Raw genomic sequence first — 57671 nt, forward strand, 5'->3', positions numbered from 1 at the left:
ATATTAAATAATTAAAACTTGCTCGTGAATGACATTCATGGTCATTATCTAATGCTAAAGGCATGATTTTAAGCATATAAATGAAAAGGGATCTACATAAGTAGATCCCTAATAAAGTATCAGCCCATCCGCAAGGAGGCTTTTTAGTATAGATGAATCTAACCGTATCGCTATACGCGGAACTGTTTAGCTATAGACTCTAAGTGCTGCGCTAAATTAGCCAATTCATTACACATGCTCCCCAGCTCCCCAGAGCGTGTTGCCGTTTGTTCCGTGCGCTGATGAATTTCATCTACGTGGCGGACAATATCAATAGCAACAGTTCGCTGGTCTTCGGTGTTGTGGGCAATTTGCTCGTTCATGTTGTTTATACGGCCGATGGTGCTGGTAATTGTTTCAAGGCTACTTCCAGCTCTATTTGCCGTTTCTACACTATTAGAGGCTTGTTCGGTCCCCTTAGCCATAACTTGTACCGCTGATTGCGCCGCACTTTGAAGCTGCTCAATAGTATTTTGAATTTCTTCTGTTGATTGCTGAGTACGCGACGCCAACGTTCTCACTTCATCGGCAACCACCGCAAAACCACGACCTTGCTCGCCAGCGCGGGCGGCCTCGATAGCTGCGTTAAGTGCCAGTAAGTTTGTTTGCTCCGCTATTCCTTTAATTACATCTAATACAGAGCCCACCTTATTCGAATCAGACTCTAGACGGCCTATAACATCAGCAGTCTCACGAACATTATCAGCAAGTTGTTGAATACTCGTCACAGTTTGCTGAACAATTTGACGACCTTCGCTTGCAGCGCTGGTGGCTTCGTTAGCGTCACTTGCTGCTTGTGCAGCACTTTGCGCTACACCGTCGACCGAGCCGCTCATTGTATCGACTGCTTGTTTTGCGTTAGTTGCTGAACGCTGTTGTACATCGATAGTGCGCTGTGTTTCTTCCGTCACGCCGCGCAAGTTTTGCGCTAAGTTTGACAGTGGAAGGCTTGCCTCAACAACGTCTTTCACCACGCCCTGAAGTTTGTCCATAAATTGATTGAACCAGTGAACCAGTTCACCAATTTCGTCTTCGCTTTGCGTTTCAATGCGAACCGTTAAATCGCCATTTTCCTGTGCAATATCTTTTAATGAGCGAACTACATCGTCGATACTTTGCTTAATACCGCGAACAATAGGGATAGCGGTGGCAAATAATAATATTGAAACCACTATCGCTAACACAACGCCGGTACTGATAAGTGACGTATTGGCCGAATCAGTATTTTCAAACGCTTTTTCAAAGGCATCTTGCTGGTCGTCTCTAAAGCGAGTCATTGCCACAATTACACCGTCATAAGACGAATTCATTTGGCTGGATAGCTCGCCTAATCGACTAAAGTCAGCTGTGCCATCAACCATTGACTGCGATACATTAAAAGCGACTTTAAAATAGTCGTCGAAACCGGAGGAGATTTTAGCCATGTCGGAGCGAAAGTCGGGGCTAATACCCGCAATTTGATTCATTCCGTCTTTAGCTTCTTTTGCCAATTCTTGCGCAGCAACGAGGGTATCTTGATCGCCAGTAGTCACGGCGCTAGATAAGGTATCTCGTACCTTTTGCATTTCCACGAGTGTGGAGGCCGATAGTTGAAGTGCTGGAAACTGCACGGTTTGGACTTTTTCTAAAATAGCGCCATTGTTTAACGCAGTATAGACAGTGATTAGGAGGTAAATAACGAAACTTAAAGCAGCAATTCCCGGGATCAGGAAAATTTTAGTCGCTATTGGCATTTTTTTAAGAAAACTCATCTGCTATCTCACTATTTTTATTATCGTCCAACTACTGCTCAGGAATACCTGACAAGACACTACTACTGTAATATATCTACAAGATTAACGAAAACTTTAATAAATAGTTGAGGCTCGGCGCTCTAGGTACTTATTGAGTACTCGCGCCGAGCTTCATTAGCGTTTTAGAACGTGTAGTTCACGCCGACTTTTAGCAACGTAGCGTCGTTTAAGTCGTTAAGGTCATCGCTATACCAAGTAACATCCGCCTTTAGCGCTAGGCCAGGCTCAACATCATAACGAAGACCAGCAGTTACCGCAGACACGTCAAGGTCCTGCTGTGCAGCAATACCGCTAGCTGCTTGATAAATGCCAGACCAAGTAGCATCTGTTACCGCATCGCCAGTCTCGATTGTTGGCGGTAGTGCTGCAACTAAACCAAGCTGCGCGCCATTGTCTGCCTCTTCAACTTCATACGTAATATGCGGGGTAAATTTCCCAAAACGTAAGCCAGCAGTCACATACCATGCTTTGTTGTCGGCAATAACAGAACCATCCACTTCTGTTTGAGTGTATTCTGCCCCCACAAACCAATCGTACTTATCTACACCAACGGCAACCTCAAAGAAGGTTCCGGTATCTTCTTCAATGCGCAAACCAGACGCTAATGCCGATGCACCAGGAACCACTGCACCAAATTGACCAGCGCCGTCTACAAACGCATCAAACTCTGCGTTTTCTGCGCTAGTTTTTCCGCGAGCTAGCAACGTACGTGCACTGAACCAATCTCTTGTTACTTCAAACGATACCGCTAAAACATTATCTAAGGTAAGCGCCGCTGGTATTCCAGAAATGGTAGTGTCGGCTTGAGCACGACCTGTAGTGAACTGTGCGCCATATTCCCAGTCACCTGAGTAGTTGGAGTAATCAACTCTTACACCATCAATGTTGTTAAAGTCGATGCCGTATACCGAGTCAGGTGGCGTTAACCAGTGATAAGAGTAACCTACATCTAACGATGCAGAGTATTTGAATAACGGCATACGAATGCGGCCTGCACTAATGCTTGTCGTATTAGACACATTATATGTCATATACGCCCATTCGAAGTCGGCGTCGTAGTCGTCTCTACCACGACCAACAACCTGCGCGGTAGCAGACAACTTGTCGCTGATTTCACCGCGAACTTGTAAACCAAATACACTGGCTGGGTCGAAGCTAAAGTCGCTGTCGTAGTCGTAAACCGATTCATTGTCGTCAAGTGTCATTCCGCCAATAAGGTTAGCGAAACCATTAATTTGAACTTCGGCGATAGCGGGTGCTGCCACAAGGCTAGCCATTGATAAGATAGCAAGTTTCTTTTTCATGCTTGTTCCTTTAATTCAGTCTAATACGGTAAAATTAAAACGTTGCTACTACGCGAACGCTATCGTTCACAGCACCTGCGTCTACAAAGCCTATAGCGCCGGGGTTTGATGCGACTTCAGCAATCACTTCTGCGTCAGAGCCTAATGATTTTGGCGGCTGACCTTTCCCCGTAAAGACAAGCTTCGACCAAAAGGCCGTTAATTGAGACGCTGTTTTGTTAAGAACTTTACCGTTAAATTCGTCGGTTACAGCCTGACCTTCTTCAAGTGCTACAGGTTCGGCCTGAGTACCGCTAGGAAATGCCTTAGCTTTATTTAGAAACAGACGTGTGATGGTTGCTTTATCAAGCGAATCGCTATTACTTGGGTGCACAACAACCGCTACATCAGCAAATGCCATGTTGCAACATAATGCTGCTGCAAGAATCCATTTTTTCATAAGATATCCTCTTAACTAATTCACGGTGTCATTCACCGTATCTGTCGAAATCAGCCTGTGTTTAGCTTGTCACTCACCTCAAACGTAGTGTGAAAAGACTGGTTCATCCAGTCACAATTCGACAACCGATTAAGTATTGGTCACAAACGCCATTAACGCCAATTAAGTCGTTAAGTTTTAATAACTAAAAATTAGTAACTTAGGCACAACAAGCTGTGATGGCGCGCAGTGTATAGGGAAGGGATTATTTGGCAACTAGACTAAGGACTAAGGAGCGACGATGGTGATACGACCAGTATTAAAAAATTTAATACATACTAAGGAAATTTAGAAAATCAAACATAAAAACAAAAACTTAACGAATTACGGGAAAAAGCTAAGCGCATCAAAACCAATATCAACGTATTAAATAACATACCTAACAAAGTAAACCTAGAAGCCTTGATTCGGTGAGCATAGGGCGAGCAGCCCGAGTTGGACTAACTCGCACTAACATTAACTTAAGTTAAACGTCGCCTTTTTTATAAGGAATATCGCTATCGAGCTTTTCAATTTCCTGGGTTCGTTTAAGGGGTGAGTCTGTATTTCTTGCTAGCCAACTGTACGCCGTCGGCACTACATATAGCGTCATAAAGGCCGATACCAACACGCCTGAGAATATCACCATGCCAATCACCATACGACTTTCGGCGCCAGGACCTGTCGCTAGCACCAACGGCAATGCACTGAATACGGTTGTAAACCCAGTCATCACAATGGGGCGTAATCTTTGTGTGGCTGCCCGCTTTAACGCTTCTTCAAACTCCATACCACTGTCTCGTAGCTGATTGGCGAACTCCACAATAAGAATACCGTTTTTCGCCGCGAGACCTATTAGCATGACCAGTCCGATTTGACTGTAGATGTTTATCGTCATCCCTGAGAAAAATAGACCAATATAGGCACCAACGAGTGCTAAAGGTACTGTTAGCATGATAACGAGCGGATGTACCCAGCTCTCAAACTGTGCCGCTAGAATAAGATAGGTAATAGCCAGCGCGAGCATAAACACATAGATAAACGAGCTGCCAGCCTCTTGGTACAGCTGTGACTCACCTTTGTAGTCTATAGATACGTTGTCAGGCAGCTCAGTACGAACAATCTCTTCTAGATATGTCAGCGCTTGGCCAAGGGTATAGCCCTCGGCTAGGTTTGCTGAAATTGTCACTGCCCGCATTCTATTGTAGCGATTTAGTCGTGAAGACGTAGCTTGCTCTTCAAAGGTAAGCAGGTTGTCCATGGGAATGAGCTCACCGGTTCTCGCTGAGCGAACGTACAGATTTTCAATGTTATTTGGGCTTCTAAAGTCATCTTCGATACCCTCTAAAATAACATCGTATTCCTCTCCCCTATCGAGGAAAGTCGATACTCTGCGCTGTCCCAGCATTACCTCTAGCGTTCCACCAATATCACTGATGGACACACCTAAATCGGCCGCCCTGTCGCGATTGATATTCACTAAAAGCTGAGGTGAGGTTTCTTTATAATCTGAATCTAATCGGATAAGCCCCGAGTTTTCAGCGGCTTTTTCAAGCACAGTATCCCGCCAGGCCACTAGGTTTTCATAGGTGTCGCCTTTTAACACAAACTGTACAGGACGCCCAAACCCGCCACCGGACACACCGCTTCGCATAATGGAAAACGCTCTTACATCAGGCACTGCGGTGAGCTTTTCGCTTAACTCATCCATAAGCTCAAAGGTACTGAAATCTCTTACATCCCAATCAGCCGAACCTACAATCGCAATCCCTGCATTGCCACCAAACCCAGGCGTTCTCACCAAAAGGCGATTAATTTTTCCATTTTCGCGATAAGGCATAAGAATGTCTTCAATCTGTTTGAGGTTGTTGGCGTTACTCTCAAAGCTCGCGCCTTCCTGCGCATTCATCAGAATAAAGAAGTTGCCTCTATCTTCTTTAGGCACAAACTCACTGGGTACTTTCTCTGAAAATTGAATAATAGCGATAACTGCAAATACCAGCAGCAACAGCATAAGAATGGGCTGATGCAGGGTTTTGCCTAAACTCGAAAAGTAACGATTTTCAAGCGCGGAAAAGCGCGAGTCCATCCAGCTTCCAAAGCCAGAGGCACGCTCTCGCTTTTTCAGAATTTTAGAGGCCATCATTGGCGTTAGTGTAAGAGCGGTAAAGCTAGAGAACGCTACGGCAGCGGCGATAGCCAATGCAAACTCAGTAAACAAGCGGCCAATATTCCCTTCTAAGAATACCAGCGGAACAAATACTGAAATAAGCACGAGTGTGGTCGCAATTACTGCAAACCCAACTTCTTTTGCGCCTCGATAAGAGGCCAAAATGGGCGGTTCGCCCATCTCAATTCTTCGATAAATATTCTCGAGAACAACAATGGCATCATCAACCACTAAGCCTATCGCTAACACCATTGCTAACAAGGTAAGTAGGTTGATTGAAAACCCGAGTGCGTACATCACAACAAAAGCGGCAATAAGCGAGACCGGCACGGTAACCGCGGGAATTAAGGTTGCGCGAATATTGCCAAGGAAAAGATAAATCACGATAACAACCATAAGCATAGCGATGCCAAGGGTTTCGTACACTTCATCAATAGAGGCTTCAATAAACACGGAAGAGTCGTAGCTAGGTACAATGAAAATGTTATCTGGCAGTGAGGCCTCTATTTTCGCTATTTGTGCTTTTGCGGCTCGAGCTACTTCCAAGGTGTTAGATTTCGACTGCTTGATAATACCAAGCCCAATCATATTTACCCCGTCGCCACGAAACTCAGTTTCATCGTCTTCTGCGGTTAATTCTACGTTGGCGATTTCGCCTAACCGAACTAGATACCCGTTTTCGCCCACTGCTACGGTTAATGCCGCAAAATCTTCTGGTGTCAGGAATGTGCGCGCGACTCGTACTTCGAAGTCTCTGTCTACAGATTCTACTTCACCCGCCGGTAGCTCAACATTCTCGGCTCGAATGACTTGCTCTACATCGGCTACGGTAATGCCACGGGCAGACATTGCCGTTCTGTCTAAGAACACCTTCATGGCATAGCGACGTCCGCCCCCTATCTGAACCCTTGCAACGCCATCAACAATAGAAAGTCGGTCGACAAGGAAGCGCTCTGCATAGTCGGTGAGCTCCATCGTATTAAGGTTAGTGCTTCGTAAGTTGTACCACACCACTGCACTTTCATCTGAGTTTGCTTTGGATACTTCGGGAGGATCGGCTTGATCTGGCAAATTATTTAATGCACGACTGACCCGCTCTCGCACATCGTTGGCAGCGGCATCGATATCCCGAGAAAGTTTAAACTCGATTGTAATATCAGACCTGCCGTTTCGAGACGTTGACGTCACGTTCTTAATGCCTTCGATGCCGGAAATTCTGTCTTCTAACAGTTGAGTTATACGGGTTTCAACAATATTGGCCGAGGCACCAGCATAAGTGGTATTCACTGATACAATAGGCGGGTCAATATCAGGGTATTCCCGTAGCGACAGCATGGAAATGGCAACCACGCCGAAAATAACCAGTAGCAGGTTAATAACGGTAGCAAAAACCGGGCGTTTAACAGAAACGTCAGACAATAACATAGTGCTGCGCTCCCTTATCGATTCAGAACATTAACGGGGGATTCATCGCGCACCCGCAATGTACCTTCGGTAATCACTTCGTCGCCCTCACTAATACCTTCTATTATTTGCACTACACCAGGTCTTCTCTCTCCAATGCTCACCTCGGTTTGGTGCGCTACATCATCTCGCACCACGTAGACGAATTGTTTGTCTTGTACTGGCACAAGGGCTTTTTCAGGAAGGACAAGTGTATTGAGGACACGTTTTTCAACCGTAACGGTAAGCAGCATACCGGGACGCAAGCGATTGTCTTTATTCTTTATGGTTGCGCGAACGTTGATAGCGCGAATGACAGGGTCAAGGCGAGTATCCACATTGCTGATCACTCCCTCAAACTCTACCCCAGGGTAGGCAATGGAAGAGGCGGTGAGTCGCTGTCCTGCAGCAACGCTGGCAAGGTGAGTCTCTGCCACACTAAAATCGACTTTCACCACGCTAATATCATCAAGTGTAGTAATTGTGCTTCCAGGCTGAACAAGCGAACCTTTACTGATCATTCTATTGCCCAACAAACCGGTAAACGGCGCGCGAACCTGTAGTTCGTTAAGCTGCGCTTTGGCAATATCTAACTGCGCTTCTAACGCTTTTACCCGAGCGTTTTGCTCGTCGAGTAATTGCTCTGATGTGGCGTTTGTTTGGCGTAAGTCTGAAATACGGGTGAACTGACGTTTAGCTTCGTCAATATTTGCTTTTAATTCTTCAACGCGAGCACGCTCTTCAGAGTTATTTAACTGAACTAACAGCTCACCTTCTTTTACCTTATCGCCGTCTTCAAAATTGATGCTCGCAATGGTTTCTGTCACTTGCGCCGTAATGTTGACCGATTCATTAGCCACCGCGGTTCCAAGGGATTCTATTGTGATCGGCAGCGCTTCAATACTGGCAAAGGCAGTTTTGACGGGAGTAGCACGCTGCCCCCCTTGCTGCTCGACATTGTCTTCTGGCAAATTCAAATACACGACAATACCTGCCAACAATGCAACGCCAATTAACAGTGGTGATAAAGAAAAACGTGAAGACATAACCTTTCCTATAGGTAAAATAACAACCCGTGATAGAGTAGTCATCAGGCAACTATTTATAAAAGCGGTGCACAAAGAACAAAGACATCTACGGGTATTCCGTTTACTACGTTTATTGTGTGCAGCACTAGTATTTATTGATTTTATTTTGTTAAGAGTATTCTACCTTTTTCAATGACTTTCTTTTTTCGCTTATCACCTATTTTGGCAGTTTTAACGCTTTTGGGCTGTTCTCAACACTCACCGAGTGACCCCCAGTGCCGACAATCTGCATTACTTGAATCGCAAGCTGTCGATCAAAGCTTTAATACTAACGACACCCAAGCTGCTGTGTGCCTTATCAAAACCCAAGATAAAGCGGTGCTTATTCGCCATCGATTAAGCGGAAAACTCGATTTTCCCGGCGGAGGCGTGAACGAGGGTGAATCACTATCTTGCGCTGCACATCGCGAAACATGGGAAGAAACCGGCTTTAATGTGCTGGTTCGAAAGCAAATAGGTAAAACATCCAATGGACTAGCCCTATTTGCCTGTGACTTAGACTCAGGTATCGACTTACTGCCTGAACGTTTTAGTCCGCCTTCGTGGGCAGCGCTTGAAGTGATTGCAATTGAAAAGGTGGACCCGTTTTTACTAAATCATAAGGCGCTGCGCTATGCCGACGACCTTATTCCCCTTCGCGATGGGTTTATAGCGTTTGACACTAACTAATAGCCATACCAAAGTGAGATTTGAATCTCACTTTTGATACATTGTAAGAAGCGGTTAAGGTGGTGAGCCGTGTCTCATCGCGCTATACATAAAAAGTAGAATAGAAAGAACAAAAGAAACAGACCGCCCCTATTTTTAATATTAAGGAGTAAAGCGTGTTTACATTGCCGACACAGAGCCTTAAAGGCACCGTATCAGAACAAGAGTGGCAAGCCCGTGTTGATTTGGCAGCGTGCTACCGCCTTGTGGCGGATATGCGCTGGGGCGACCTAATCTACACGCATATATCAGCTAAGGTGCCGGGAACCGAGCATTATCTTGTTAATGCCTTCGGGTTAACGTTTGACGAAGTGACCGCGTCGAATTTAGTGAAAGTAGATCTAGACGGCAATATTCTTGATGAGACGCCCTACGGCATAAACCCAGCAGGCTTTACTATTCACAGTGCAATTCACGAAGTACGTCATGATGCAGAATGCGTCATTCACCTTCACACGCTGGCCACTATCTCAGTGGCATCGGTCAAAGGCGGTTTAAAGCCATGGAGCCAGTACTCAATGTTTTCACTGCCCTCTTTGTCATACCATGAGTATGAAGGGCTTGCCGTTGACGACGCTGAGCGAAAACGACTCCAAGACGATTTGGGTGATACTAATCACATGCTGTTGCCCAACCATGGCGGCCTGACATTAGGCCCTACTGTGGGTGATGCGTTTATGCGCTTTTACGACCTTCAGCGAGCATGTGAGATACAACTTGCATTAATGCAGTCTAATGAAGAGGTCATTGAGATCCCCCAACCTATCATTGACGGTATCTATGACCAGGCCAAAGTTGTGCATAGCGGTGCAACCGGCGGACAAAAAGCATGGCCTGCTATGTTGCGCAAGGCGTACAAATTAGACCCAGGATTTTGTGAATAACATGACTACGTACTTGTGATCACAGCCACCTGCTGATGTTTACAATGAAGCGTTAAAGATTGAAATAAATAACGGAACAGAACCTACATTATGAAAGTGACCAAAGTAGAAATATTCGACATCGAATGCCCGAAGCGCCCTCAGTGGAACCCTGTGTTTGTCAGAGTGTATACCGATGAAGGTATTACCGGCGTGGGCGAAGCGGGTCTTGCCTACGACTGGGGCCATAGCGCCGCCGCTAATATGGTAAAAGAAATTGCCGAAGCCTTACTGATTGGATTTAATCCTTTTAATACCGAACTTTTATGGTCTCGCATGCTGCGCGAAGGCTTCTGGGGACTAGGTGGAGGCCCGGTTTTCTATTCTGCAATGAGCGCTATAGACACTGCGCTTTGGGATATCAAAGGCAAAGCTCTCGGCCTACCGGTTTATGAACTTCTTGGTGGTAAAACTAACGGTAAACTTCGCAGTTACGCCAGCCAACTTCAGTTTGACTGGGATACAGAAATCACCAAACTTAACGACCCTGCCGACTACGCTCGCGCTACTGAAAAAGCGTTAAAAGATGGCTACGACGCGGTTAAAGTTGACCCAATTGTTTACGACAAAGACGGTAACACCCACTTTGACAGAACCAAGCTGTTTACCAAGCCGGAACTCAAACTGTTTCGCGCGCGTTTACAAGCAATGCGTGACGTTATGGGTGAAGACGGTGATATCATTTTCGAATGCCACAGCTTGCTAGGTGCCTCTACCGCTATTCAGTTAGGCAGTATTGTAGAAGACATTGGCTGCTTATATTACGAAGAACCAGTGAACTACTTAAACTCTAAGCTACATGACAAAGTAGCGAAAAACGTGAAGGTGCCTATTGCAGGTGGCGAACGTTTATACCATCGTTGGGATGTGCGGCCTTACCTTGAAGATCAATCCATCGACGTACTACAGCCTGATGTGGGTCTTTGCGGTGGCTTTACCGAAGCGAAAAAGGTGTGCGATTACGCTGATATTTACGATGTGCGTATTCAGGCACATGTATGTGGTGGCCCTGTGGCAACGGCAGCAAGCCTACACCTTGAAACAGCCATACCAAACTTCCTGATCCACGAGCATCATACCTATGCCACTAAAGCGTGGAATAGAGAGTTGTGTATTCAAGACCCTCAGCCAGTGAATGGCTTTATTGAGGCACCTGATACGCCGGGAATTGGTATCGACTTAAATGACGACATTGTGTATCGCTCTCCTCATATGACGGTAACTGAACTGAAATAGCGAGTGATATAAACTGGGGCACCGCAAACTAGTAAAAGATTCTACTTTTTTGGCGGTGCTTTTTTATTAGCTTAGGATTTTCCCCATCAGCGTGTAACCCTAAAACTGATACCACTTGTATGCATTTTTATGACGCAGCTTCTCTGCATCATCCTTGCTTAGACTAAAAGCCGTAGAGGCTGTTTGAGACTGCATACGCTTGAGCATGTTGTCATACCCTTTTAGTAGTTGAGCGTAAGGCATTCGCCAGGTACACAAGGGAAAATTGCTCGCCAGCATAATGTTATCTATAGGAAGTATATCAAGAGCGGTATTAAGCAATCGCTGAACATAAGACCACGTCCATTGCCTGTCCTGCATCTCCATACCCGAAAATTTAAATGCCACATTGCTGCATTGCGCTAAGGCAATTAAATGACGCTGCCATTTTGTGTAAGCAAGGCTGGAATAAGAGTGCCTGCTTGAATTAGTGTGCTTGCTACAAGAGCCTTCAGCGGGTAAGGAGCCTTCAGCGGAAAAGGAGCCTTCAGCGGGTAAGGAGCCTTCAGCGGAAAAGGAGCCTTCAGCGGGTAAAGCCTCATCAGGCAAAACGTCAGCTGAAAAAGGCGCTGCCGCAACATGATTCACTATTACCGTCAATTCAGGAATACGCTCAATCACATTCAATAACGCGCTGACGCTTGCCCCATCGGTAATATCGAATTGCGCATCAAAAGATAGGTTGTTTGCAGCCATATGTTTCAGGCTATGCAGCACCTTAGGGCTTCGCAATAGGGTGGCTGCATCATCATCAAGAATATGACGAAGCCCACTTACAGAGCGAAAACGTTTTAATCTATCAATGTCTGATAAGGAGGTAGACGACTGCAAGTCAATATTAGCCACACTGCGAAACGGTTTTACACAGTGCTGCTCTAAAAACGCCACCTCTCGCCACGGTTGCCCGTTATCAAAACCTGCCTCAATATGCACAAACCCTCCGAGCGTTGCGTGATTTCCTTTGAACAAACCCCTTTCATATACACTGCGTGCGATGACAGACTTGTCCCGCCAATAGGGCGGATTATTAGGCTTTAGCCAGTCGTAATGACCGTGCTGAAGGGCAAAAAAGTGTATATGAGGGTCAATCCAGTTCATGGGCGTTCTTCCACATCATTATTGCGCCGTGTACCCACCATCTACGGCATGAAGGCTTCCAGTGATAAAAGACGCTTTATCGCTACAAAGGAAATAAGTGAGTTCGGCGACGTCTTGAGGTTGACCTAGCCTGCCAATGGGCTGGGCTGCCGCCTCTTCTGCTACAACGTCGTTTTTATTTGCCCCAGAACGCGAGACATAGTTGTCGATGGCGTTGTGAAATAATGGGGTTTCAATAGTGCCAGGACACACCGCATTCGCCCTTATATTAAAAGAGGCATAATCAAGGGCGGTACTTTTAGCTATGGACGCCAATGCAGATTTTGTTAGCCCATAGGCGAAGGAGTTTTGTTTTCCCACATAGGATTGATCAGAGCCCATCACCACTATTGCACCTGATTGCTGTGCTTTCATAACAGGTAATGTATTTTTTATTGCGGCGTAAGCTCCTTTAATATTTAGGTTTATTATACTGTCGAGTAACGCTTCGTCAGTCTCTTCGATAGTGGCTGATACGTGTTTGCCCGCATTACACACCAACGCATCAATACGTTTATAGTCTTGTGCGACAGACGCCAGTGCTTTTTCTACCTCGCTCACGTTGCTTACATCGCACTTTACCCACTCACAATGTAGCGGGGCGACGTCAAAGTACCTAATGTCTAAATTCACCACGCGATAGCCGTTTTCAGCAAATGTTTTACATACGGCAAGGCCAATTCCCAAACTGCCACCCGTTACCACGCAGACTGGGCTATTATTAAGCTTAACGTCAGTATTAACGCTTACGTCAGTATCAATTTCGGTATTCGTTGTGGTATTGGTCATAGCTCACGTTGCCCCTAGTCTATTTCTGTTTCTCTGTGCTTTCTTTGTGATTGCGCTAGTATCTGTGGCGTAAGCATGCCAGCGAGTAGGATAAATGCAAGGAAAAGCCAAAAGGCCATAAGTAATAGTTAACCTGAGTCCTGTTTGAGAAGCGGAATATAGGTAATTAATTATTAACTTTCAGTTAACGGACTACTCTGACCACTTGTTTTATGGCTATAATAGAGAAATTAAAACACTTGTTTGAAAAAGGAGTCATCCATGCCTCTACACCATGCCCCTACCGCTGATTTTCAGTTTCTTTTAAAAGAATGGCTTGGACTTGATGCCCATTATGAAAAGCTCGGTATCAGTGATTTTGATAGCGACCTAGCGAATGAAATTATTTCGCAAGGTGCTAAATTTGCACTAGATGTTGTTGCCCCATTAAACCGAGAGGGCGACGAAGAAGGCTGTAAGCTTGAAAATGGTCAGGTTACTACACCAAAAGGTTTTGCCGACGCCTATCAAGAATATGTGGCCAATGGCTGGAATGCCATGCTTGGCTCTGCTGAGTACGACGGTCAAGATTTACCTTACACCATGGCCGTACCGGTTCACGAAATGTTGAATGCCGCTAATTTAAGCTGGCGTTTAACAACCATGCTGACCGAGAGTGCGACACTTGCTGTCACTAAGCATGCCAGTAAAGCGCTTAAAGATACATATCTTGCGAAGCTTATCAGCGGCGAATGGACAGGCACGATGAACCTTACCGAGCCTCACGCTGGAACAGACTTAAGCTTGCTAAGCACTAAAGCGCAGCCACAAGACGACGGCAGCTTTAAAGTGACAGGTAACAAGATATTTATTACTGGTGGCGATCACGACTGGAGCTCTAACGTTATCCATCTAGTTCTCGCTCGTTTACCTGACGCACCAAAAGGTGTTAAAGGTATTAGCTTGTTCTTAGTACCCAAATTTTTACCTGACGCAAGCAATGAGCCGGGCGAAGCAAACAGCCTGTCAGTGGGCAGTATTGAACACAAGATGGGTATTAAAGCCAGTCCTACCTGTGTAATGAACTTCGACGGTGCCACCGGCTGGTTAGTGGGAGAGGAGAACCAAGGGTTAGCGTGCATGTTCACCATGATGAACGATGCTCGTTTTCAAGTGGGTTTGCAAGGCTTAGGCGCTGCTGAAGCGTCTTACCAAGGTGCCCTTACTTATGCACGCGACCGCGTTCAATCTCGCGCACCGCAAGGCATTCAAAACCCTGAAGGTAAAGCCGATCCAATCGTATTTCAGCCCGATGTAGCAAGAATGCTGCTAACGCAGAAGTCGTTAATCGAAGGTTGTCGCGCTCTGTCTCTTTTCTATGCCAAATTTATGGATATCGAAAAGCACACAGAAGGCGAAGAAAAACAAAATGCAGAAAATGTGCTTCAGTACTTAACGCCTATCTGCAAGGCCTTTATGACTGACATGGGTCTTGAAACCACTAATATTGGTGTACAAGTATACGGTGGTCACGGTTTCATCCGCGAATGGGGAATGGAGCAGCTGGTGCGCGATGTGCGTATTGCCATGCTGTATGAAGGAACCAACGGTATTCAAGCCCTCGACTTAATTGGCCGCAAGCTCACCCGAGATGGCGGTAAAATGATGGAGTCGACCTATGCTGCATTTAGTGAACTGGTTAACGACATCGAAGATGGTGAGAGTAAAGCACTAGCACAAGGCCTATTAGATGACTGGCGCGCCTCTTCTGCCGACTGTTTGGGAATGGACCCAACCACAGCTGCTTCAGCGGCATGCGACTTCCTAAATTACAGCGCATACTCGCTAATTGGCGTATTGTGGTACAGCATGGCTGATAAGGCTCAGCGCTCAGATAATGCGGTATTAGCAGCCTCTAAAGTGAAAACCCGAGACTTTTATATGCAGCGTATTTTACCTCGCCGCGACGCACACAAAGTAGCGTATAAAGCAGGGCCAGATAGCACCTTAGCGATTAGCGGCGACGAGTTCGACTACTTGTAATGCTATTGGCGATTGCCTGTTAAGTAGTAGGTGGTAGGTGAAATGTACCTACCACTGGCTATTAGCTTCGCGAAAGCTGTAACAAGGTGTTCGCTAACAATATACACTAAGAGTACTTGCTAAAAATACTTGTTCAAAAGTAATGGCAACAAAAAGGTCGGCTTGAATTGCATAGTTAACGCTATGCACTCAAGCCGACCTTTTTTTTACAGTCTTTCTGTTCTTTAAAAGCATGTACCTTTAAATCATGCACTTTTAAATCATGTACTTCAAAATCGCTGTCTTATACCAGTGCGTATAGATAGTTACGAAATCTTATTAGCCTTCGTTCTTTAGGTTTTCAGTGTCAGCAAACGTATCGTCAAACCAATCATCTAACATGGCCTTTTCATAAAACAGGTTTTCATTTCTCATGTTTCTGATATTGGTGTCCATAAAGCCCATGTCTTTAAGCTTAAAGTCATCTTCACTTTTCAGTACTTCACCACTGCTATCGGTTAACGAATAACTGAATGTCATTCTTGGTATATCAACACGCTGTATTACGCGCACGTCTGAGCCCATATTGTTGCCAAAACCAATAAATTGACTGGGCCACACTTGGCCAGCTAAATCGATATTAGTGACAACCATCGATAGTGTTTGAGATTTTGGCAAAGAGGCGGCTAACTCAACTAAATGGGCTTCTAACGCCTCAAGGGTACGCTCACGAAAACGAGCGCGGGACTCATTTGAAGGGCGCACATCGGTAAAAGATTTTGGCTCTTTCCACGTTATCTTTAGTTCGCCAGCATGAGTTGGCAATACGACGGCACTGCTTAACAACACCGTACAGATAGAGGCTGTTATGATAGACAACTTATTCACGTTTACTCTCCTCGTTTCGGTCTTCTCGCAAACGTTTTCGGCGTTTCTAGATATTAATCTGGCTTTCGCATTAGAGAAGACTGCGTAATAGTATGGCAAAGTTGAGCGCGTTTGGTTCCCGAAAAGTTGGGGTTTATATCGTCCTTTTCACAATAATTCGCATAAAAACGCTTAACACTATCTGTAGATACGGTGATTTTTTCAACATAGTTTTGTTGGTAGGGCTTTAATGGTTTTAGCTGCGTTGTGATATCACTGCGTAAACTCTCTAGCGCGCGCCGCTCGGGTAGCGTAGAAAGTGAGATGAACCAGTCGGATACAGAATTTTGAATGTCTTCAAACAAGTATTGAACAAAGGGAGAGCGCAAGATCAACACAAGCACAATAATTTCAGCAGTAATGATAAAAAACCGTAGCATAACGTATTACATAACCTATCTTAATGGCGGCTTTTAATAACTGTGATTAACGCTGACATGTGAATAATACCTCGTGTAAATGCGTTCAAACTAACGCTACTTTGCGCGCTATGGTGTTTAACGTGCTACTAAAATTAATTCTAGATACTTGAGTCGTAGTAAAGCATATACGCTGATATTACACTATCCTGATTACTTTCTAGTACACAATTAATAATACGTCAGTATGCGAATGCACTTTTTATTATTGAATTAGGTTTACACTTTGTAGATTGTTCTCCTGTGCAAAAACTTACTTTCTGAACTTTCAGTATTGACTGAAAGTTTAAAAAGTACGATCATAATGAACATTCTTGATCTACATTAATCATGACAATCCTGTTGCTGGTATACTCCACACGCCATTTAAGGATGTTAGCTAAGGTTTATTTATGAACGAACAAATACCGGTCAAAAATGTCACACCGGTAAAAGTGCACAAACCAAAGGGAGGCGGTCAAGGTAAACGCCACGACTCCCGCAGTCGCATTTATGTGCGAGCCGTAAAAGGGCCGCTGGAATCGTTCCGCCGATTTTTTGGGCTTATTTTTCTTGGCTTGTTCGCCATCATTCCTTGGCTTCAATTTAACGGCCAGCAAGCCGTATTACTCGATATTGGCCAGCAGCGCTTTACAATATTTTCGCTAACACTTTGGCCTCAAGACCTTACGCTATTAGCCTACATATTTATTGTGTCGGCATTCGCCCTCTTCTTTGTTACCACTTTTGCAGGTCGAGTGTGGTGCGGTTTTATGTGCCCACAAACTACCTGGGTATATATCTACACGTGGTTTGAAGAGAAATGTGAAGGGCCCCGCAATAAGCGAATTAAGTTAGACGAGCGCCCAATGGACGCCGATAAGTTTATGCGTAAAACGGCTAAACACACTGCATGGGTGGGCGTTGCTCTGTTAACGGCGCTTACTTTTGTTGGGTATTTCACGCCTATAGGTGCACTATTTGTTGACTTCTTTACCTTCAACGTAAGCTTCTGGGCTGGCTTTTTTGTTATTTTCTTTGCCGTGTGTACCTACGGCAACGCAGGTTACATGCGAGAAATTATGTGTACTCACATATGCCCTTACGCTCGCTTTCAATCTGCCATGTTTGACAAAGATACCTTTACCGTATCTTACAACGCCAACCGCGGCGAAAAACGCGGGCCGCGCCCACGCAAGCTTAGCCACGAAGAGGTAAAAGAAAAAGGGTTAGGTGATTGTATCGACTGTAACCTATGTGTGCAGGTCTGCCCCACCGGCATCGATATTCGAAATGGATTGCAGTACGAATGCATCAACTGTGGTGCGTGCGTTGATGCGTGTAACGGTGTCATGGACAAAATGAATTACCCCAAAGGACTCATTAGCTTTACTTCTGAAGAAGAGTTGGCTGGCGGTAAAACCCATATTATACGACCTAAGCTCATTGGCTACTTTGTGGTACTCGTGATCATGATTGGCCTGTTGTTCGCCAATATCTACACTCGCAGCCCTACAGAAGTCGATATTATTCGCGATAGGAACTCTCTGTATCGCGAAACGAACGAAGGGTTGATTGAAAATGTGTATACCATCAAGGTATTGAATAAGACACAGAAGCGTCAAACCTACACCATAGAAATAAAAGGCCTTCCTGATTATGAATATATCGGAAAGCAAGAATTTGTCGTTGAAGGTGGCGCGGTATATTCAACGCCGATATCGGTTGCAACCGACGCTTATAATCTGGAAGATACGGTCACTGACATATTCATTAGTGTTACCACCACCGTAGACGGTGATATTGTAACCATTGATGAGCCAACTAAGTTTCTTTATCGATGACAGATTTTTCTTTCTCGGGCTTAAGCCCAGATACAATACTAGATGCCCTGGAAACCCAGGGCATTTTTCTTCAAAGCGGTCTATTAGCGCTTAATAGCTATGAAAACAGGGTTTATCAATTTATTGCCGAAGACGGCAAACGTTATGTGGTTAAGTTCTATCGACCGGGCCGCTGGTCTGATGAACAAATCCAAGAAGAGCACAACTTTGCTAAGGAATTAGCCGACAACGAAATTCCCATCGTCGCCCCCATGGCCGTTAACACAAAGACGCTGCATCACCATAGCGTTGGAACTACCGACTACCGTTTTGCCTTATTCCCCTCGGTGGGCGGTCGTCAATTTGAAAACGACAATTTAGACCAGTTAGAATGGATGGGACGGTTTATCGGTCGCATTCACCTTACGGCGCAAGCGTCTGCATTTTCTTCTCGCCCTGCAATTGATGTCGAAAGTTATTTATTAGAACCTCAACGGGTTTTAGAGCAAAGTGAGCTATTGCCTGAAGGCCTTAAAACGGCATTTTTCGCTATTTTAAACCCCGTTATTGAAGCTACACAAAAAGCGTACAAGAACGTGTCTTCCCCTATTCGTCTGCACGGCGACTGCCACCCTGGCAATATCTTATGGCGCGATGGGCCTACGTTTGTTGACTTAGACGATTGCAGAATGGGGCCTGCCATTCAAGACTTGTGGATGATGTTAAGCGGAGATAGGCAGCAGCAATTACTTCAGCTAGACACATTAGTAGAAGCCTACGAAGAGTTTCAGCCGTTTAATAAAGCGGAGCTTGCATTAATAGAACCGTTAAGAGCCATGAGAATGGTACATTATATGGCGTGGCTTTCTCGTCGTTGGTCAGACCCTGCGTTCCCTCGTGCATTTCCTTGGTTTGCAGAAGATAAATACTGGGAAGGACAAATTTTAGCGCTCAAAGAACAAATGTCTGCACTGCAAGAGCCCGCGCTAAAATTAGGCATGTAGTTTTGTCACATTATTCTACTAGCGACATCCATCAATACTGACGCGACTGTCGTAAGTCGCCGTGAAAGCCTATATACTCGCCCCCGCGTAGGTGCGCAATGAATCGGCCTTGCTAGCTCATACTAGCCCACTTTAGCCAATAAAAAGGCGAGACAAAGCTAGAAAATAGAGGGCAATAAAAAGCAATGCTGATAATTGTGTTAAACGGGAAATCAGTTAAATGCTGATGCTGCCCCCGCAACGGTAATCTCAGTACTATATAAGTGCTATATCAGTGCTACATCAGTACTTCTTTTTTACACGCCACTGTCGCTAAGCCAATGTGATCGTTGACTTATTCGATGGGAAGGCAAAAGAGTGTCAGTCTCATAGCTATACGCTGATAAACAATGAGCAGATGACGAGAGAGCCCGGATACCGGCCTGTGCTTCACGGCCCCTGCACTATCAATGAGTGTGCGGTGCTTTCGCTTAATCTTGTGCTCGGGCGGAGCGCATAAGAGACTATTATTGATTATGGAATTATCTTTATTACAGGCTGCTTTTACTAAAACTGCAACAGCCGCTGCAATCCTAACGTGTATCACTTCAACTTCTGTTTTTTCTCAAGAACGTCCTAAAGACACCGACGACGTAGAAACCCTCACCGTAACAGGCACTCGCCTACCGATATTGCTTACAAAGCTACCGGGTGCGGTATCAGTATTAACCGAGAGCGACATAAAAGCCTCAGGCGCGTTGCAACTTACCGAACTTATACGCGGACTTCCTGGCGTTAGCTTATCTCAATCAGGCAGCCCAGGTGGTCTCACCGAGGTAAGAGTGCGAGGCAGTGAAACTAATCATCTTTTGGTACTTATCGATGGCGTTATTGCTAATGATATCGGCCAGGGAAGCTTGATTGATTTAGCCCATTTAACCGCAGCGAATATAACACGCATCGAGTTATTGAAAGGCCCACAAAGCGCACGTTGGGGCAGCGGCGCTATTGGTGGTGTATTAAGTATTACCACAAAGGCCGGTGCTCTGGGTGACGTCACCCCTCAGCTGAGCATGTCGGCAGGAGTGGGTACGCAAAACACCTACAGAGGAAGCGTAAACACAACATCACAACACGACAACCTCGGTGTATCGGCTTACGCGAGCTACATGCAAACCGATGGCGATAATATTTCAAGAATAGGGAGTGAAGACGATGGTTATGACAACCTTACTGCTGGACTGAACCTTCGCTTTGACGCCAATGATGAGCATACGTTTTCTGCCTACCTGCGTACCGTAGATTACGAGAATGAGTACGACGCTATAGACTTTGCTACCACGGGATTGCCCACAGATGCAGACAACGTTACAAAAGGGGTTCAAATTAGCTCGAAACTCAAGTGGGATTACCAAGCTAATAACAGTGATTATCGCTCAGCGCTTACTGCACAATACAGAAAAGATGAAAATGACAACACCACGTCAGGCGCAGACGCAGGCGGCACTACGGGTGAACGTATTGAGCTAAATTGGACTAATTTCTACCGTGTAAATGATTGGCAATTAGCCGCAGGAACTGAATACCTTCAACGTTTGTTTTCACAGCGTGGTCCTGTGGTTTTCGGCGACCCTAACCAAGACCAACGAGATGATACCTACAGCGTTTTCGCCGAGGTTTCTGGAGAAGTAAGTGACAGGGTTTTCAGCTCACTTAGCGCACGCTTCGATAATAACAGCGAATTCGACAATGCATCTAGCTATCGCGCCGGACTCACATGGCAGCTTGACCGTCATATCGCTTTATTCACCAGCTACGGAAAAGCAGTTAAAACCCCCACGTTTACAGAACGCTTCGGATTTATCCCAGCCAGCTTTATCGGCAACCCTGACCTTATTCCGGAAAAAAGTGAAGAAGTTGAGGTAGGCGTTAAAGGTCGTTGGCAAACCGTGACGGCACAAGTCAGTGTTTACAGTACTCAGCTACAAGATGAAATAAATGGCTTTGTATTCGATGCGCAAAGCGGCGCATTTACCGCGGGTAATGTAGATGGTGAAAGCCAGCGAGACGGTGTAGACGCAGAATTTAGCTGGCGCGGCGACTTTGCGGATATTACTGGCTCTTATAGCTACCTTGATGCCCAGCAAACCAGTAATGCACAAAGCGCCATTGAGCTTAGACGTGCTCGGCATCAAGGTGCTATTACGGTAACGTCAGATTTTGGCCTTGAGAAATTTAGCTTTTACACAAAGCTTGCCTATACCGGCACACGCTTTGATACGTTTTTCCCTCCATTTCCTGCGCCTTCAGAAACCCTTGCGCTATCTGCTTACACACTGACAAGCGTTAATGTGAGCTACCAGCTTAGCAATCAATGGCGAATGTCACTTAAAGTAAATAACCTGTTTGACAAAGAATACGAAGATATCATTGGGTATGTGGGGCAAGAACGACGCGCCCTGCTTTCAGTCAGTTACACGCGATAGATAGCAGACATGGTGTTACACACAACAAGACACACGTTTAACTACGCGTGTGTCAGAAAAGCTCATTGAATAGCGCAAATAAGAAGTAGTACCTATATGCACCAACAGGGTTAACCATGTTGGTGCTACTTTATTTACCTTGCCTGTTATTCAATTTACGTGGCGCTCAACTTTCGTGGTGCTCAACTCCTGTGGCGCTCAACTTTCGTGGTGCTCAACTCCTGTGGTGCGTAATTTCTGTGATGTTCAGCGGGGATTAAGCTTTCTACTGTATCATTTCATTGTGTTTTTTAGCTTGCTGGTCGCTGAAATTAGGGCACGCCCTAGTTAACGCTCAAAGCCTGTGATAATCTTTTGCCGATAAAAATCTTAAATACAAAGGAACTTATTCCATGAAAAAGTTTGCAGTAATGTTTGTCATGGCAATGCTTTTGCCATTAGCGGCTTGTGCTCAAGAGTCAGGCGCAAAATGGAAAGAAGGTACTCATTATAAAGTGGTTAATGAAGAGGCTACTGATAAGCCAGTAATTACTGAATACTTCTCGTTTTGGTGCCCACACTGCTTTCAGTTTGAACCAATTGTTGAACAAATAAAGCAGAAGAAAAGTGACGGTACTGCGTTTAACAAAGTACACGTAAACTTTATGCGCTTTACCGGCCCAGACGTGCAGGATGCAGCGACAAAAGCGATGCTTATTGGCCGTGCAATGAAGCAAGAAAATGCGATGAATGGCGCAATTTTCAACTACATTCACAAGCAAAAAGCTTCTATTACTAATTTGAAAGACTTGCGCAACATCTTCGTCGTAAACGGCGCTGACGGCGAGGAATTCGACAAGCTTGCCAAAAGCTTCGGTGTTAACAGCATGCTGCGTAAAAACCAGCAGCAAATCGATGCTAACCGCGAGTTATTAACCGGCGTACCAAGCTTCATTATAAATGGAAAGTATCAACCTACTTTCACATCTGACATGTCTTATGATGATATTGCAGATTTAATTGTATGGCTGTCTGAACAAAAATAGGTCTGAGCAAAATAAACCTATAATAGGCCTGCCCAGTAGCTATTGCTGAACAAGGCACTAGGCAAAATACGACCATCGAAAATGGGCGCTTTGAAAGCGCCCATTTTTATTAAGCCCAGTTTTTTATTGAACCAGTTTCTAGGGGAACCTTATGACTCCAGTAGATTCGTTTGCAGACTTTATATGTGAACTTGATAAGCTAAAGGCTGTTAAGCGAAAAATAACGCTACCGGCCGATAGTGATCGCGAAGAAAATTCTGCCGAGCATAGCTGGCATGTAGCGCTTATGGCCTCAATGCTAAGCCAATATGCTGCAAAACCTATCAACATCCAGCGAGTGATACAAATGATCCTCATTCACGATGTGGTAGAAATTGATGCGGGCGATATGTTTGCCTTTAATACGCAGCAAGACCACGCGGCTCAGGCTGAAAAAGAAATAACAGCGGCCAAACGAATTTTTGGTCTTCTTCCGTCACCGCTCAATGAAACGATGCTGAAGCTGTGGCTAGAATTTGAGGACGCGGCAACACCTGATGCCGAATTTGCTAAGGCGATGGATAGAGTACTTCCCGTATTTCAAAACATGAAAAATCAAGGCGGAAGCTGGGCGACTCATAAAATTACTCGACAGCAGATAGAAAAGCGCAACGCACACCTTAAAATCTGTGCGCCGGCACTTTGGGATTACGTAAGCAGACAGCTAGACAATGCCGTGGCAAATAAATGGTTGTTAGATTAACGCCTTAACTAATTGCTAAAAGGTAGGCTAGCTTTATCACGCTGCTGCCACAGTAGTTTGGCTTCTTCTATGGCGTCGTTTACCTCACTACTGCGTAGCAAAACGAGGTAACTTGCCAGCGAGCTAATAATAGCCTGCTCACCGTAATCGCTTTCTGCTTTGCCATGCCACACCTCTAGCATATCGCCCACGGCCATGGTCTTATCTTTTAGCGCCCAGCGCTTGGCAATAACAGGGAGAACATATTCATCTGTCTTACCACCACGGGTAACAAATAACTCTGTTTCCCGCTCGCCGTTTACCTCAGGATCGCCACCGTCACCACGAAAACACAGTGCATCTATGTTTTCGTAGTTTTCGTTTACTCGACAATGTTTATGGTCGAGGTGCATGTGATACACCCCTTGCACACAATACTTCGCGCCAGTGGGGTTTAACAACCGAGCCAGCGTATTGGCACAAGAGCGCAATCCAAATACTTCTCGCAGTTTAATAATATGGTCTAGCGCGGGCAGCAGACACGATAGGTCGAGGTAAGTCACCAAGTGCTCATCCATCTGGGATTTAGCTTGTGTCACCGTATTCACCGCTGGCAAACCTAGCGTTGGCAACACCGTACTTGCATATAGTCGCCCCGAACCTGGCTCATGGGCGCCGTGCAACATAACTCGCGTACCGTTTTTTACGAGCACCGCCACGGCGAGTAAATACCATGGAAGTTGTCGCCGCTTTCCTGCATAGCAACCAATATCTAGCACAGGGGCCAGTGTTTGCACCTCAGGCTCAATAAGCTCTCGACAAGCATCCACAAAGCCTATTACTTCTTCGGGCGTTTCTTCTCGGGTACGCAGCAACATTAAAAAAGCACCACGTTGATCGCCGGTAACCTTATTCGCAAGCACCATTTTCATGGCCTGGTACGCCTCTTCGCGCGTTAGGCTTCGACCGCCCCGCTGGCCTTTTCCAATAATTTTTATGTAGTCACTAAATGGAAGCTGCATGGTGTGTTAGGAACGCTTTTTATTAAGTCATTAATACCGTTCACTCTATCATTTTTAAAAAAATAAGGGGAAACAAACCTGCGTTCAGTAATTCATTATATTCACACCTGCAAAAGTGTGTTTGCATAGATACGTTTACATTGCTAACTATAAGAAGCTTGCCACGCTCTTGCCTTTTACCCCCATTGTTGGATGATTCAGCGGTAGAAAATTTTCCTAATCATTACTGGTATAAAAACAAAAATAAGGAATTTGCGATGTCTAATTGCTTACATCTTGCTATCCCCGCAGGCGACTTAGAAAAAGCCAAGGTATTTTATTGTGACGTATTGGGCTGTAAAACGGGCAACAGTGAGGACGGGCACTGGATTGACATAGATTTTTGGGGCAATGAACTCACTTTGCATGAAAGTACCGAACGGTTACCTTCAGTACGTCATGAAGTAGACATGGGTACGGTTTCAGTACCGCATTTTGGTGTCCATATGAGCGAAGATGAGTTTCAAGCGTTGAAGAAGCGTATTGAATCGGCAGGCTTACCCTATTTAGATAAACCCTACCGCCGCTTTAAAGATACAGAGTTCGAACAAGAAACGTTTTTCATCGAAGATCCTAACGGCAATGTACTTGAAATGAAAACGATGACTAACCCTGAAGTATTGTTTCGCACTACCAAATAAAGCGCTCACGTCAACGTGCCAGCGTATTGCTCGCTGGCACGTTTATTTGAGTACTTCGTTATTTGAGTACTTCGTTATTTGAGTACTTCGTTATTTGAGTACTTGGTTATGTGAGTACTTGGTTATGTGAGTACTTGGTTATGTGAGTACTTGGTTATGTGAGTACTTGGTTATGTGAGTACTTGGTTATGTGAGTACTTGGTTATTTGAGTACATATTTATTTAGGTACTTAGGTTATTGTTAACCGCAATGGATAAGAAGAAAACCTAGCCGAAGAAGTTGAAGCATATCTTGTTACCGTCAAAGTCTCTTACGTAAGCCGCATAAAACTTTCCGGGTACTCGTTGTCCTGGCGCGCCATCGCATGTTGCCCCAAGAGACAGTGCTTTTTCATGCATTTTATCCACTTTCTGCTTATTCCCTGGTGCAATAGAAAACATATTGCCGTTGCCCGGTGAAGGCTCTTTCTCATCCCACGGAATACACACGGCAATCATTGGCTCTTTCATCGATTTACCAATGTATTTAATCCGGTCCATATTCACTAACCGCTTAACGCCAAAATCTTCTAGTAGTGATTCGTAGAAAGAGGCTGATTTTTCTATATCGCTCACACCCAAGGTTACGTAATTAATCATCAAGCTTTCCCAAAAAGTAGGTTAAAAGTAGGTTAAAAGTAATTTGAAATGTACTGTGTGATAAAACCTACGGCGGGCGTTACGATAAAGCTCAGTGAGAAATAGCTCAGTGAGGAATATTTAATAAAAAACCGCACTAGTTATGCACTAGTGCGGTTTTGTGTTTTTCATGTCGCTCTTAAGTCTCTGTCTGCGCAAACACCTTGCGCTAAGACACTAGGCGACAGTTCTAATAAGAAGCCTTAGGCAAGCTTATCGGTAGCAACGCGATAACGAGGGTCTTCGTTAACGTTAATTTCTACAAACTTATCGGCTTTGCGCAGCAAGCTGCGACACTCGTCGCTGATATGACGTATATGCAGTTTTTTGCCCTGCTCAAGGTACTTATCTGCAAGCGTATCTAGCGCGTCAATACCCGACGAATCCCAAATACGAGACTCTTTAAAGTCGATAACTACATCTTCTGGATCGTTGGCAATATCAAACAAGTCTCTAAAATGAGTTACCGAGCCAAAGAACAGCGGCCCTTCTAACTCATAGACCTTCCAGTTGTCATCGTCGATATGCGATTTCACGTCGATATGGCGAGCGTGCTTCCAAGCGAATACAAGGGCCGATACGATAACACCAACAACAACGGCAATGGCTAGGTCGGCAATAACAGTAACGCCAGTTACCAAGAAGAGTACAAACGCATCTTCTTTGTTAACACCACGCACAATGCGGAACGATGCCCATTCAAACGTAGCAATAACCACCACGAACATAACGCCAACCAGCGCTGCTAATGGAATCATTTCTATAAGTGGTGCTGCAAAAAGAATGAAGCCAAGCAGTACAAGTGCAGCGCTTATTCCTGATAAACGACCACGGCCGCCAGAATTGATATTGATCATACTCTGACCAATCATGGCGCAACCGCCCATACCGCCAAAGAAGCCGTTGACGGTGTTGGCAACACCTTGTCCAACACACTCTTTATTGCCTCGACCACGGGTATCGGTCATTTCGTCAATAAGCGATAGGGTAAGCAGCGATTCAATAAGGCCAACCAAGCATAAAATAATGGACGTTGGCAGCACAATCATTACCGTTTCCCAAGTGAAAGGCACCATTGGAATAGCAAAGGTTGGCAACTCACCCGCCAAGGTGGCGCTGTCTTTTTGATCAGCCGGTAGTAAGTCTCTTACAAAGTCGATAACCGTGCGCGCTTCTAAATCTAATCCGTGTACTAAAGCGGTAACCGTTACAATAGCGACCAACGATGCAGGCACCGCCTTGGTAAGCTTTGGCAGTAAATAGATAATTGCCATGGTAAGACCCACAAGACCTAGCATCCAGTAAAGCATTGACCCCTGCATCCACTGCAGCTCGCCAAGTGAATTGACTATTTTAAACTGCCCTAGCTGCGCTAAGAATATAACGATAGCAAGCCCGTTTACGAAACCTAGCATAACCGGGTATGGCACCAAACGGATAAACTTACCGAGCTTAAACACGCCGCAGAGTATTTGCAGCAGTCCCGCTAAGATGACGGCCGCAAACAGGTATTGCACCCCATGCTGCGCCACAAGTGCCACCATCACAACGGCCATGGCCCCTGTTGCACCTGAAATCATGCCTGGGCGACCGCCAATGGCAGAAGTAATTAAGCCCATCATAAATGCAGCGTATAGACCAATCATAGGTTCTACACCTGCAACAAATGCAAAGGCTACGGCTTCTGGAACTAGCGCTAAGGCGACCGTAATTCCTGAAAGCACGTCATTTTTTACGTTGCTATCTTTACTGGTTATTAAATCGAACATGTTTTCTCAGAATATAAAGCGTGTTAAACAAAAAGCCCCATTGGCTAAAAGGGCTTACTGGAGAATTGTTGGCGATTCTATCACCATTACAGCTTAAAATCTTTTAATAGAATGTTAACCATGCAGGCGTGTTGATACGTATTGAAAGCTTATTTGCTAATGATAGGGCTAGACCAAACTTTGGACATGCTGGCGATATTATTTGTTAAGGCAGCCGAAAGAATCGACCCAAACGCTAATTTAAGAGCTGGCATAAAATCTGACAATCTGACATAAAAGCTGACACAACCGCTATGACGTGGCATCGTATCGGGCAAAATTAGCTGCTTGTCCTTAATTAATTTCTTATCGCTCAAATCCTTTGTAGTCTGTCGGCTAGTAAACTGCGCAAGAGAAATACACAGCAGCTATTGTTTAGTTTCAGCATCAACATCAACATCAATATCAATTAGGAGTTATTGTGGTCCCGTACATCCTTACTATTTTATGTGTGCTCGTAGCAGGTGCAATCCATTGGGTTTCGCCGAAGGCGTATTGGAAAGCAACTTTTATGTCTACCGCCGTTATTCTACTTTTCTCAGTAGCAGCACTATTCATATTTAAAGCGTCGGGAATGCTTGTAAGTGAAAAAACAGGCGCTAACGCCGACTTCTCCGGGCAGCTTCTAACAATCAACTTACTAGTGGCTTTTTTCGGATTTCTGATTTCGTTGTTTGTTGGATGGTTTCTACGCGTAGTGAGAAATTAATAAGAGAAATTAAGACTTCACTGTAAGCGTTGGCCAAATCTCACACCAGCGCTTCTTTTGAATCCGCTCATTAAATACGTCTGGCCGCGGGAACTTGGGGTTTATACTGATGGTTCCTGCAAAATTAGCCTGCAAACCAAAGGGCGCGAGTATCTCAAACGGCCCTGCTGTTTCAAACGACGAACTTAAGCGAGCACTGGCACTGCCACTAGAACTGCCATTAGCACTGGAGCTGGCACTGGTACTGCTAGATAGGGCTACGCTATCTCTGGTTGATAACGCTATCGCCACACAGGTTTCTTTCTCAATCCAATACGAAATAGCCTCTTCACAGTGCTTATATGGCGTATGTCCGTGCAGCACATGCATTCGCGCCTGATTTTTTACCTGCCACTTAACCTGCGGTAATAATTCATTTAACTGCATTTCATAAAAAGTGTCTTTAGCGCGCTGTGTGTTGTCTGCATCAAAATAGATAACGTCAACATCGTTTAACGGCGTGAGTGTGCTCTTTTGGTGTAAAAAATCCCAAATAGCGTTACGAAGAAAGCCTGCACCTAGGTAACCTTGTGGCAACGCGAGTTGTTTAAGCGCATGTAAGCACGACATGCGCTGAGAGTCTGCCTGGATAATGTCGCAAACGCACTGATAAAATTTAGGCCGTTCGACATTGCGCAAAGGGTCTTGCATTGACCTTACTGGCGTTTTGATTGCTGTGGCTCGCTATTGTGAATATGCAGCTTTTGCTTCCACTTGATGGTGTAAAGGCATAGCGCCACAACACTGCCACCAGCAAACCAACCTCCAATCACGTCGCTTGGCCAATGAACCCCTAGCATAACTCGAGATAACCCTATGCAAAACACCAATAATGCTGCGGTTGAGTATATCCATGTGCTGACCGCCCTTTGGCCAGAGAAATGGCAAATAAGGTAAGCGAGGTAGAAGTACACCAAGGTAGAGAGGGTTGCATGAGCAGACGGGAAACTGTGGGTATACACATCCACATCGTGCTGACTAACCGGTGGACGAGGTCTCGCGATCCCCGCTTTAAGGGCAAAGGCAACAAATAGCCCCAACGCTACTGCCAGCACAAAGGTATACGCCTTATTGCGCTGATTGTGCATGGCAAGGCCAACCGTAACGGTAATAGCCACAAAAAGCAGCACAATATTACTGCCAAGCGCGGTAACATCTCTTAGTGCATCTGACACCCATTTAGGCGTGGAACCATCCAGTTTAAGGGCTTGAAATAATGCTTCGTCCATCGGCTGCGCAACACCTAAATGTACAAATAGCATAACCAATACAAAGCAGGTTCCAAGAAGCAAAACCTGAACTGAAGGGGTTTTAAGCATATTGATATAGTGACCAACTTCACTGTTTTGTTTCATGACTAACATCCATTTGTTGCATCTTATTTCACTAGCTGTGTTTTATATCGCGAGGCAGTGTCGACCTAGTCGTGCTTACTTCCGCCAAGACACTTAGGTGATGACAAAGGCTCCCCTCCCCTTTTTACCCACTCTTCAGGGGTATAAGTGTGAAGCGCCAACGCGTGAACAGGCCCCTCTAAGGCCGGTGCTGCCAATGCGTTTATTTGTCTATGTCTGCCAATTAAACGCTGGCCTTCAAAGGCTTCACTCACTACCGTTACTTTGAAATGACTTTGCGCTCCGTCGGGCACATTATGCATAAAGCTTTCGTCAACGACCTCTAAGTAGCTTGGCGCAATGGCATCAGTGATGGCTGTTTCTAGGAAATCTTTTACTAGCATATCGTCTGCCTGCATATCTTTTATCTCAATCTCTTTTATTCGCGTGACTGGCGAACCCATTGAAATTTTTACGATGAATTCGCCACTATTAATCGTCTGAAAGTGAGGTTTATTCTACCACCTATCGGTTTAACCGTCTTCGAAATGCCGTGTAAATAATGGCTTTGGGTAGCGCCAGCCATAACCAACAAACTGCCGTGTTCGAGCAAGTGCGTATATCGGGCCTTCGTTTCTTTATGCTTAAACACAAAAGGGCGCGCCTCTCCCAACGTTACAGAGCCAATAACGGGGTTTGGCCCAAGCTCGGGTTCATCATCAGCGTGCAGGCTCATGCTGTCTTGACCGTGTCGGTACCAATTGGCAAGGACACTATTAAAACGGCTACCGCATGCTGCGCTACAACAATCCCGTATATCAGCCAAGGTTGAAGTCCACGGGTTAGGCACCATGGTCAGCCCTGAATAGGTATAGGTGCACTGTGAGTCGCCATGCCAGCTCTGTAACCGGGGAATGGGAATAGATTTACCAAACATGCGCAATGAGTCTTGTCTCCAAGGCAGTTCGCTTTGCAGTTTGTCGAAATACGTATCGGCGGTGGATTGACTGAAAAAGCGAGGATAATACACAACATCCCCCTCAGGCAGTGGCAGGCGTTGAGGCGCCTGCTTTTGTTGCTCGGGCGCTCCCTGATCAGACGCTCCTTGTTCAGGTTTAAGCTTCTCAGGTTGATTAAAAAGTGAATATTGCATGTCTTCGCCTAGGTCGCTCTTTTATCCGGTTTTATTAAGTAACCTGAATCCTGTTTAAGTAACGGCGCTCAGCACCACTAGAAATTTTAATTTATATTTTATAGAACAAATGCTTGCACCATTCTTTAAACAGGATTCAGGTTAAGTATGGCTTTGTCGAGCATAATTTTTTCTACGCCATGGTTATTTACGTGCATTGCACCAATCTGATCATGCTCTTTTTGCCCGCGAAATGTTACCCTACGCCCATTGCTAACTCCAAAGCACGCCAAGGCATGACACACGTCATCGCTGTTGCCGTCAGAATTTTCGCTAATGAATACAGAATTTATCTTTGCAGACCGAAACTTGTCTCTAATCCGCTACCCTGAAAAGCATCAACATGTAAGCTTACAGGCATGGGACAGCGCCGATGAGTTGCTCATCGACCATGTAGAATCGTTGCTCAATGATAATGTGGTTTCTACAGACACTGCAAAGTCTCAGCTAATGATTTTTAATGATGACTTTGGTGCATTGGGGTGCTGGTTTGAGCACTTGAATCCACTTTGGGTATCAGACTCATACATATCTCGACGCTCCTTGCTGGAAAACTTAGGGCGTAATGCAATAAGCGCAGAGACATCGGTAACAGAAACGGCCCCCGTCAATACCATGACCAGCGTTGACAGCTTAACGTTTTCTCCGCAAGCAGCCCCGGCCATTGTGGTACTGAAGGTACCAAGAGCACTTGCGCTTTTAGAGCAGCAGCTTATTGATTTAAAGCGTTATATATCTGCTGACACACAAGTGATTGCCGGCGGCAAAGCAAAAGCCATTACCAAATCGGTGCTGGCATTGTTTGAAAAGTACATTGGCCCCACCACCACGTCTCTGGCAAAGAAAAAGTCGCGACTGGTGTTTTCTCGTCCCGACCTTACCCTTCCATCATATCCGTCGCCCTACCCAACTCGATGGGAATGCAAGGGAACCACAGGCGCGAAAATGACGTTGGACAACGAAGCTAATGTGTTTTCACGTCAGTCGTTAGATATCGGTGCGCGTATTATGATGAAACACATGACGGTAAGCAGCAATGATACGGTTGTCGATGTGGGGTGTGGTAACGGCGTTTTAGGTATTAACGCGCTAACACTTGCCCCAGACTGCAAGGTCATTTTTACCGATGAATCTTACATGGCATTGGAAAGTGCGCGTTTAAACGTGTTGACTAACCACCCAGATAAAATAGACCAATGCACCTTTATTGCTACCAACTGCTTGGAAGGCCTTCTTAACGAGCCGAACACGCCTGCGGTCACTAAGGTGTTGTGTAATCCTCCTTTTCATCAACAAAATGTGATCACCGACCACATTGCATGGCAAATGTTTACCGACTCTCGCGATTTGTTAGTACGAGGCGGACATCTTGTTGTGGTAGGAAATCGTCACTTGGATTACCACATAAAATTGAAAAAACTGTTTGGTGGTGTTGATATACTGTCAAACGATAAAAAGTTCGTTATTTTTAGCGTCGCTAAACAGTAAGATTATTTGAAGGATTTACTATGCTAAAGAAGATAAACAACATTCTTTCTAGCCTGTTAATGGTGTGTGTTTTTTTGAGTGTTAGCCCCCTTGTTGCTGCGAAAAAAGATGATGGCTCTCAAATACAGCCTGACAACTATTACCCTCGCGTAAAAATTGAAACCACCATGGGTGATATTGTGGTGGAGTTAGATAGAAGACGCGCTCCGATTACCGTGAATAACTTTTTGCGCTATGTAGATAAGCGGGCTTACAACGACACTATTTTTCACCGCATTGTACCGGGGTTTGTGGTGCAAGGTGGCGGCTACACCTCTGATTTCAACGGTAAGTCGAACTTTCCCGATATTTTTAACGAATCGGGCAACGGGCTCACTAACGACTTACATACCATTGCACTGGCACGTCAAAACGGCCCACATACCGCTAACCGTCAGTTCTTTTTTAACGTCAATGACAATGAAAGCCTGAACCCTGGACGGGACTGGGGCTATGCGGTGTTTGGCTTAATTGTAGAAGGATCGGATGTTGTTGATGCTATGTCTGAAGTAGAAACCGAGTACTCAATTCGCTTAAACGCGAACAACGTTCCCATTGAGCCCATTGTTATCAAAAAAGTGACCGTGCTTCCGCCGCTTTAGCCACACATTTTTTGTATTAAACACGCTGCTTTAACCGTGTTTATAGCCGGTTTACGATAATGCTAATAATACGTACGCCACCGCCTTGGCTATGCACCTTTCCAAAGTTGGTGGCGTGTGAAGCGTTAATTATCAAAGTCTCGTCAAATGCCCGTAAAGACGGTATTCATTAGATACACGCCAATTGATAGACACACCAAGCCTAGCGTGACCATGGGCACCATCATTGTCGCAACAACTTTTGCCGTTTCTTTACTAGTATCGCTTTTCTGTTTAGTCATGTCTTAGCCCTCGTTAATTAGTGCCTAAATTATACGTGATCACAACCTTTTGTTTTAAGCGCTAAACCGCTGATTTTAAGACAATAATTTTTAACTTTTGTTTATGAAATGTTAAAGGTAATCGGCTAGTTTTTCTGACAAGTGCTCATTGCTACCATTAAGCCTACAGAGAAGTTGTTATTTTATTAATTGCCCATAAATCTGACAGATGAAAACGACGTCTCTCAAAAACAGCATATTAATCACCGCATTCGCCGTGGGTTTTATTTGGTGCTTTAAAGCTTTTGAACTCAACTTTAACATCAACCTAAGTTGGCTCGGGGTTTATCCTTTAGCGCTGCATGGTTTGGTTGGAATTATAACTGCGCCCCTTATACACGGTTCTTTAGAGCATATTTTCAACAATACATTGCCCATATTAGTTCTTGGCTCATTTCTCATCTACGGTTACCCAAAAACACGTTGGCGTGTGTTAATAACGGTGTGGTTACTATCAGGTATTGGTGTGTGGTTGTTTGGACGCGAAAGCTATCATATTGGCGCTAGCGGTTTAACACATGGTGTATTTTTTTATTTATTCGTGGTGAGTATATTTCGCAGAGAAAATACCACTCCGCATAGATACTTATCCACTCAGCGAGACTTAAAATGTTCGTAATTGCGGCGTGTTACCGCAGATATAGTGGTTCTACATCAAGGTGACACAACAAAGAGTACGGACATTTTAAACTCGCCCTTCGGGAAGGTCTGGCAAGCTCCCTAGCTTCATTCTGGGAATTTGAAAGGGAAAAGCCATTCCTGCATTCCCACGCTTTGCTAGGAAACTTGCCAGCGCCTTCTGAGGGGGTAATTATCTATGCGGAATGGTATAATCGTTCAGTCGTGCTTATGATGCTTGCCTTTTTCATGTACGGTGAAATGACGATGAGCATATTTCCCCGCCAAGAGGGTATTTCGTTCGAATATCATTTATTCGGTGCTTTGGCCGGTGTTCTTTGTGCCTGTTTATGGCATTCGCTCGATCCCAAACCGACAGTTAAGGCATATTCTTGGGAAGTAGACCCTAAATCGGAAGACCCTATTATCGGTGATCAGTGGCGTCTTGATGGACAAGCTGAAGACAATGAGGGGGAATATAAAAACTGTGCCGAATGAAAAGGAAAAGTACGAATGACCAACGTTAAACCCAATGCATTTGAATTACTGCTAAGAGTTCGATACGCCGAATGCGACCCTCAAAACGTTGTATTTAACGCACGATATGCTGACTACGCAGATTTAGCCGCCACTGAATTTATGCGAGCGCTAATAGGTGGTTACCAAGCACTAACAAACCAAGGCTTAGATAATCAAGTCGTCAATCTCAATATATCATGGCAAAACTCAGCGAAATTCGACGACATTTTGTGCTTGTCGGTGCATGTAAGCAAAGTTGGCAATACATCTTTTACGATGCAAATTGACATGCTGAATTGGCAAACTAAAGACGCTGTAGCATCAGCTGAAATTGTCTATGTGATGGTCGATTCACTGACATTTGAAAAGAAACCCGTACCCCATGAATTTAAAGCAACATTATTGAAAGGGGCGCCAGGAAAAACGATGAACCTAGCAGGAATTGCGCTTTAGTTTTGACGCTTCAACAGTCGCTTATCTCACAGTTTACTTGAGCGACAGCCAGTAAAGGGCCTGGACGGGAAATGACCTATCAAAATACCATCCTTGTTTTTCATACCCCAATTTCGTTAACAGCGCCTGAGAGCGAGTATTATCTGGGTGAGTCATTCCCGTGAGAAAGCGATAACCTTGACTTCTTGCCCAGTGAATCACGAGCTCACAGGCTTCTTGGCAAATGCCTCGTCCTCGCGCTTCTGGCAGCAGGGCAAAACCTAAATCCGGGCAGGTGAATGCAAAGCGATTAAACAGCCCGCACACCCCTAATGGAAGCCCAGTCTCACTGTCCTCAATAGCAAGCAGTCCGTAGCCCCATTCTTTGCATTGGGCATTGGTACGGGCAATATAGTCGCAGGCATCTTCAAGTGAATTGACTCCTCGACTTCCAATGAATTTTACCCACTGAGGGTCTTGCTGCAGTGCTAACACCCACTCTTTGTCGTCAAAGCTGAGCGTCCGCAGCCGAATTCGTGTTCCCTGAAACTCTATATTCATCTTATTGACGCCCTAACCGTTTATTGTAGGAAAGAAGTTAAGATAGTAGATTATTCGATAAGATGGTGTCTATTTTGTCTTGTATGCTCTTATCCACGCTGGCAGCCCGTGGATATTTGGGCAACGCTCTGTCATTGACTCGTGGGTGATCCCACAGTGAGGTATGCGTCACAAAATCTGTAGCCGCCTTTTCGCCTGCGTGCTCTAAACATCCGGCTAAACACGTATCCACATAGGTTTGGCTTACCGGAAACTCATCATTCGCAGGGCTACAGTGCAATGTCTCGCATACCCATAGTGTTCGACCGCTAAGGGCTTCATAAAGAGCTGTTTCGCTATTTATGTCCATTGTAGCGTCGAAGGCAATTTGCTCTGGCGACACTTGCGTAAATCGATAATCTTTTTCTCGTTCTTGCAGCGCAGGATTGAGCTGAGCGGGGATCAGTTGCGCATTCAGCTTTTTAGCGGCGTTTTTGATTGCCCCAACGTAGGTTTGCTGCTCTTGAATACTTCTTGTTACCCAGGCACGCTCGAACCCATCAACCATTACCGGAATGCCGTAGGTTTTTATACCCGAGAAGCGCTCTCGGCTGTCGCGGCTTAATAAACTTCCATAGCCAAGAACGATATGAGACTCATCGAGCCCGTTTAAATAATTAACAATGTCTTGTGCAGAGGGTGCATCAGCGTTGTTCACACTATCTCCTGTATGGTTTTGTGGTGTGGCTGTTAATGACAGAACTTACTCGTTCACAACATAAGTTTACAGCCTCATAGCCCAACATGCTTGTTCTGATTCATTAAGACGAGGCCATAAAAAAAGGCGGTACGTTTTGAGTTTATCTTAATGCGATAACCTCAAAAAGTACCGCCTTTACAGCGTTTACCTTATGGCATGTTGCTGTCATCTAGCAATAAGCTAAAGACAGTCCATCATTAAATGATTAGAACAAGGCTCTTACACCCACGCTTATATTTCTTCCTGGCAGCGGCGCTTGATCTTTAAGGAAAGACGTGTGCACTCTCGCTTCTTCATCGGTCAAGTTATCACCACGAGCAAACACAACCCAATCGATGCCTTGACTCGCAAATTCATACTGAACGCTGGCGTTTAACAGGGTGTATCCGTCTGTAGCCGTTTCAAAAGACGCGGTATCAGTTTGGTCGTCAACCCAAGTAAAACCAGCATCTGCGCTAAGCCCGCCGTTAACGTAACTTAGCTCACCACCAATTCGCATTGGCGGAGTACGTGGCAAATTATCGTCTTCTATTTCTGCGCGAATATAATCGGTAAACACGGTCAAACGGAACGCGTCATTAAGGTCGAAGTACGCTTGCGCTTCAAGCCCCCAAATGTCGGCGTCGGCTTGCTGGAAGTAGTAAACAGGCAAGCCTTCGTCGCTATGCGACTCATGACCGTCTTCATGTTCACCTTCGTGCTCACCTTCAAGCTCTCCGCCGTGATCATCATCATGCTCTTCGTCGTGTTCATCGCCATGCTCTTCGTGCTCAGATAACGCAATCAAGCCCGTGTTAGTTTGGAAAACATAGTTGTCGGCTTGGTTATAAAACAAAGAAACGCTATAGCCCCAATCGCCAGTAAACTTACGGAAGGTCAAATCTAAATTAGTGCTGACTTCTTCAGTCACCCCTTTTAAGTTTTCTTCAATATGGCCTTCTTCGTCTAGGTCGAATACTAATCCAACTTCATAACTTTCTGTTGCCAAATGCTGACCGGCAGAAAATAGCTCCTGCTGACTCGGAGCACGTTCGCTTCTAGAAAGCGTAATCGCTACTGATTGGCCGTCGGTATACTCCCAGTTCGCACCTGCAGAAAGGGATACCGCTGTGAAGTCATATTCTGGGAACGTAAACTCTGTGCCGTGAGCTTCATGTTCCTCACCTTCGTGTTCTTCGCCTTCATGTTCTTCACCCTCATGCTCTTCGTCATGATACACATCAAGCTCAATGTCACTGTCGGCAACATCAATAGAGATTGATTCTAAACGACCACCAATTTCAAATGTCACGTCGCCCACTTTCTTTTGCTCAATGAGGTACAGCGAGAAACTGTCTGTCACGTTAGCTGGCGTAAACGCCTCTTCACCCACAGCGGTGTAATCGCTTGATGTAAACTGCAAACCAAACACACCGTGCCAGCCTGCCACTTCTTCATGATAAGCCGATAGGCGAATATCAGTAGACTCATTGGTAAACACAGTTCCCGGCATGCCGTCCTCAATTTCAGCGTGCTCGTAATCGGTGTAGGCAGCGGCGAATTTAAGGTTAGTTAGCCCTTTAATTGGCGAGTGCCACTCACCTGCGGCTTGGTATCGAGTCATATCGACATCGAGCAGCACACCTTCTTCTTCGTGCATGTGCTCTTCGTCGTGATCTTCATCGTGAGAATCATCTAAGCCTTCATCATGGTCTTCGTCGTGTTCGTCGCCATGCTCATCACCGTGACTATGGCCTGGAACACCATATTCGTTATCGAGCTTTTCAACGGCGAAACCGAAATAGCCTTCTTCTGCAACGTAAGAAAGCCCAGCAACAATGTTAGTTGTCTCCATGGCACTGCTTTCTAATTCGCCGCTTTCCTCGTCATCATCTGGCTCAAGAGATGCAAAACCCGGAATGTCTGCGTTTTCTGTATCACGGGTAAAACCGTCAACATGCCAAACAAAGTTACCTTGCCCACCAGTTACGTCACCGCGGGTATACTTACCTTCGTTTACGGTGCTGTAGCTTGCTTCGACTTCACCCTCAACACCGTCTACTTGATATTGCGGTATGCGCTTATCAACAACGTTAACTACACCGCCAATTGCACCACTTCCATATTGAAGTGTTGCCGGACCGCGAAGCACTTCAACCTGAGTGGCACTTGCCAACGTAGTGGCCACATTATGATCTGGACCCACGCGAGACACGTCAGAGACATCTAAGCCGTTTTGTACAATTTTTACGCGCGGGCCATCGTTGCCGCGAATGATAGGGCTGCTTGAAACAGGACCAAAATAGGTACTGTGCACCCCTGGGGTATTCTTAAGCGTTTCACCAAGAGTAGGCGCTTCAATTTTGCGAAGTTTTTCAGCACCAATAACAGTAACAGGCGTTACTGACTCAAGCACAGATGACTGCAGCGCTGTTGCCGTAACTAAAATGTTTTCTATCGACGCAGGCTGTAACACAAAGTCAGCTTTCTGATCGCTACTCACATCACCAAGGTCGTTATCACCATGAATGTAGTTGCTTGAATATACATGTAAATGGATATGCGGTTGCTTTACATCGTTAAAACGATAGATGCCGTTTTCATCGGTAATTGCTATGCGGCGCGTGCCTTCAATTTTAACTTCTGCGCCTTCTACTGGCTTACCTGAAGTATCAGTGACAGTTCCCGTCACTGTGGTTGCTAAAACCGGAGCGCTGAGTAATCCCGCTATCGTAATGCTTAGTAACGAACGCATTTTCATTATTTTCCTCTACTGAGTGTCTTTAGCTGTGATTTTACCGTTTTTACGGCATTGCCAGTGAGTGCGCCTGACAAAATGTGATGTTATAACATTTTTAAGCATGCGAGTTATAAAGTCAACAGCAAATAATCGCAGCGAAGCAGCCATTAGCCGATGAAGCGTGTTGAAGTGTTTACGCATAGGCGAGTTTTCTTAGTAGTGATTTCGAAAGAAGCAGCAATAGAGGCGTCAGTGTCGGCGGCAATGGACGCGATAAGGAGAGCACTCAACAAGACCAACTTATGCTTGAGTGGGAGATTGAATGGCCAGAGGATTAGGGCGTGTTGATCTTTGTTGTACGAGTTTTGGGCTAAATGGAAGCATTTTAATCGCGAAACAGTCCTGTAGGCCTAGCGGGCTAAGTCAAAGGACTGTGACAAAGAGTAAAATGCTTCCATAACGCCCCCCTTCGGGCAGCGCCTGTGAGCTATTTACCCAGCGTTGAATGGTTTCGATTTAGCCCGCTAGACCTTCAACCATTCGCCTTGTTTAAATAGCTCACAGACCGCTGCAAAAATGTACAGCAAAGATCAACACGCCCTAGCCTTTCCGACATTGGAATAGGAGACTGTAGTGTGTAAGCCTGTGCTTTACTCTATTTTGCTAAGCGCGGCTAACGGGAAAGTTAATGACGTCTTGAATGTGTGAGGCGCCGACTTTCAGCATCAGCAGTCTGTCTATGCCAAGGGCAACGCCTGCGCACTCTGGCAGCCCCGACTCTAGCGCCTGCAAAAAGTGTTCATCGATAGGTTTTTCGGGCAACCCTGACAACGCGCGCTTTTTATTATCTTGCTTAAACCTCTCTCGCTGCTCAGCGGGCTCGCTCAGTTCATTGAACCCGTTAGCTAGTTCAATACCTTTAAAATACACTTCAAAGCGCTCGGCAACGCGACTGTCAGAGGAACTTATTTTCGCCAATGCTGCTTGGGAGGCGGGAAAGTCATAGACAAAACACGGCGCTTTTAGGCCTATTTTAGGTTCAATGCAATAGGAAAACAGAAGCTGCAGCTGACTGTCTCTTGATAGACTCTCCATGCCATCAATATCAATACCGCATTCGAGCATTTTTTGATGAATTGAGCTTGTTGGGCTGGTAAGCGGGTCTATGCCAAGATGAGTGATAAACGCATTTTGGTAGGTGATCATTTCACTATCAGTTGTTGCACCTAACACCTCATGTAAAAGGGCATCCACTTCTTTCATAAGCATAAAGTGGTCAAAACCTGGCCGATACCATTCCAACATGGTGAACTCAGGGTTGTGCCACCGCCCTTCCCCTTCATGACGAAAAGCTTTACCAATTTGGTAAATGGCACCGCTTTGTGCACAAAGCAGTCGCTTCATTGCATATTCAGGCGATGTTTGAAGAAACAAAGAAACGGGCCTTCCAGTATTAGCGTACAAAAATTCAGTACTAAACCCGTCAATGTGCTCATCGGTAACGGTTCCGGCAGATAGCACTGGGGTTTCCACTTCAAGAACGTCACGGCAGTGGAAAAACGCCCTTATTTGGCGAAGTAATTCAGCTCTCGCCACTCTGGTTTTGTGGGTGGTGGTAGGTTGCCAAAATTGCTCATGTTTCATAGTTGCGCCAGCGCTTTTAAGAAGAAGATGAAAACCACAAATTAAAAAACCGGTACGTGAACATACCGGTTTTTAAACGTTGCTAGTAACACGCTTTTTGGCAGTATTACTGATGATTAAGCGGTGCTTATTTTTGAACTCGTGACACGTATTCGCCAGAGCGTGTATCTACACGGATAACTTCACCTGTTTGAACGAACAAAGGTACACGTACAACGGCACCTGTAGTCAGCGTTGCAGGCTTACCACCGGTTCCAGCAGTATCACCCTTAAGGCCTGGGTCAGTTTCGGTAATTTCTAACTCGACAAAGTTAGGCGGTGCTACCGTAATTGGGGCACCGTTCCACAACGTAATAGTGCAAACGTCATTTTCTACCAACCACTTAATATTCTCACCCACTGCTTTTTCATCAGCCGCAATTTGTTCGAATGTATCATTGTTCATAAAGTGGTAGAATTCGCCGTCGGTGTATAGATAGGCCAGCTCAGTATCCATAACGTCTGCGCCTTCTACGGATTCACCAGAGCGGAACGTTTTTTCTAAAACTTTACCTGAAATAAGCTTGCGAATTTTTACGCGGTTAAACGCTTGGCCCTTACCAGGCTTTACGTATTCGTTTTCTAAAATGTTGCAAGGTTCGCCATCCAGCATGATTTTCAGGCCGCCTTTGAACTCGTTAGTGCTGTAATTAGCCATAATTCCTCTGTCTAAACATAAGGTGCAAAAAGTTTCGTGGAACAAATAATACCTAAAAAAGCGATTTCTGTAGAGCATAACTGGCAAAAAGAATTATCAAGAAGCTTTACGGACCCCTCGAAGCTGCTTAGTCATTTGCATTTAGATGAGAAAAAATACGTACAGCACATAAAAGCACGGCGCTTATTTCCTATGCGTGTTCCCCGTCATTTTGTGGAATTAATGGAAAAAGGGAACCCGAGCGATCCACTACTCCTGCAAGTTATGCCGCTGAGCGATGAATTTTTAACGTCGCCTCACTACAATGAAGACCCATTAGAAGAACATGACACAGCGGGCAAAGGACTGTTGCACAAGTACGACTCTCGCGTGCTGCTGATGGTTCGCACTGGGTGCGCGGTGAACTGTCGATATTGCTTTAGACGTCATTTCCCCTACGCAGAAAATGCCGTTAGTAAAGCGCAGTGGACAGACACTTTATCGTACATTGCCAATAACCCAGACATTAACGAAGTCATTTTTTCTGGTGGCGACCCGTTAATGGCAAAAGACGACCATTTAGCATGGTTGGCGTCAGAAATAGCAGCAATTGACCACGTAAAACGCCTTCGTATTCACACGCGATTGCCTGTGGTATTACCCGAGCGAATTTGTAGTGCCTTTGAAGATTGGTTTACCGCGCTACCCATTCAAAAGGTATTAGTGCTTCACGCGAATCATGAAAATGAAGTCTCTAATGAATTAGTCGATGCACTAGCACCGCTTCGAGACAAGGGAGTAACCTTGTTGAATCAGTCTGTATTGTTGAAAGGAATTAATGACAGTGCTGATGCCATTTGCGCGCTTAACGAGCGACTTTTTGAAGCAGGCGTACTCCCTTATTACTTGCATGTACTCGACAAAGTGCAGGGAGCGAGTCATTTCTATGTAAGTGATGACGACGGTAGGGCTATTATGGAGCAAGCGATAAAGCGCCTGCCGGGATTCTTAGTGCCCAAACTCGTGAGAGAAATTGGGGGACAACCCGGCAAAACGCCTATCGACTTACATTTGCATCCCTGACCTACGCGAAAGTATCAATATTAGCGCCTAACGCGGGGTTTGAAGAGGATGCCTTTGGTACGTCAGCGGCTGATTCCAGCAACTGAAGCGACGCTTTTCCCTCTTGTTCCTGTTGGCCTTTTGCCAACTTAAGAGAAGCCAATTCAAGCGAAGCACCGGACGCTGCAGAGGCGTTTGCACCTTGTAGTTCCATACCGTTTTCCTTTGTTGCTTGTAGCAAAGTGAAAAAATGGGCAAAATTGCCCACCTTAGGGTGTATCGGCAAAAACCGTCGAAACTTTAATCAGTTTTTGAATCAAATTCAAAATCAAATTTACATCAAGCAATTAAAGGCGTTTTCATGCAAGAAATGCAAACCGTAAACCAACAACTTCAAGAGACCATGCAAACGCTTTACCGAAAAGCCGTGGATGCCGACCAAGCATTAGACGTGTTGCAGCAGGATAAGAAAGGTAAATTTTCAGCCGTATTTGCCTCTGACAGTGGATTTACAACGTCGTCAAAGCGCTTTGTTCCCTATGTAGAAGAAATAGCGTTAGATTGGCAAGCTATGAAAGACATGAACGAAGAGCAAACAAAAGCAGCACTTGCTCCGCTAGTGAAGAAAATAGAGTTAGCGCTTATCACCGTTACCCAATTTCAACAAAGCCTAGCCAGTAAGCCAAAGGACTAACGCTTAGCCGAGTCAGCTCGGCCTAAAGCTTATTCCACGTCTAGCTTACGCTAGCCTTGTGCTTCTCTTATACTTCTCAAGTGTAAGAAGTGAGCGCTAATTAGCGTAAAGCGGGATACGCTTTATGCGCTGCTTTAGCCTTTCCACTTCACGTAAGTACGCGCCGCTGTCCACACGTCCATATTGCTCGGTAAAGGCTTGTTTACTGAGCCCCTCTGGCACATCGTCAATAGCAGGAATAATGTCACTTTCACTGCGAATACGGGCAAGGGCATTTTGAACCTTTTCAGCGTGCGCTGGCGATGCGGCGGTTTGGGCAAAGGCCGTGCCGGACATATCGGCAACTAAATCAACAAAGCTGTATCCAGAACCACCAGCCCCGCGATCCATCAACTCTTTAAATTCCCCGATAGCAAAGGACATGCTTTGCTCTGAAAGCAGCTCTAATGCTGCAGAAATAATAAAGTGTCGCGCCAAATCATTGCGATTATGCAAAACTGCACCAGAACGAGGACGAAGGGCTTTGTCTTTATCCGGCTGAATGTCACCCACAAGATGCCCAACTCGGTGGTGCCCCACATAGGCGGCCAGTGCGAGTATCACCGCCTTATTGTGCAATACCGCTTGTGCTGCTGATGTACTTTGCTCACGGGCTCTGGCCATGCCTTCACGCAAGTATTCAGTCAGAGATACCGGACTTGTAGATAAGGCGATTTCCCTACCCGAAATATACCTGAGGTAGTAGGCGGTAAGTGTTTGCAGCTCGGTTTCTTCGTCTACGGATAAGTTTGATGCTACTGTATTTAGCTCAACGAGCAGCGTGTCTAAACGCCCTACCTCTAACGTGAGTTCACCCTGCTGCATAGATACTTTTTCTACGCGGCTAAGGGCTATAGAGGCAATTTCTGTATCGGTGTAGCTATTGACGGCATATTCAATCACGTCGAGTAAGAATCTTCCGGGAATACTCAAACTCCCCACTTGCACATTTTCTATGCGCAGGCTATCGCCGGGCAACACTAAAGCAGAGGCGTTGAAAAAGTAGCCAGTATCTTTTAGTGCGTAGGTAACGCTCACCGTTCCGCCCATTGAGGTAATATTAACTTGCCCTTTAAACTCTGGCAGCGCGCGCTGTAATACGCCTACCAGGCTCTCTACCTGTGTTTCGCTTAAGGTCAATTGATGGCCTTCTTCACGGCGGGAAAAAGCGCGTTGTAGCTGGCTGAGCAATGCATTCACACTGTCCGCCCCATCTAGCTGGCTTGATGCACTACTTGAGACCAGCGGTGTAGTTTGAATGGCCATGACAGTGAGCGTTGTCGCGCCTACAAGCGCAAGAAAAACAACTATAGCTAAACCAATAAAAAACCATTTTAAAAATCGCAAGATCATATTCGTGGTAGTAAACCTTTACTAATCGTGACACGGGGAGCTGACGTGTAATGCATCTGAATCAATGGAGTAGAGCTTGCTTCATTGCAGGCAGCAGTTGATTGCTATACGTTACCATACACGCGTTTTTTACACGCGATGATAAATCCTTTTTTCTGATAATATCAAAAATTATCGCACCATTTTATTTGCGCGCCACTTTGTTCATTATTAAAACCTATTTTGAGCGCTGTGTATCAACAAATAACGCGCTAATTCGTAACGCAATGTTACCAGTTTGCTGTAATAGTGGTATGGCTCCTGTTAATAAATCCTCTTTAACAAAAAGGCCCGACGCGTTAGCGTCAGGCCTTTTACTCAGTATATCTATGTGAGTTTCAGTCTTAGTAAATAGGCAGTACCGAAACCGATTCAGGTGCAGTGAAAGACGCACTGTAACTAGGCGCTATATCGCCTGAGTCTGCATTCAAGATATTATCGAATCGCAAGATAGCGCCGTTCGATTTTTCTGCCACATACACATGTCCGTTGCTTAGCATTAAATCAACAGGGTTTCCAAGCATTGACGATGGGCCAGCGATGTTTACCGAAACGTCAGTAATGCCGTCTGCCGACTGCGCACCTGAAATAACATAAAGCTTGCCATCGGTAGCATCCGTCGCACTGCCTACATCGGAGATAACCAAGCTATCGCTTTGGCTATCGTAATCAATGCCGTGAATGTTAGTAGGCGCTGAAAACGCAGTACCACCACTTGCCGGTACAATGAGTCTGTCTTCTCCTGTGAGTACAGATTCACCACTATTCAAGCGTCGTACTACTTCTTCAAACACGGCAACCGTACCGTTTGTTAGCGCTAGGTAAGCGCTGTCAGTTGCTGGGTCATAATCTACATCCCATGGGCGAGCGCCATTTGATGCTTCAAGGGTTAATAGTGGCGCTACATCACCCGATGCGCAAGGTGAAAACACGCGTACAGCAGGTGTTGTCTCATTCACATCGGCAACAAAAACAAGGCCCTCTGTTGATGCAATATCAAGCCCTTTAGGGGCAATAAGCCCGGTATTCGCGCCCGCTATCATATGATCGTAGCTGTCGCTGTACATCATGCCATCACGACTTGAGGCGAGTCGATTTACCACTAACAGCCCGCCTGTTGATGTATCTGGGTTGTCGAAGGTAATAACGCCATCGCCTTGCGATGTATATGACGCACTTTCTATGCTCATGCCGCTATCAAAGCTGCGTAATTCGCTGCCTAAAAGCGCACTAAGTTGTGCAACCTGCCCAGTTGTATCGCCTTCTGCAGATGGATTACTCGATACAGAAAGCCCTGAGATTGGCATGGTGGTTATACCATCATCCGATGCATCCCACTTCACCATCGCGTCAGTAAACTCAACAAGAGACTCTGGCTTAACAGATGGTGTAGAAAGCGTTGGCGCAACATCGCCACTCGCACCGGTAAAAATATTTGAAAATACTAAAATTGCGTCATTTGATTTTTCGGCAACGCGAAGGTCAGAGCCCGATAAAATGATATCAACAGGGTTACCTAATTGCGTACTAGCGCCGCCCACTACTCTTGTGGGTACTACCATGCCATCAGCCGATGCTGCATTTTCGATGACAAATAGCTGACCATCGTCAGCCACACTTGCATCACCCACATCTGACACCACGAGTCGATTAGACATCGCCTCAAACACAATACCGTGAAGGTTGATTGAGATTTGGTTGCCGTCGGCGTCTGATGGAACAATCGTTCTGGTTACCGTTGGCGCAAAACCAGAAGAAGTAACATCGTCATACACGGCAACTGTGCCGTCGGTTAACGCCACAAACAAGCGATCAGCGTCTTCGTCAAATGCTAGGTCCCAAGGTCGAGCAGAGGTCATAATTTCGGCAATAGGCTCTACGTTTCCTGCAGCTTGACCGCCGAAAACACTAATTCGTTGACCATTAAAGTCGGCAGCCATGACAAGACCGGCTTCTTCAGCAAATACAATACCTTTAGGGTTTACTAGGCCAGTTTCTGCCCCAGTGATGTCATGACCAAAGTTTGCATCAAAGTCGCTATTTCCTGTAAATGAACAGAATGAGCGAATAAGAGGAAGGTCGCTATCTCCTGCTTGGAATAGCGTATTGCTTTGGGATAACGCAACGCCTTCATTGGCGCCGGTTGATACTGTGTTAATAACACTGGCGTTTTGATCTACCGTCGATACGGTATTGCGATTGCTATCGCCATTATTAGCCACTAAAAAAGTCGCAGCTGCAAAACCTGGGCTTCCGTCTTGTCCTGGCGCGCCGTCTTGACCATCGGCACCATTTACGCCGTCAACGCCATCTGCACCATCATCGCCGTTACAGGCTGATAGAGAAAACACAACTGCCGCTGCAAGAAGTGAAAGTTTGATATTGCGCTGTGAAGTATTTGATAAATCCATAACCGTCTCCGTTGTCTTTTTGATGTAGTGACGTTGTACTACTCACGTCCTGTTCAAAAAGCCAAACGACCGAAGATAACGATTGGATGCAAAGAATATTAAAAAAAAAGATAAAAAAAGAAAGCACATCGCTGTGCTTCCTTTTTTTAAGGCTCCAGGGCTACAGCACTACTTCTGCCATATTCCCCTTACTTTCAAGCCATGTTTTCCTATCACCTGAGCGCTTTTTCGCTAACAGCATGTCCATCAATTCCATCATGTCTTCAGCGTCATCAATAGTTAGCTGAACAAGGCGACGGGTATTAGGGTCCATGGTGGTTTCGCGAAGCTGGAGCGGATTCATCTCCCCTAGCCCTTTAAAACGCTGTACGTTTACCTTGCCGCGCTTTTTCTCTGCTTCGATACGATCTAATATGCCCTGCTTTTCACTTTCATCCAGCGCATAAAACACCTCTTTGCCCACATCTATGCGAAACAAAGGGGGCATAGCAACGTAAACGTGACCTTGGTTTACTAGCGTTCTAAAGTGCATTACAAAAAGCGCACATAACAAGGTAGCAATGTGCAGTCCGTCTGAGTCGGCATCTGCCAGAATACAAATCTTACCGTAACGTAAACCAGACAAATCTGTTGAATCTGGGTCGATACCCAAAGCCACCGATATGTCGTGAATTTCTTGGGACGCCAACACCTGAGAGGAGTCGACTTCCCAACTGTTAAGAATTTTACCACGAAGGGGCATAATTGCCTGGAACTCACGATCGCGAGCTTGCTTGGCAGAGCCACCCGCAGAGTCCCCTTCCACCAGAAATAATTCTGAATGGTTAATATCTTGTGATGAGCAGTCGGTAAGTTTTCCGGGTAATGCGGGGCCCTGAGTCACTTTTTTGCGCGCGACTTTTTTGGTTTGACGCAACCGACGCTGAGCATTATTAATACACATTTCAGCAAGGGCTTCGGCAACCTCCGTATGCTGGTTTAGCCATAAGCTAAACGAGTCTTTCACTACGCCAGACACAAAAGCACTAGACTGGCGAGAAGATAACCGCTCTTTTGTTTGTCCTGCAAATTGAGGGTCCTGCATTTTTGTCGATAAAATGTAGGCACAGCGGTCCCAAATATCATCAGGGGATAGCTTTACGCCACGAGGCATCAAATTTCTGAATTCACAAAATTCGCGCATCGACTCCAGCAGGCCCTGGCGCATTCCGTTGACGTGAGTACCACCTTGCGCTGTAGGAATAAGATTTACATAGCTTTCTGTAATAAGGTCACCGCCTTCTGGCAGCCACATCACAGCCCAGTCAGCCCCTTCAGTGTTGCCTTTAAAGCTACCGACAAACGGCGTATCAGAGGGTAGCGTTTCGAATGCTTCAACCGCTTGATAAAGATAATCTTTCAAGCCGTCTTCGTAATACCACTCTTGGCTTTCTTTCGAGATTTTATTGTCAAAACGAATGCGAAGTCCTGGGCTTAATACGGCTTTAGCGCGCAGATTGTGCAGCAATCGACTGACAGAAAACTTGGCAGAATCAAAGTATTGGGAGTCTGGCCAGAAATGCACCCGAGTACCTGTATTGCGCTTACCGCAGGTATCGATAATCTGAAGATCTTCTACCTTGTCGCCATTTTCAAAGGCAATTTGATACACGTTGCTATCACGGCGAATAGTTACCTCTACACGATGGGACAGTGCATTGACTACCGAGATACCAACACCGTGTAACCCGCCCGAAAAGGCATAATTTTTATTTGAAAACTTACCACCGGCATGCAGCTTACACAGAATTAGCTCCACCCCAGACACACCTTCTTCGGGGTGAATGTCTACAGGCATGCCGCGACCGTCATCAATCACTTCTAAAGACTGATCTTCATGCAGGATAACTTTGATATTAGACGCATGACCAGCAAGCGCTTCATCCACACTGTTATCGATAACCTCTTGCCCTAAATGATTAGGACGTGAAGTGTCGGTGTACATACCAGGGCGGCGTTTAACTGGGTCGAGGCCATTTAAGACTTCAATAGCATCTGAATTATATTGATTTGACATAGTTATGGTTATTATTTAAGCCAGAAATATGAGTAAACGTACGCAGAGTTCATCTGCAACGCAAGGTAAAAAGATGGTAGCAGGGCGATTTAATCCTGGCAACGACGTTGACCTGTTGCCGCCCCTACTCTCTATTTATATATCTTAATCGAGAAGAAAATCTGCAATGCTAGGTAAATGATTTTCATAACCCACAAAGCTGTGATCGCCCCCTTCCTCTATGACTAATTCGCTTAGCGCGTACTTTGCGGCGGCCAATCGATAGTCGAGGGTTTCATCATTGGTTTGCAGCAACACCTTATACGCTTTTTGCTCGCTCAGTGTGTTGGCATCCAGCGCTCTAATCACATCAATATCGGATGCTTCAATAGTAAACTTTTCACCGCTGTAAGGATTAACATGAGGGCCGATAAACTGCTGAAGCAGTTCGTAAGGTCGCACTGCTGGGTTAATCAACACAGCTCTCCCCGCATACTTTTCAATTAAAAACGTGGACAAATAGCCGCCCATTGAACTACCAATAACTTTAAGGCCGTTGGTTAAAAGCGCTGGCGTTTGCTCAATTAACGCGGTGAGCTGCGCCTCTACCTTACTCGGAAAATTAGACAGAGCAGGAATATGAACCTGAACGTCTGGATGATGGACTGCAAAATAGTCTTTGGTTGCCTGCGCCTTAACCGATAATGGAGAACTTAGAAATCCATGAAGATACAAAATGTGCTGCATGTTGCGTCCCTGTTTGTACAATAAATTTTTATTTTTGAATGTTATTTTTAAAATATGCTCTGGTAAAAAGCCGTCTTATGTAAAAGACATACTCTTTATTGTTCTATTAACTCAGTCTTTTAATGCTCACCGAGGCGTCGCCATCGTCATAAAGACAGATGTGATGATACCCTGGCTGTTCGTTACTCACACCGAAATCAGCTTGCATTTCCCATTGCCAGCAGCTTGAGGGGCACCCGAAACTATTAATGTTGTCTCTGCCTACTTGCTGCCTAAGTGGAGAGTGCACGTGCCCGTGAATAATATGGTTTATCACCTTCACACTATCTAGCCACTCAATTAAACGTTCTGCATTCACTAAGTTATGCTTATCCATCCAGCTATTTGACGGCAAAATATGATGATGAAGGGCAAGCAAATGATGTTGATGCGTGTGAGCGCTAAGCGCGCGCTCAATACATGTGAGCTCAAGAGTGTCTATTTCTCCCTGCGCTCCTCTGGCCATGTGCTTTGGCCGAGTATCTAGGCCGTGAATACACCAGTTTCCAATGTGAAGTGGTGATTTAGATGACAGCGTGTGTGGGACTAAATATTCGTCATAATGGGGGTTTGCGTCGTGATTACCCGCAATGACATACCAAGGTACATCCACAAAGCGCTCCATTAAATTAAGAAAATGGGTATAGCTTGCAGGGGAGTCATCGCCACTGATATCACCGGTAATTAACACCACATCAGCCACCTCTGTTGACACTTTTTCCGTATTGCCGCTTTGGGCTAACTGCGTAAGAAGGCATTCTAACGAATGATAGGGGGAAATACCGCCATAACCCTTTCTTGAGGTGTCATGCAATAAATGGCAGTCGCTAAACTGTATTACTGTTTTCACGCTTCAGAGGTTACCTTTGGAGTGTGTTTTAAACAGAAATCTAACCACTCAGCCAGAAAGATGTTCACCATCTGCTTCTCATTTCGCTGGCGCATCTTTAAATTAGGATACTCATAAGAAGGCTCTAGCGCGCCCGTATTTTGGCTATTGATCACTTCAGCCAGTCTGGCGTCATGGTACAAGCGCACTGTCATCGACGGGGTTAAATAATCCGGCATGTCTTTAGTGGTTTGCTTAATACTTAACGAGCTGGTGTAGCGAGAAGACTCAACTATTTTAATTTCGTACGCCAAATGCTTACCAATCGAGAAACGATAGCTCAAATCTTCCGTGTCGCAATCGGGCAAAATACGCAGAATGTGCGCATAGTTCACCTCGCATACTGCCTGCATGGTAGGAAGATGAGGAACGTATTTTCGTTGTGTACGATATGTCACGGTGTTTTCCACTGCTCTAGAAGTTGAGTTTTATGCATGAAGAACCATTGTAGCGCAATTAACGCCGCAGCGTTGTCTATGCGACCAGTTTCCAGCCATTCAAGTGCGGTATTTTCTTTGACTCGATGCACCTTGATATCTTCAGACTCAGTCTCTAAGCCGTGTATACCCTGTGCCTTAGTGGCATCGGTCTTCGCTATAAAAATATGTAACCTTTCTGTTGTGCCGCCCGGGCTCGATAAATAACTTAATGCTTTGGTAAGGTTATCGAGCTCTATTCCCGCTTCTTCCATCGATTCTCGATGGCAAACATTTTCTTCAGTTTCACCTTCGTCGATCATGCCGGCAATAATTTCTATTAACCAAGGGCTTGAAGACGTTGGCAATGCCCCAATCCTCACTTGTTCAATAAGTACAAACTCTTGGGTTATTGGATCATAAGGCAATACACCCACGGCATGACCACGCTCAAAAATTTCGCGGCTGACCAAATCGCTCCATTCGCCGTTGAAGCATTTGTGCCTAAAAATGTATCGATTCATGGTGAAAAAACCGCGGTAAACAGGGCTAACTTCGGTAATTTCAACGTCATTTGAGGTAAACGAAAGGATTTCCTTGCTCATTTGCTGACACTTATGGTTCAAATAGATTTATCATGTAGTCTACATTTGCACACCACACATGTATACGCGTGATAAATGCCGTATTTTAGATGTACAAATAACAGAAAACTCAAGTTACAAGTCGTTTATATAAAAATAATGAGCGTGGGTAGATCACATATTCTGTTACAGTTAAATGAACACTGTTACGAGTTTGGACTTTCGGTTTGTGGTTGATTTTTCATACACTTGGTTTTAACAGGTCGGTGCGATACTTTACAGTGAACACAGTCAGCCGACACAACTCGAACACTACAGGAAGACGTAAGCATGAAACGAACACTTCTATCGCTGGTAATCGGCATGTCGATAACCACGGGCGCGATCGCTGATGACCTAATGCAGGTTTATCAACAAGCACTCGCCAACGACCCGCTGGTAAACCAAGCGAAAGCGCAACGCAATGCAGCGTTCGAAGGGATAAGCATTAGCAGAGCTAATCTTCTTCCTCAAATTTCAGGCTCGGTAGCCTACAACACCTCAACCTCTGAGCGTGCGCAAACCTTAGGTTCGAACGCCGAAGATTTACAAATTGTTGTGTTTGAAACCGACGTAGATAGCTACAGCTATGGACTACAAATGTCGATGTCCCTTTATGACCATGCTAACTGGCTTGGTTTAAACCGCGCAGAGAAGGTTGCGGAACAAAGCGATGCACAGCTTGCCTCTAGCATTCAAGACGTTATCGTTCGTACTGTTACCTCTTATTTTAATGTGCTGCGCGCAAGAGACAACGTTGAATTTGTTGGTGCAGAAAAGCGCGCTATTGAGCGCCAGTTAGAGCAAACTCGCCAGCGCTTTGAAGTTGGACTAACGGCAATTACCGATGTGCACGAAGCACAGGCAAACTACGACCGCACAGTAGCGCAGGAAATTCAGGCTAAAAACGAACTTGAATTTGCACTAGAAGCTCTTCGCGTCATCACCGGTAAATACCACGATAAGCTGTTTGGCCTAAATACAGAGAATTTCTCTGCAACTATGCCAACGCCAGCTAACGTGACGAACTGGCTAGAAACTGCTGAAGAGAAAAACCTTGCGTTGCTTGTAAATCGCTTCGCAATGGATATCGCAAAAGAAGATATTTCTATTGCTCGCTCAGGGCACCTTCCAACGCTTTCGTTATCTGCGAATGCCACAAGAAGCAAAGATGAGATTGAAAACCCGGTCTTGCAGTTTGAAACGCCATACCTAGACAGCCAGTCAATCAATGTGTCGCTTAACGTACCTATTTACCAGGGCTCACGAGTCACCTCTCAGACAGACCAGGCTAAATTTAACTACGTTGCAGCTAGTCAGGCAACAGAGCAAACGTATCGTCAAACCGTACAATCAGTGCGTAGCTCGTTTAACAACGTAAAGGCGTCTATTTCGACCATACGTGCGTTAGAGCAATCTGTTGTGTCTGCAGACAGTGCATTGAAAGCTACCGAAGCCGGATTCGATGTAGGTACACGTACGGTTGTTGATGTACTAGACAGTACTCGTAATTTGTTCGATGCACAGCGTAACTTGGCTGGTGCCCGCTACGACTTTGTACAGTCAGTGATTACACTTAAGCAAGCAGCTGGAACCCTAACAGCAGAAGACGTTGAAATGATTAATCGCGGCCTAAAGCCGGTGGATATGTCATCAGATAGCTAATATAGCTATGCCTATAGATTTATCAAGATTGGTTTAGCAAGAAAAACAAGGGTAGCGACATGCTACCCTTTTTTAATGTCTAAAATAGCTGTGCGTCATTTCAAACCTATTCTCAGCGCTATTAAGACGCGCTAACAATGTTAAGACGTTCTAGCAATTTTTCTTGCAACACAGGTCTCACATCATCCATGATACTGCCCGCCTTATTTTGATTAGATAGATAAAGCGGCGAACATAAGTACTAAAACTAGCCACTAATTAACTTTGTTTTATATCGAGTGATTTTAAACGATGCAAGCCTCTGCACTACAGAATAAATTTGAACGCATAAGAGCCAATAAGTGGTTCGAAATATTTGTTGTTAGCGTTATTGTGGTTTCAGCCCTTTTGGTAGGCGCTAAAACCTATGAACTGCCCAACGGCATGGCCTCAGTCACGGTTTTTCTCGACTGGTTTATTAGTGCGTTTTTTCTTACTGAAATTACCATTCGCTTTCTTGCAGAAAAGCGAAAAATGCAGTTTTTCAAAAGCTTTTGGAATTGGTTCGATACGCTAATTGTTATCATAAGCTTAATACCTGCCGATGACGCAGAGCTTGCCCTTATTGCACGTTTAGTCAGAGTATTTAGGGTGCTTAGGATGATTTCTATCATTCCAGAGCTGCGTATCCTCCTTGTGTCGTTAGTAAAAGCCCTGCCCCAGCTTGGTTACGTTATGCTGCTGATGTTTATTATCTTTTATATCTATGCAGCCATCGGCAGTACCTTATTCGAAAACATTAACCCCGTATTGTGGGGTGATATCACTATCTCCATGCTTACCTTGTTTAGGGTAATGACCTTTGAGGACTGGACCGATGTGATGTACGAAACCCAAGAAGTGTATCCACTAAGCTGGATTTTTTACCTCACATTTATCTTTTTCACGGCCTTCGCGTTTCTCAACATGGTCATTGGTATTGTGGTGAACGTCATGGAGCGAGAAAACGAAAAGGCGCGAGCAGAGAAACAAGCCGAGCTACTCGCCGAGCTAGAAGCACAAGGTAATGTTGAGCCAACCCTAAAAGACGTCATGGCCGAGCTTAACGAGATCAAGGCACAGCTCAAACACAGAGAAAAGCCATAAACGACAAAGCCACGTTAATTACGTGGCTTTGTTAACTAGCGCGTTAAATTATCACTGATTTATTTCATTACTCATCTAGGTTAAGACCAAGTTTAGCCTTTAACGCCTGCGCTCTCTGCTTTGACGCTTCACTCTTAAACTCTCTTGCTAATAAGCGGCGCTTCGCCAATGTCGTTTTATCAAGTTCAGTAAGAAGCTCAACGTGGTTCAAGTACACCTCTTCATTGGCAATCGGTCGCGTTGCTATTTCTTCATACAAAGAAAGCGCAGCGTCATCGTCACCTTTAGCGATGTAAATCTGGGCAAGGGTGTCTACTGCATCAGCGTTGTCACTGCGCAAGGCCACCGCCCTCTTCGCTAAGGTTTCTGCTCGAGACAAATCATTATCTTCAAACGCTAGGTAAGCAAGGTTGTTCAGTACAACAAAGTTATCGGGGGTTTGCGCTAAAATGGCTTCATAGGTTGCAAGCGCACTTTTTCTGTCTTGCCTAATTTGGCGCTCTGCCAACAGCATACTGCTTGAAATATCATTGGCATTTTCTGCTACGTGCTTTTCTAAAAAGCTAAGGGCTTGCTTGCCTTTATCTGACATTTCGTAAGACGCCACTAGTAACATGGCATTATCAGAGTTTGGCGTGTCGTCGTAGGCAGCTTCAGCATGACTAACGGCTTGCTCTGGCGCTTTATCAATAAGGTGTAAGCGCGCAATAATTCCCCGTACAAACGGCAGCTCTTTCACACCGTCAGCACTTGCATTGATAATATTCCACGCAGGCTTACTTTGGCCTATGCGACTGTGAAAATAGGCTTTTAACAAACTAATTTGTGCATCAGGTCGCTTTTCTAACACTCGACTTGCTAACGCCAATCCTTCGGTAAACTGTCGTTGCGAGTCTAAGATTAACAACTTGCCTAATACGGCACTTTTGTCCTGCGGATAGAATGACAACCATCGGTCGAAAAAGGTGTCTGCGGCTTTCACATCGTTAGCAGCAATGAGCGCCTGCCCTTTTATGTTCCAAAACGCCATGGGCGTTTCTTTATTTCCTTGAACGTTAGCAAGCAGCGCTACCGTTTTGTCTATGGCGTTATTGAACGCATAAAGCCTTGCGAGCAATAAGCGCATTTCAATAAAGTTTGGCGCCTTATCAAGCTCACTCTTTACATGATTAATGACCGGCTGAACCGCTTTTTGCTCGGCGGCCAATGCGTACCACATCGTTAACGCTTTTAAATCTGATGGATTATCATCGATAAAAGCGCGAATAAACGCCGTTGCAGATTCATTGTCGCCTTGGGCAATAAGCAATTGAGTGCGCGCGTAAACGAGCTGTTCTTTAGCCCCTTCCCGAGTGCTCGCATCATCAAAATAAGACGCTGCTTTAGTGAAGTCTCTTTCTACTGTGGCTATGCCACCTAAGTAAACCAGTGGAAGCGCTTCATTAGGGGATTGTTCAACCCACTTTGTTGCCGCCTCTTTTGCTTTATCTAACTGCTGAGTGGCGATATAAGCGCGCACTAACGTGCTTTGGGTAGTAGCTGACTCTGGCGCCTGATTTACCGCTTCTTCCAAATTAACTAGCCCTTCTACATCATTAAGCGATAGTTGCAAAACACCCAAACGAGCAAGGTCTTCAGCAGAGGTGCTAATTTCTTGTGAGCGCTCAACCATTTGTTTCGCGCCCACCATGTTTCCGTCAATAAGCAGCTGGTAGCTTGCCTTAGAAAATAACGCTGCGTCTGAGTTTTGCTCACCCTCAACGCGCTCTAGAATTTCTAACGCATTATCGTTTTCACCTAATTGCAGCATGCTGTCTGCTAGCATACGAAGGCCTGGGTGGTTATCAGGTAAGCTTGACGCAATCATAGTAAGGTGGCGCTGAGCTGATTCAAAATCTTGTATTTGGTAAGCACTAAAACCTGCTATCAAGCGCACAACCTGATCGCTTCTGCCGTTTTGAACGGCAATTTCCAAATGCTCTAACGCTTGTGCATAGTTCCCCTTAGCAGATTCAATAATGCCTTTAAACGTATTTAGCAGCGGGTGACTATCGTTAAGCACAAGTAATTCTTCTACTACGGGCTCTGCGGTATCAAGCGCTCGCAGTTCAATTAATAGTGCTGCGTAGGCAAATTTACTTGCCGTATCGTCTGGATAGCTTTTTAGGTAATCGCCATACACCACGGCGGCTTTTTCAGGCGCACCGCTTTGCAAATAAAGCTTTGCAAGTTGCTGCAGCACGTCTTTATTGGTGGGAGCCTGCTCTTGTAATGCTTCTGTAGAAGCAATGGCCGCTTCTACATCATTGTTGAGTACAAATACGTAGCTATCTACAAGCCCTTTGTACACTGAGCTAGTATCGATAGTTGATAGGTCGGCAATTAACGCTTCTGCTTCTTCTCGTTTATTAAGCTGCAGTAGCGCCTGTAGCTTATAAAAACCCACTTCGACAGACTCAACCGCCGTCATGCCCTCTGCGCGATAATCCACCTCTGAAAGGGCATTTTCTGCTCCCGACTGCTGATAGGCAACCGAAAGCAATGGAATGACTTCGCTAGCGGCATAACCAAGCTCCATGGCCTTGTTGAGTTCTTTCTCAGCTGCGACAAAATTATTGGTTTGAAGATACAGTTTACCGAGTTCGAAACGAGGAGCGGCCGCGTTAGGCGATTTCTGAATTGCATTTTTATATTCGACTATGGCGGCATCAGGCTGCTGCTCGGATACATAGCTGCGGGCGTCAGCCAAATGGCTTTCCATGGATTTTTCACTGCACCCTGACAATAGAGCTGTTAGCAGAAGCACTGCTACAGAAGAGCGTTTAAATATTTTATTTGAATTGTTTTTACTCATGGTAATTCCTTGCCCTATTTCGAAAATTCTTCAAAAACTTTATTGTTTTTCTGCCGCCACCCGCAAAACTTGGTTATTATTTCAGCATTATTGTGCAATTTCATGGCAACCTGACCATTATTCGAATATAATATGGTTTTTTGCAATACTGCAGGCACACTTCAACGTTTTTCAGGCGTTACTCTCGTATGCCGCACCCTCCTTACTAATAACATCAGGACCCTTAATGACAACAACTGTCGACATGACATTTAAAGACCTAAATTTACCAGAACCTCTCTTACAAGCCATTGAAAAAGTTGGCTACGAGAAACCGTCACCTATCCAAGCTGAGAGTATTCCACTTTTGCTTGAAGGTCACGATTTACTCG

The 57671-nt window shown here is 45.3% G+C and carries 52 protein-coding genes and 1 riboswitch (1 of these 53 running past the window's edge); of the genes, 21 read left to right on the plus strand and 31 right to left on the minus strand.

Annotated features, from left to right (window positions below; all coding sequences use genetic code 11):
* Positions 1-170: 170 nt before the first annotated feature.
* The 5 genes from GTQ48_RS15505 to GTQ48_RS15525 all read right to left on the minus strand — a co-directional run bounded on the left by GTQ48_RS15505 (position 171) and on the right by GTQ48_RS15525 (position 8252).
* A complete protein-coding gene (locus tag GTQ48_RS15505) occupies positions 171-1790 on the minus strand; it encodes a methyl-accepting chemotaxis protein (RefSeq protein WP_163107484.1) in 1620 nt (539 codons plus the stop codon).
* Positions 1791-1954: 164 nt separating this feature from the next.
* Positions 1955-3136, minus strand: a complete 1182-nt coding sequence (locus GTQ48_RS15510) for a topoisomerase IV (RefSeq protein WP_163107485.1) — start codon at positions 3134-3136, stop codon at positions 1955-1957.
* A gap of 34 nt (positions 3137-3170) precedes the next feature.
* A complete protein-coding gene (locus tag GTQ48_RS15515) occupies positions 3171-3575 on the minus strand; it encodes a type 2 periplasmic-binding domain-containing protein (protein ID WP_032095715.1) in 405 nt (134 codons plus the stop codon).
* Positions 3576-4080: 505 nt separating this feature from the next.
* Complete coding sequence (locus GTQ48_RS15520; RefSeq protein WP_163107486.1) at positions 4081-7188, minus strand: efflux RND transporter permease subunit; 3108 nt, start codon at positions 7186-7188, stop codon at positions 4081-4083.
* 14 nt (positions 7189-7202) lie between these two features.
* Complete coding sequence (locus GTQ48_RS15525; protein ID WP_163107487.1) at positions 7203-8252, minus strand: efflux RND transporter periplasmic adaptor subunit; 1050 nt, start codon at positions 8250-8252, stop codon at positions 7203-7205.
* A 174-nt stretch (positions 8253-8426) separates the two neighbouring features.
* Here GTQ48_RS15525 and GTQ48_RS15530 point away from each other — a divergent pair, with 174 nt between their 5' ends.
* From GTQ48_RS15530 to GTQ48_RS15540, 3 genes are all read left to right on the plus strand, one after another.
* The gene (locus GTQ48_RS15530; RefSeq protein WP_163107488.1) at positions 8427-8963 is read left to right on the plus strand and encodes an NUDIX hydrolase; all 537 of its coding nucleotides are present in this window, start codon (positions 8427-8429) and stop codon (positions 8961-8963) included.
* 155 nt (positions 8964-9118) lie between these two features.
* Positions 9119-9886, plus strand: a complete 768-nt coding sequence (locus tag GTQ48_RS15535) for a class II aldolase/adducin family protein (protein WP_163107489.1) — start codon at positions 9119-9121, stop codon at positions 9884-9886.
* 90 nt (positions 9887-9976) lie between these two features.
* Positions 9977-11161: a mandelate racemase/muconate lactonizing enzyme family protein gene (locus tag GTQ48_RS15540; RefSeq protein ID WP_032095710.1), complete on the plus strand. Its 1185-nt coding sequence runs from the start codon at positions 9977-9979 to the stop codon at positions 11159-11161.
* Positions 11162-11260: 99 nt separating this feature from the next.
* Here GTQ48_RS15540 and GTQ48_RS15545 read toward each other — a convergent pair whose 3' ends face one another.
* Both GTQ48_RS15545 and GTQ48_RS15550 read right to left on the minus strand, forming a co-directional pair.
* Complete coding sequence (locus tag GTQ48_RS15545) at positions 11261-12298, minus strand: amidohydrolase family protein (protein WP_163107490.1); 1038 nt, start codon at positions 12296-12298, stop codon at positions 11261-11263.
* A gap of 18 nt (positions 12299-12316) precedes the next feature.
* The gene (locus GTQ48_RS15550; protein ID WP_163107491.1) at positions 12317-13126 is read right to left on the minus strand and encodes an SDR family NAD(P)-dependent oxidoreductase; all 810 of its coding nucleotides are present in this window, start codon (positions 13124-13126) and stop codon (positions 12317-12319) included.
* Positions 13127-13387: 261 nt separating this feature from the next.
* Here GTQ48_RS15550 and GTQ48_RS15555 point away from each other — a divergent pair, with 261 nt between their 5' ends.
* Entirely contained in the window at positions 13388-15148 is a 1761-nt protein-coding gene (locus GTQ48_RS15555) for an acyl-CoA dehydrogenase family protein (RefSeq protein WP_163107492.1), read from the plus strand.
* 318 nt (positions 15149-15466) lie between these two features.
* Here the strand turns inward: GTQ48_RS15555 and GTQ48_RS15560 are convergent, their stop codons facing one another.
* Both GTQ48_RS15560 and GTQ48_RS15565 read right to left on the minus strand, forming a co-directional pair.
* Positions 15467-16015: a DUF3016 domain-containing protein gene (locus tag GTQ48_RS15560; protein ID WP_163107493.1), complete on the minus strand. Its 549-nt coding sequence runs from the start codon at positions 16013-16015 to the stop codon at positions 15467-15469.
* Positions 16016-16068: 53 nt separating this feature from the next.
* The gene (locus GTQ48_RS15565; RefSeq protein WP_163107494.1) at positions 16069-16434 is read right to left on the minus strand and encodes a hypothetical protein; all 366 of its coding nucleotides are present in this window, start codon (positions 16432-16434) and stop codon (positions 16069-16071) included.
* 431 nt (positions 16435-16865) lie between these two features.
* On the opposite strand from GTQ48_RS15565, the gene ccoG reads away from it, so the two are divergent.
* The 5 genes from ccoG (at position 16866) to GTQ48_RS15590 (ending at position 23511) form a co-directional block, all read left to right on the plus strand.
* Positions 16866-18296, plus strand: coding sequence for a cytochrome c oxidase accessory protein CcoG (ccoG, locus tag GTQ48_RS15570; RefSeq protein ID WP_163107495.1), 1431 nt, complete (start codon positions 16866-16868; stop codon positions 18294-18296).
* Positions 18293-19279 carry a serine/threonine protein kinase gene (locus tag GTQ48_RS15575; protein ID WP_163107496.1) on the plus strand — a complete coding sequence of 329 codons (987 nt, stop codon included), beginning with the start codon at positions 18293-18295 and terminating at the stop codon, positions 19277-19279. Before ccoG ends, GTQ48_RS15575 begins: the two co-directional genes overlap by 4 nt.
* Before the next feature lie 153 nt (positions 19280-19432).
* Positions 19433-19719, plus strand: a riboswitch (cobalamin riboswitch).
* A gap of 75 nt (positions 19720-19794) precedes the next feature.
* Complete coding sequence (locus tag GTQ48_RS15580; RefSeq protein ID WP_163107497.1) at positions 19795-21744, plus strand: TonB-dependent receptor plug domain-containing protein; 1950 nt, start codon at positions 19795-19797, stop codon at positions 21742-21744.
* Positions 21745-22136: 392 nt separating this feature from the next.
* Positions 22137-22769: a thiol:disulfide interchange protein DsbA/DsbL gene (locus tag GTQ48_RS15585; RefSeq protein ID WP_032095703.1), complete on the plus strand. Its 633-nt coding sequence runs from the start codon at positions 22137-22139 to the stop codon at positions 22767-22769.
* A 151-nt stretch (positions 22770-22920) separates the two neighbouring features.
* Entirely contained in the window at positions 22921-23511 is a 591-nt protein-coding gene (locus tag GTQ48_RS15590) for an HD domain-containing protein (protein ID WP_163107498.1), read from the plus strand.
* An 8-nt stretch (positions 23512-23519) separates the two neighbouring features.
* Here the strand turns inward: GTQ48_RS15590 and GTQ48_RS15595 are convergent, their stop codons facing one another.
* Positions 23520-24512 carry a glycosyl transferase family protein gene (locus GTQ48_RS15595; protein WP_163107499.1) on the minus strand — a complete coding sequence of 331 codons (993 nt, stop codon included), beginning with the start codon at positions 24510-24512 and terminating at the stop codon, positions 23520-23522.
* A gap of 257 nt (positions 24513-24769) precedes the next feature.
* On the opposite strand from GTQ48_RS15595, the gene GTQ48_RS15600 reads away from it, so the two are divergent.
* Positions 24770-25192 (plus strand): VOC family protein, encoded by a 423-nt coding sequence (locus GTQ48_RS15600; RefSeq protein ID WP_163107500.1) that lies wholly within the window; start codon positions 24770-24772, stop codon positions 25190-25192.
* A gap of 267 nt (positions 25193-25459) precedes the next feature.
* Here GTQ48_RS15600 and GTQ48_RS15605 read toward each other — a convergent pair whose 3' ends face one another.
* Positions 25460-25831 carry a VOC family protein gene (locus GTQ48_RS15605; protein ID WP_163107501.1) on the minus strand — a complete coding sequence of 124 codons (372 nt, stop codon included), beginning with the start codon at positions 25829-25831 and terminating at the stop codon, positions 25460-25462.
* Positions 25832-26073: 242 nt separating this feature from the next.
* Positions 26074-27639 carry a SulP family inorganic anion transporter gene (locus GTQ48_RS15610; RefSeq protein WP_163107502.1) on the minus strand — a complete coding sequence of 522 codons (1566 nt, stop codon included), beginning with the start codon at positions 27637-27639 and terminating at the stop codon, positions 26074-26076.
* A 460-nt stretch (positions 27640-28099) separates the two neighbouring features.
* Between GTQ48_RS15610 and GTQ48_RS15615 the strand changes: the two genes are divergently transcribed.
* Positions 28100-28387 (plus strand): hypothetical protein, encoded by a 288-nt coding sequence (locus GTQ48_RS15615; RefSeq protein ID WP_163107503.1) that lies wholly within the window; start codon positions 28100-28102, stop codon positions 28385-28387.
* 9 nt (positions 28388-28396) lie between these two features.
* Here GTQ48_RS15615 and GTQ48_RS15620 read toward each other — a convergent pair whose 3' ends face one another.
* From GTQ48_RS15620 to GTQ48_RS15635, 4 genes are all read right to left on the minus strand, one after another.
* The gene (locus GTQ48_RS15620) at positions 28397-29077 is read right to left on the minus strand and encodes a nucleotidyltransferase family protein (protein WP_163107504.1); all 681 of its coding nucleotides are present in this window, start codon (positions 29075-29077) and stop codon (positions 28397-28399) included.
* Positions 29078-29082: 5 nt separating this feature from the next.
* Positions 29083-29781, minus strand: a complete 699-nt coding sequence (locus GTQ48_RS15625; RefSeq protein ID WP_239060159.1) for a phosphatase PAP2 family protein — start codon at positions 29779-29781, stop codon at positions 29083-29085.
* A gap of 65 nt (positions 29782-29846) precedes the next feature.
* Positions 29847-30164 (minus strand): BolA family protein, encoded by a 318-nt coding sequence (locus tag GTQ48_RS15630; RefSeq protein WP_163107559.1) that lies wholly within the window; start codon positions 30162-30164, stop codon positions 29847-29849.
* 68 nt (positions 30165-30232) lie between these two features.
* Positions 30233-30913 (minus strand): alpha-ketoglutarate-dependent dioxygenase AlkB family protein, encoded by a 681-nt coding sequence (locus GTQ48_RS15635; RefSeq protein WP_163107506.1) that lies wholly within the window; start codon positions 30911-30913, stop codon positions 30233-30235.
* A gap of 315 nt (positions 30914-31228) precedes the next feature.
* Here GTQ48_RS15635 and GTQ48_RS15640 point away from each other — a divergent pair, with 315 nt between their 5' ends.
* Together GTQ48_RS15640 and GTQ48_RS15645 are read left to right on the plus strand one after the other, a co-directional pair.
* Positions 31229-32440, plus strand: coding sequence for a methyltransferase (locus GTQ48_RS15640; protein ID WP_163107507.1), 1212 nt, complete (start codon positions 31229-31231; stop codon positions 32438-32440).
* Positions 32441-32499: 59 nt separating this feature from the next.
* Positions 32500-33081 carry a peptidylprolyl isomerase gene (locus GTQ48_RS15645; RefSeq protein WP_163107560.1) on the plus strand — a complete coding sequence of 194 codons (582 nt, stop codon included), beginning with the start codon at positions 32500-32502 and terminating at the stop codon, positions 33079-33081.
* Positions 33082-33224: 143 nt separating this feature from the next.
* Here GTQ48_RS15645 and GTQ48_RS15650 read toward each other — a convergent pair whose 3' ends face one another.
* Positions 33225-33362 carry a hypothetical protein gene (locus GTQ48_RS15650; RefSeq protein WP_163107508.1) on the minus strand — a complete coding sequence of 46 codons (138 nt, stop codon included), beginning with the start codon at positions 33360-33362 and terminating at the stop codon, positions 33225-33227.
* A 208-nt stretch (positions 33363-33570) separates the two neighbouring features.
* Here GTQ48_RS15650 and GTQ48_RS15655 point away from each other — a divergent pair, with 208 nt between their 5' ends.
* The 3 genes from GTQ48_RS15655 (at position 33571) to GTQ48_RS15665 (ending at position 34991) form a co-directional block, all read left to right on the plus strand.
* On the plus strand, positions 33571-34020 hold the full coding sequence (locus tag GTQ48_RS15655; RefSeq protein ID WP_163107509.1) for a rhomboid family intramembrane serine protease: 450 nt from the start codon (positions 33571-33573) through the stop codon (positions 34018-34020).
* Positions 34021-34187: 167 nt separating this feature from the next.
* Positions 34188-34517 carry a rhomboid family intramembrane serine protease gene (locus GTQ48_RS15660; protein ID WP_420837614.1) on the plus strand — a complete coding sequence of 110 codons (330 nt, stop codon included), beginning with the start codon at positions 34188-34190 and terminating at the stop codon, positions 34515-34517.
* A gap of 15 nt (positions 34518-34532) precedes the next feature.
* Positions 34533-34991: an acyl-CoA thioesterase gene (locus GTQ48_RS15665; RefSeq protein WP_163107510.1), complete on the plus strand. Its 459-nt coding sequence runs from the start codon at positions 34533-34535 to the stop codon at positions 34989-34991.
* Between the two features lie 33 nt (positions 34992-35024).
* Here GTQ48_RS15665 and GTQ48_RS15670 read toward each other — a convergent pair whose 3' ends face one another.
* The 5 genes from GTQ48_RS15670 to efp form a co-directional block, all read right to left on the minus strand.
* Positions 35025-35531, minus strand: a complete 507-nt coding sequence (locus GTQ48_RS15670) for a GNAT family N-acetyltransferase (RefSeq protein ID WP_163107511.1) — start codon at positions 35529-35531, stop codon at positions 35025-35027.
* A gap of 37 nt (positions 35532-35568) precedes the next feature.
* Positions 35569-36228, minus strand: a complete 660-nt coding sequence (locus GTQ48_RS15675) for a gamma-glutamylcyclotransferase (RefSeq protein WP_163107512.1) — start codon at positions 36226-36228, stop codon at positions 35569-35571.
* A gap of 247 nt (positions 36229-36475) precedes the next feature.
* Positions 36476-39010 carry a TonB-dependent receptor gene (locus GTQ48_RS15680; RefSeq protein WP_163107513.1) on the minus strand — a complete coding sequence of 845 codons (2535 nt, stop codon included), beginning with the start codon at positions 39008-39010 and terminating at the stop codon, positions 36476-36478.
* A 642-nt stretch (positions 39011-39652) separates the two neighbouring features.
* Entirely contained in the window at positions 39653-40633 is a 981-nt protein-coding gene (gene epmA / locus GTQ48_RS15685; RefSeq protein WP_163107514.1) for an elongation factor P--(R)-beta-lysine ligase, read from the minus strand.
* Between the two features lie 127 nt (positions 40634-40760).
* On the minus strand, positions 40761-41330 hold the full coding sequence (gene efp, locus GTQ48_RS15690) for an elongation factor P (protein ID WP_032095685.1): 570 nt from the start codon (positions 41328-41330) through the stop codon (positions 40761-40763).
* A gap of 36 nt (positions 41331-41366) precedes the next feature.
* Here efp and epmB point away from each other — a divergent pair, with 36 nt between their 5' ends.
* Entirely contained in the window at positions 41367-42392 is a 1026-nt protein-coding gene (gene epmB / locus GTQ48_RS15695; protein WP_163107515.1) for an EF-P beta-lysylation protein EpmB, read from the plus strand.
* Between the two features lies 1 nt (position 42393).
* Here the strand turns inward: epmB and GTQ48_RS15700 are convergent, their stop codons facing one another.
* Positions 42394-42585, minus strand: coding sequence for a hypothetical protein (locus GTQ48_RS15700; RefSeq protein ID WP_032095683.1), 192 nt, complete (start codon positions 42583-42585; stop codon positions 42394-42396).
* Between the two features lie 156 nt (positions 42586-42741).
* Here GTQ48_RS15700 and GTQ48_RS15705 point away from each other — a divergent pair, with 156 nt between their 5' ends.
* On the plus strand, positions 42742-43065 hold the full coding sequence (locus GTQ48_RS15705) for a hypothetical protein (RefSeq protein ID WP_163107562.1): 324 nt from the start codon (positions 42742-42744) through the stop codon (positions 43063-43065).
* A gap of 96 nt (positions 43066-43161) precedes the next feature.
* Here the strand turns inward: GTQ48_RS15705 and GTQ48_RS15710 are convergent, their stop codons facing one another.
* From GTQ48_RS15710 to nudF, 7 genes are all read right to left on the minus strand, one after another.
* Positions 43162-44457: a YfiM family lipoprotein gene (locus tag GTQ48_RS15710; protein ID WP_163107516.1), complete on the minus strand. Its 1296-nt coding sequence runs from the start codon at positions 44455-44457 to the stop codon at positions 43162-43164.
* A 383-nt stretch (positions 44458-44840) separates the two neighbouring features.
* On the minus strand, positions 44841-46907 hold the full coding sequence (locus GTQ48_RS15715) for a YncE family protein (protein WP_163107517.1): 2067 nt from the start codon (positions 46905-46907) through the stop codon (positions 44841-44843).
* Between the two features lie 160 nt (positions 46908-47067).
* Positions 47068-48963, minus strand: a complete 1896-nt coding sequence (gene parE, locus GTQ48_RS15720) for a DNA topoisomerase IV subunit B (RefSeq protein ID WP_163107518.1) — start codon at positions 48961-48963, stop codon at positions 47068-47070.
* A 144-nt stretch (positions 48964-49107) separates the two neighbouring features.
* Positions 49108-49689 carry a YqiA/YcfP family alpha/beta fold hydrolase gene (locus GTQ48_RS15725; RefSeq protein ID WP_163107519.1) on the minus strand — a complete coding sequence of 194 codons (582 nt, stop codon included), beginning with the start codon at positions 49687-49689 and terminating at the stop codon, positions 49108-49110.
* A 106-nt stretch (positions 49690-49795) separates the two neighbouring features.
* Positions 49796-50578: a metallophosphoesterase gene (locus tag GTQ48_RS15730; protein WP_163107520.1), complete on the minus strand. Its 783-nt coding sequence runs from the start codon at positions 50576-50578 to the stop codon at positions 49796-49798.
* Positions 50575-50970 (minus strand): DUF1249 domain-containing protein, encoded by a 396-nt coding sequence (locus GTQ48_RS15735; RefSeq protein ID WP_152561526.1) that lies wholly within the window; start codon positions 50968-50970, stop codon positions 50575-50577. Before GTQ48_RS15735 ends, GTQ48_RS15730 begins: the two co-directional genes overlap by 4 nt.
* Before the next feature lie 41 nt (positions 50971-51011).
* A complete protein-coding gene (gene nudF / locus GTQ48_RS15740; protein WP_032095676.1) occupies positions 51012-51638 on the minus strand; it encodes an ADP-ribose diphosphatase in 627 nt (208 codons plus the stop codon).
* Between the two features lie 309 nt (positions 51639-51947).
* Here nudF and tolC point away from each other — a divergent pair, with 309 nt between their 5' ends.
* Both tolC and GTQ48_RS15750 read left to right on the plus strand, forming a co-directional pair.
* Positions 51948-53321 (plus strand): outer membrane channel protein TolC, encoded by a 1374-nt coding sequence (tolC, locus tag GTQ48_RS15745; protein ID WP_163107521.1) that lies wholly within the window; start codon positions 51948-51950, stop codon positions 53319-53321.
* Between the two features lie 291 nt (positions 53322-53612).
* Entirely contained in the window at positions 53613-54446 is an 834-nt protein-coding gene (locus GTQ48_RS15750) for an ion transporter (RefSeq protein WP_163107522.1), read from the plus strand.
* A 67-nt stretch (positions 54447-54513) separates the two neighbouring features.
* Here GTQ48_RS15750 and prsT read toward each other — a convergent pair whose 3' ends face one another.
* A complete protein-coding gene (prsT, locus tag GTQ48_RS15755; RefSeq protein WP_163107523.1) occupies positions 54514-57300 on the minus strand; it encodes an XrtA/PEP-CTERM system TPR-repeat protein PrsT in 2787 nt (928 codons plus the stop codon).
* Positions 57301-57526: 226 nt separating this feature from the next.
* Between prsT and GTQ48_RS15760 the strand changes: the two genes are divergently transcribed.
* Positions 57527-57671: the 5' end (the start) of a DEAD/DEAH box helicase gene (locus tag GTQ48_RS15760; RefSeq protein ID WP_163107524.1), read on the plus strand. Its footprint extends 1601 nt past the window's final position; 145 of the gene's 1746 nt are visible here — the first part of the coding sequence; it begins with the start codon at positions 57527-57529; the stop codon falls past the right edge of the window.

The sequence above is a fragment of the Alteromonas genovensis genome (genome assembly GCF_010500895.1).
Classification (GTDB): domain Bacteria; phylum Pseudomonadota; class Gammaproteobacteria; order Enterobacterales; family Alteromonadaceae; genus Alteromonas; species Alteromonas genovensis.

Bases quoted from the DNA above. Each gene is read 5' to 3' on its own strand.
- GTQ48_RS15530 (WP_163107488.1), top strand. From the start codon at position 8,427: ATGACTTTCTTTTTTCGCTTATCACCTATTTTGGCAGTTTTAACGCTT.
- nudF (WP_032095676.1), bottom strand. From the start codon at position 51,638: ATGAGCAAGGAAATCCTTTCGTTTACCTCAAATGACGTTGAAATTACC.
- GTQ48_RS15580 (WP_163107497.1), top strand. From the start codon at position 19,795: ATGGAATTATCTTTATTACAGGCTGCTTTTACTAAAACTGCAACAGCC.
- GTQ48_RS15670 (WP_163107511.1), bottom strand. From the start codon at position 35,531: ATGAATATAGAGTTTCAGGGAACACGAATTCGGCTGCGGACGCTCAGC.
- GTQ48_RS15510 (WP_163107485.1), bottom strand. From the start codon at position 3,136: ATGAAAAAGAAACTTGCTATCTTATCAATGGCTAGCCTTGTGGCAGCA.
- GTQ48_RS15605 (WP_163107501.1), bottom strand. From the start codon at position 25,831: ATGATTAATTACGTAACCTTGGGTGTGAGCGATATAGAAAAATCAGCC.
- GTQ48_RS15595 (WP_163107499.1), bottom strand. From the start codon at position 24,512: ATGCAGCTTCCATTTAGTGACTACATAAAAATTATTGGAAAAGGCCAG.
- GTQ48_RS15590 (WP_163107498.1), top strand. From the start codon at position 22,921: ATGACTCCAGTAGATTCGTTTGCAGACTTTATATGTGAACTTGATAAG.
- parE (WP_163107518.1), bottom strand. From the start codon at position 48,963: ATGTCAAATCAATATAATTCAGATGCTATTGAAGTCTTAAATGGCCTC.
- GTQ48_RS15540 (WP_032095710.1), top strand. From the start codon at position 9,977: ATGAAAGTGACCAAAGTAGAAATATTCGACATCGAATGCCCGAAGCGC.
- prsT (WP_163107523.1), bottom strand. From the start codon at position 57,300: ATGAGTAAAAACAATTCAAATAAAATATTTAAACGCTCTTCTGTAGCA.
- GTQ48_RS15725 (WP_163107519.1), bottom strand. From the start codon at position 49,689: ATGCAGCACATTTTGTATCTTCATGGATTTCTAAGTTCTCCATTATCG.
- GTQ48_RS15565 (WP_163107494.1), bottom strand. From the start codon at position 16,434: ATGCTACGGTTTTTTATCATTACTGCTGAAATTATTGTGCTTGTGTTG.
- efp (WP_032095685.1), bottom strand. From the start codon at position 41,330: ATGGCTAATTACAGCACTAACGAGTTCAAAGGCGGCCTGAAAATCATG.
- GTQ48_RS15610 (WP_163107502.1), bottom strand. From the start codon at position 27,639: ATGTTCGATTTAATAACCAGTAAAGATAGCAACGTAAAAAATGACGTG.
- epmA (WP_163107514.1), bottom strand. From the start codon at position 40,633: ATGAAACATGAGCAATTTTGGCAACCTACCACCACCCACAAAACCAGA.
- GTQ48_RS15545 (WP_163107490.1), bottom strand. From the start codon at position 12,298: ATGAACTGGATTGACCCTCATATACACTTTTTTGCCCTTCAGCACGGT.
- ccoG (WP_163107495.1), top strand. From the start codon at position 16,866: ATGAACGAACAAATACCGGTCAAAAATGTCACACCGGTAAAAGTGCAC.
- GTQ48_RS15620 (WP_163107504.1), bottom strand. From the start codon at position 29,077: ATGCAAGACCCTTTGCGCAATGTCGAACGGCCTAAATTTTATCAGTGC.
- GTQ48_RS15600 (WP_163107500.1), top strand. From the start codon at position 24,770: ATGTCTAATTGCTTACATCTTGCTATCCCCGCAGGCGACTTAGAAAAA.
- GTQ48_RS15655 (WP_163107509.1), top strand. From the start codon at position 33,571: ATGAAAACGACGTCTCTCAAAAACAGCATATTAATCACCGCATTCGCC.
- GTQ48_RS15505 (WP_163107484.1), bottom strand. From the start codon at position 1,790: ATGAGTTTTCTTAAAAAAATGCCAATAGCGACTAAAATTTTCCTGATC.
- GTQ48_RS15645 (WP_163107560.1), top strand. From the start codon at position 32,500: ATGGTGTGTGTTTTTTTGAGTGTTAGCCCCCTTGTTGCTGCGAAAAAA.
- GTQ48_RS15555 (WP_163107492.1), top strand. From the start codon at position 13,388: ATGCCTCTACACCATGCCCCTACCGCTGATTTTCAGTTTCTTTTAAAA.
- GTQ48_RS15515 (WP_032095715.1), bottom strand. From the start codon at position 3,575: ATGAAAAAATGGATTCTTGCAGCAGCATTATGTTGCAACATGGCATTT.
- GTQ48_RS15525 (WP_163107487.1), bottom strand. From the start codon at position 8,252: ATGTCTTCACGTTTTTCTTTATCACCACTGTTAATTGGCGTTGCATTG.
- GTQ48_RS15640 (WP_163107507.1), top strand. From the start codon at position 31,229: ATGAATACAGAATTTATCTTTGCAGACCGAAACTTGTCTCTAATCCGC.
- GTQ48_RS15520 (WP_163107486.1), bottom strand. From the start codon at position 7,188: ATGTTATTGTCTGACGTTTCTGTTAAACGCCCGGTTTTTGCTACCGTT.
- tolC (WP_163107521.1), top strand. From the start codon at position 51,948: ATGAAACGAACACTTCTATCGCTGGTAATCGGCATGTCGATAACCACG.
- GTQ48_RS15575 (WP_163107496.1), top strand. From the start codon at position 18,293: ATGACAGATTTTTCTTTCTCGGGCTTAAGCCCAGATACAATACTAGAT.
- GTQ48_RS15700 (WP_032095683.1), bottom strand. From the start codon at position 42,585: ATGGAACTACAAGGTGCAAACGCCTCTGCAGCGTCCGGTGCTTCGCTT.
- GTQ48_RS15625 (WP_239060159.1), bottom strand. From the start codon at position 29,781: ATGAAACAAAACAGTGAAGTTGGTCACTATATCAATATGCTTAAAACC.
- GTQ48_RS15735 (WP_152561526.1), bottom strand. From the start codon at position 50,970: ATGCAGGCAGTATGCGAGGTGAACTATGCGCACATTCTGCGTATTTTG.
- GTQ48_RS15630 (WP_163107559.1), bottom strand. From the start codon at position 30,164: ATGCTAGTAAAAGATTTCCTAGAAACAGCCATCACTGATGCCATTGCG.
- GTQ48_RS15650 (WP_163107508.1), bottom strand. From the start codon at position 33,362: ATGACTAAACAGAAAAGCGATACTAGTAAAGAAACGGCAAAAGTTGTT.
- GTQ48_RS15635 (WP_163107506.1), bottom strand. From the start codon at position 30,913: ATGCAATATTCACTTTTTAATCAACCTGAGAAGCTTAAACCTGAACAA.
- GTQ48_RS15550 (WP_163107491.1), bottom strand. From the start codon at position 13,126: ATGACCAATACCACAACGAATACCGAAATTGATACTGACGTAAGCGTT.
- GTQ48_RS15665 (WP_163107510.1), top strand. From the start codon at position 34,533: ATGACCAACGTTAAACCCAATGCATTTGAATTACTGCTAAGAGTTCGA.
- GTQ48_RS15750 (WP_163107522.1), top strand. From the start codon at position 53,613: ATGCAAGCCTCTGCACTACAGAATAAATTTGAACGCATAAGAGCCAAT.
- GTQ48_RS15680 (WP_163107513.1), bottom strand. From the start codon at position 39,010: ATGAAAATGCGTTCGTTACTAAGCATTACGATAGCGGGATTACTCAGC.
- GTQ48_RS15585 (WP_032095703.1), top strand. From the start codon at position 22,137: ATGAAAAAGTTTGCAGTAATGTTTGTCATGGCAATGCTTTTGCCATTA.
- GTQ48_RS15705 (WP_163107562.1), top strand. From the start codon at position 42,742: ATGCAAACCGTAAACCAACAACTTCAAGAGACCATGCAAACGCTTTAC.
- GTQ48_RS15715 (WP_163107517.1), bottom strand. From the start codon at position 46,907: ATGGATTTATCAAATACTTCACAGCGCAATATCAAACTTTCACTTCTT.
- GTQ48_RS15710 (WP_163107516.1), bottom strand. From the start codon at position 44,457: ATGATCTTGCGATTTTTAAAATGGTTTTTTATTGGTTTAGCTATAGTT.